Annotated in this window: 52 protein-coding genes, 1 pseudogene and 1 riboswitch (1 of these 54 cut by a window edge); of the genes and pseudogenes, 33 read left to right on the top strand and 20 right to left on the bottom strand. The window is 73.4% G+C overall.

Going from position 1 to position 56421, the window contains the following annotated elements; genetic code table 11:
- The first annotated feature begins 485 nt into the window (after positions 1-485).
- Positions 486-2126, top strand: a complete 1641-nt coding sequence (locus ABZX67_RS05945) for an ABC-F family ATP-binding cassette domain-containing protein (protein WP_355355163.1) — start codon at positions 486-488, stop codon at positions 2124-2126.
- A 15-nt stretch (positions 2127-2141) separates the two neighbouring features.
- Here the strand turns inward: ABZX67_RS05945 and ABZX67_RS05940 are convergent, their stop codons facing one another.
- From ABZX67_RS05940 to ABZX67_RS05925, 4 genes are all read right to left on the bottom strand, one after another.
- A complete protein-coding gene (locus ABZX67_RS05940) occupies positions 2142-2321 on the bottom strand; it encodes a hypothetical protein (protein ID WP_355355160.1) in 180 nt (59 codons plus the stop codon).
- An 83-nt stretch (positions 2322-2404) separates the two neighbouring features.
- Positions 2405-4777 carry a Tex family protein gene (locus tag ABZX67_RS05935; RefSeq protein ID WP_355355157.1) on the bottom strand — a complete coding sequence of 791 codons (2373 nt, stop codon included), beginning with the start codon at positions 4775-4777 and terminating at the stop codon, positions 2405-2407.
- Positions 4778-4874: 97 nt separating this feature from the next.
- Positions 4875-5006 carry an LPFR motif small protein gene (locus ABZX67_RS05930; protein ID WP_260604312.1) on the bottom strand — a complete coding sequence of 44 codons (132 nt, stop codon included), beginning with the start codon at positions 5004-5006 and terminating at the stop codon, positions 4875-4877.
- 98 nt (positions 5007-5104) lie between these two features.
- Positions 5105-5968, bottom strand: a complete 864-nt coding sequence (locus ABZX67_RS05925) for a hypothetical protein (protein WP_355355153.1) — start codon at positions 5966-5968, stop codon at positions 5105-5107.
- Positions 5969-6085: 117 nt separating this feature from the next.
- On the opposite strand from ABZX67_RS05925, the gene ABZX67_RS05920 reads away from it, so the two are divergent.
- From ABZX67_RS05920 to ABZX67_RS05910, 3 genes are all read left to right on the top strand, one after another.
- On the top strand, positions 6086-7054 hold the full coding sequence (locus ABZX67_RS05920; RefSeq protein WP_355355150.1) for a GlxA family transcriptional regulator: 969 nt from the start codon (positions 6086-6088) through the stop codon (positions 7052-7054).
- Between the two features lie 16 nt (positions 7055-7070).
- Positions 7071-7691, top strand: a complete 621-nt coding sequence (locus tag ABZX67_RS05915) for a DJ-1/PfpI family protein (RefSeq protein ID WP_355355147.1) — start codon at positions 7071-7073, stop codon at positions 7689-7691.
- An 80-nt stretch (positions 7692-7771) separates the two neighbouring features.
- Complete coding sequence (locus tag ABZX67_RS05910) at positions 7772-8362, top strand: GNAT family N-acetyltransferase (RefSeq protein WP_355355253.1); 591 nt, start codon at positions 7772-7774, stop codon at positions 8360-8362.
- Here the strand turns inward: ABZX67_RS05910 and ABZX67_RS05905 are convergent.
- Positions 8328-9806, bottom strand: coding sequence for a PE-PGRS family protein (locus ABZX67_RS05905; RefSeq protein ID WP_355355144.1), 1479 nt, complete (start codon positions 9804-9806; stop codon positions 8328-8330). The two genes, ABZX67_RS05910 and ABZX67_RS05905, sit on opposite strands and share 35 nt — an antisense overlap.
- Position 9807: 1 nt before the next feature.
- Positions 9808-10557: an enoyl-CoA hydratase/isomerase family protein gene (locus tag ABZX67_RS05900; protein WP_355355141.1), complete on the bottom strand. Its 750-nt coding sequence runs from the start codon at positions 10555-10557 to the stop codon at positions 9808-9810.
- A 199-nt stretch (positions 10558-10756) separates the two neighbouring features.
- On the opposite strand from ABZX67_RS05900, the gene ABZX67_RS05895 reads away from it, so the two are divergent.
- The 3 genes from ABZX67_RS05895 (at position 10757) to ABZX67_RS05885 (ending at position 12690) form a co-directional block, all read left to right on the top strand.
- Positions 10757-11239 carry an ATP-binding protein gene (locus ABZX67_RS05895; RefSeq protein ID WP_355355250.1) on the top strand — a complete coding sequence of 161 codons (483 nt, stop codon included), beginning with the start codon at positions 10757-10759 and terminating at the stop codon, positions 11237-11239.
- A gap of 180 nt (positions 11240-11419) precedes the next feature.
- Positions 11420-12160, top strand: coding sequence for a class I SAM-dependent methyltransferase (locus ABZX67_RS05890; protein WP_355355138.1), 741 nt, complete (start codon positions 11420-11422; stop codon positions 12158-12160).
- 158 nt (positions 12161-12318) lie between these two features.
- Complete coding sequence (locus tag ABZX67_RS05885; protein ID WP_355355135.1) at positions 12319-12690, top strand: ankyrin repeat domain-containing protein; 372 nt, start codon at positions 12319-12321, stop codon at positions 12688-12690.
- On the opposite strand, the gene ABZX67_RS05880 is transcribed toward ABZX67_RS05885, so the two are convergent.
- Genes ABZX67_RS05880 through ABZX67_RS05855 form a run of 6 tightly spaced genes read right to left on the bottom strand, consistent with a single transcriptional unit; the run spans position 12629 to position 18784 of the window.
- The gene (locus tag ABZX67_RS05880; RefSeq protein WP_355355132.1) at positions 12629-13645 is read right to left on the bottom strand and encodes a Gfo/Idh/MocA family oxidoreductase; all 1017 of its coding nucleotides are present in this window, start codon (positions 13643-13645) and stop codon (positions 12629-12631) included. The genes ABZX67_RS05885 and ABZX67_RS05880 overlap by 62 nt on opposite strands.
- Complete coding sequence (locus ABZX67_RS05875) at positions 13642-14892, bottom strand: MFS transporter (RefSeq protein ID WP_355355129.1); 1251 nt, start codon at positions 14890-14892, stop codon at positions 13642-13644. The genes ABZX67_RS05880 and ABZX67_RS05875 overlap by 4 nt, the downstream gene beginning before the upstream one ends.
- A complete protein-coding gene (locus tag ABZX67_RS05870; protein WP_355355126.1) occupies positions 14889-15917 on the bottom strand; it encodes an NAD-dependent epimerase/dehydratase family protein in 1029 nt (342 codons plus the stop codon). The genes ABZX67_RS05875 and ABZX67_RS05870 overlap by 4 nt, the downstream gene beginning before the upstream one ends.
- Positions 15904-16647 (bottom strand): HAD-IA family hydrolase, encoded by a 744-nt coding sequence (locus ABZX67_RS05865; RefSeq protein ID WP_355355123.1) that lies wholly within the window; start codon positions 16645-16647, stop codon positions 15904-15906. Before ABZX67_RS05865 ends, ABZX67_RS05870 begins: the two co-directional genes overlap by 14 nt.
- Positions 16644-18113 (bottom strand): trehalose-6-phosphate synthase, encoded by a 1470-nt coding sequence (locus ABZX67_RS05860; RefSeq protein WP_355355120.1) that lies wholly within the window; start codon positions 18111-18113, stop codon positions 16644-16646. Before ABZX67_RS05860 ends, ABZX67_RS05865 begins: the two co-directional genes overlap by 4 nt.
- Before the next feature lie 47 nt (positions 18114-18160).
- Positions 18161-18784 carry an SIS domain-containing protein gene (locus tag ABZX67_RS05855; protein ID WP_355355117.1) on the bottom strand — a complete coding sequence of 208 codons (624 nt, stop codon included), beginning with the start codon at positions 18782-18784 and terminating at the stop codon, positions 18161-18163.
- 254 nt (positions 18785-19038) lie between these two features.
- Here ABZX67_RS05855 and ABZX67_RS05850 point away from each other — a divergent pair, with 254 nt between their 5' ends.
- Complete coding sequence (locus ABZX67_RS05850; RefSeq protein ID WP_355355114.1) at positions 19039-20973, top strand: BTAD domain-containing putative transcriptional regulator; 1935 nt, start codon at positions 19039-19041, stop codon at positions 20971-20973.
- 19 nt (positions 20974-20992) lie between these two features.
- Here ABZX67_RS05850 and idi read toward each other — a convergent pair whose 3' ends face one another.
- From idi to galE, 4 genes and pseudogenes are all read right to left on the bottom strand, one after another.
- On the bottom strand, positions 20993-21586 hold the full coding sequence (idi, locus tag ABZX67_RS05845) for an isopentenyl-diphosphate Delta-isomerase (protein WP_355355111.1): 594 nt from the start codon (positions 21584-21586) through the stop codon (positions 20993-20995).
- A gap of 264 nt (positions 21587-21850) precedes the next feature.
- Positions 21851-22606: pseudogene (locus ABZX67_RS05840) on the bottom strand (class I SAM-dependent methyltransferase); the annotation flags it as partial.
- Between the two features lie 186 nt (positions 22607-22792).
- Positions 22793-23740, bottom strand: coding sequence for a cation diffusion facilitator family transporter (locus tag ABZX67_RS05835; RefSeq protein ID WP_355355108.1), 948 nt, complete (start codon positions 23738-23740; stop codon positions 22793-22795).
- A gap of 142 nt (positions 23741-23882) precedes the next feature.
- On the bottom strand, positions 23883-24866 hold the full coding sequence (galE, locus tag ABZX67_RS05830; protein WP_355355105.1) for a UDP-glucose 4-epimerase GalE: 984 nt from the start codon (positions 24864-24866) through the stop codon (positions 23883-23885).
- Between the two features lie 195 nt (positions 24867-25061).
- Here galE and ABZX67_RS05825 point away from each other — a divergent pair, with 195 nt between their 5' ends.
- From ABZX67_RS05825 to ABZX67_RS05740, 18 genes are all read left to right on the top strand, one after another.
- Positions 25062-26945 carry a DUF5941 domain-containing protein gene (locus tag ABZX67_RS05825; RefSeq protein ID WP_355355246.1) on the top strand — a complete coding sequence of 628 codons (1884 nt, stop codon included), beginning with the start codon at positions 25062-25064 and terminating at the stop codon, positions 26943-26945.
- Entirely contained in the window at positions 26942-27691 is a 750-nt protein-coding gene (locus tag ABZX67_RS05820) for a phosphocholine cytidylyltransferase family protein (protein ID WP_355355102.1), read from the top strand. The genes ABZX67_RS05825 and ABZX67_RS05820 overlap by 4 nt, the downstream gene beginning before the upstream one ends.
- Positions 27679-28740: an iron-containing alcohol dehydrogenase family protein gene (locus ABZX67_RS05815; RefSeq protein ID WP_355355099.1), complete on the top strand. Its 1062-nt coding sequence runs from the start codon at positions 27679-27681 to the stop codon at positions 28738-28740. The genes ABZX67_RS05820 and ABZX67_RS05815 overlap by 13 nt, the downstream gene beginning before the upstream one ends.
- Positions 28718-29497, top strand: a complete 780-nt coding sequence (locus tag ABZX67_RS05810) for a CDP-alcohol phosphatidyltransferase family protein (protein ID WP_355355096.1) — start codon at positions 28718-28720, stop codon at positions 29495-29497. The genes ABZX67_RS05815 and ABZX67_RS05810 overlap by 23 nt, the downstream gene beginning before the upstream one ends.
- Before the next feature lie 29 nt (positions 29498-29526).
- Positions 29527-30399 carry a glycosyltransferase gene (locus ABZX67_RS05805; protein ID WP_355355243.1) on the top strand — a complete coding sequence of 291 codons (873 nt, stop codon included), beginning with the start codon at positions 29527-29529 and terminating at the stop codon, positions 30397-30399.
- Positions 30400-30497: 98 nt separating this feature from the next.
- Positions 30498-31436 carry an ABC transporter permease gene (locus ABZX67_RS05800; protein ID WP_355355093.1) on the top strand — a complete coding sequence of 313 codons (939 nt, stop codon included), beginning with the start codon at positions 30498-30500 and terminating at the stop codon, positions 31434-31436.
- Positions 31429-32247 carry an ABC transporter ATP-binding protein gene (locus ABZX67_RS05795; RefSeq protein WP_355355090.1) on the top strand — a complete coding sequence of 273 codons (819 nt, stop codon included), beginning with the start codon at positions 31429-31431 and terminating at the stop codon, positions 32245-32247. The genes ABZX67_RS05800 and ABZX67_RS05795 overlap by 8 nt, the downstream gene beginning before the upstream one ends.
- A gap of 327 nt (positions 32248-32574) precedes the next feature.
- Entirely contained in the window at positions 32575-33480 is a 906-nt protein-coding gene (gene hpnC / locus ABZX67_RS05790; protein WP_355355087.1) for a squalene synthase HpnC, read from the top strand.
- A gap of 8 nt (positions 33481-33488) precedes the next feature.
- Complete coding sequence (gene hpnD / locus ABZX67_RS05785) at positions 33489-34427, top strand: presqualene diphosphate synthase HpnD (RefSeq protein WP_355355084.1); 939 nt, start codon at positions 33489-33491, stop codon at positions 34425-34427.
- A gap of 22 nt (positions 34428-34449) precedes the next feature.
- The gene (gene hpnE, locus ABZX67_RS05780) at positions 34450-35967 is read left to right on the top strand and encodes a hydroxysqualene dehydroxylase HpnE (RefSeq protein ID WP_355355081.1); all 1518 of its coding nucleotides are present in this window, start codon (positions 34450-34452) and stop codon (positions 35965-35967) included.
- Entirely contained in the window at positions 35964-37064 is a 1101-nt protein-coding gene (locus ABZX67_RS05775; RefSeq protein WP_355355078.1) for a polyprenyl synthetase family protein, read from the top strand. The genes hpnE and ABZX67_RS05775 overlap by 4 nt, the downstream gene beginning before the upstream one ends.
- Before the next feature lie 155 nt (positions 37065-37219).
- On the top strand, positions 37220-39235 hold the full coding sequence (gene shc / locus ABZX67_RS05770) for a squalene--hopene cyclase (RefSeq protein WP_355355075.1): 2016 nt from the start codon (positions 37220-37222) through the stop codon (positions 39233-39235).
- Complete coding sequence (locus ABZX67_RS05765; RefSeq protein ID WP_355355072.1) at positions 39235-39915, top strand: 1-hydroxy-2-methyl-2-butenyl 4-diphosphate reductase; 681 nt, start codon at positions 39235-39237, stop codon at positions 39913-39915. The genes shc and ABZX67_RS05765 overlap by 1 nt, the downstream gene beginning before the upstream one ends.
- Positions 39916-39920: 5 nt before the next feature.
- On the top strand, positions 39921-40943 hold the full coding sequence (gene hpnH / locus ABZX67_RS05760; RefSeq protein WP_355355069.1) for an adenosyl-hopene transferase HpnH: 1023 nt from the start codon (positions 39921-39923) through the stop codon (positions 40941-40943).
- Between the two features lie 60 nt (positions 40944-41003).
- Positions 41004-42890 carry a 1-deoxy-D-xylulose-5-phosphate synthase gene (gene dxs / locus ABZX67_RS05755; protein WP_355355066.1) on the top strand — a complete coding sequence of 629 codons (1887 nt, stop codon included), beginning with the start codon at positions 41004-41006 and terminating at the stop codon, positions 42888-42890.
- Positions 42887-44272, top strand: coding sequence for an aspartate aminotransferase family protein (locus ABZX67_RS05750; protein WP_355355063.1), 1386 nt, complete (start codon positions 42887-42889; stop codon positions 44270-44272). Before dxs ends, ABZX67_RS05750 begins: the two co-directional genes overlap by 4 nt.
- Positions 44273-44332: 60 nt before the next feature.
- Positions 44333-44947, top strand: a complete 615-nt coding sequence (locus ABZX67_RS05745; protein ID WP_355355060.1) for a helix-turn-helix domain-containing protein — start codon at positions 44333-44335, stop codon at positions 44945-44947.
- 22 nt (positions 44948-44969) lie between these two features.
- Positions 44970-45086, top strand: coding sequence for a DUF6126 family protein (locus ABZX67_RS05740; RefSeq protein ID WP_355355057.1), 117 nt, complete (start codon positions 44970-44972; stop codon positions 45084-45086).
- A gap of 24 nt (positions 45087-45110) precedes the next feature.
- Here the strand turns inward: ABZX67_RS05740 and ABZX67_RS05735 are convergent, their stop codons facing one another.
- On the bottom strand, positions 45111-45923 hold the full coding sequence (locus ABZX67_RS05735; protein WP_355355054.1) for a tyrosine-protein phosphatase: 813 nt from the start codon (positions 45921-45923) through the stop codon (positions 45111-45113).
- A gap of 446 nt (positions 45924-46369) precedes the next feature.
- Positions 46370-46527, top strand: a riboswitch (cyclic di-AMP (ydaO/yuaA leader).
- A 4-nt stretch (positions 46528-46531) separates the two neighbouring features.
- Between ABZX67_RS05735 and ABZX67_RS05730 the strand changes: the two genes are divergently transcribed.
- The 3 genes from ABZX67_RS05730 (at position 46532) to ABZX67_RS05720 (ending at position 49681) form a co-directional block, all read left to right on the top strand.
- Positions 46532-47437 (top strand): LysM peptidoglycan-binding domain-containing M23 family metallopeptidase, encoded by a 906-nt coding sequence (locus ABZX67_RS05730; RefSeq protein ID WP_355355051.1) that lies wholly within the window; start codon positions 46532-46534, stop codon positions 47435-47437.
- Positions 47438-47608: 171 nt separating this feature from the next.
- The gene (locus tag ABZX67_RS05725; protein WP_355355048.1) at positions 47609-48403 is read left to right on the top strand and encodes an SGNH/GDSL hydrolase family protein; all 795 of its coding nucleotides are present in this window, start codon (positions 47609-47611) and stop codon (positions 48401-48403) included.
- Positions 48404-48475: 72 nt separating this feature from the next.
- Positions 48476-49681, top strand: a complete 1206-nt coding sequence (locus ABZX67_RS05720; RefSeq protein WP_355355045.1) for an MBL fold metallo-hydrolase — start codon at positions 48476-48478, stop codon at positions 49679-49681.
- 44 nt (positions 49682-49725) lie between these two features.
- On the opposite strand, the gene ABZX67_RS05715 is transcribed toward ABZX67_RS05720, so the two are convergent.
- Positions 49726-50652, bottom strand: coding sequence for a TIGR03620 family F420-dependent LLM class oxidoreductase (locus ABZX67_RS05715; protein ID WP_355355042.1), 927 nt, complete (start codon positions 50650-50652; stop codon positions 49726-49728).
- A 109-nt stretch (positions 50653-50761) separates the two neighbouring features.
- Here ABZX67_RS05715 and ABZX67_RS05710 point away from each other — a divergent pair, with 109 nt between their 5' ends.
- Both ABZX67_RS05710 and ABZX67_RS05705 read left to right on the top strand, forming a co-directional pair.
- Positions 50762-51379: a helix-turn-helix domain-containing protein gene (locus ABZX67_RS05710; RefSeq protein WP_355355039.1), complete on the top strand. Its 618-nt coding sequence runs from the start codon at positions 50762-50764 to the stop codon at positions 51377-51379.
- A gap of 159 nt (positions 51380-51538) precedes the next feature.
- Positions 51539-52330 carry a (2Fe-2S)-binding protein gene (locus tag ABZX67_RS05705; protein ID WP_355355036.1) on the top strand — a complete coding sequence of 264 codons (792 nt, stop codon included), beginning with the start codon at positions 51539-51541 and terminating at the stop codon, positions 52328-52330.
- Positions 52331-52418: 88 nt separating this feature from the next.
- On the opposite strand, the gene ABZX67_RS05700 is transcribed toward ABZX67_RS05705, so the two are convergent.
- On the bottom strand, positions 52419-52787 hold the full coding sequence (locus tag ABZX67_RS05700; protein ID WP_355355033.1) for a hypothetical protein: 369 nt from the start codon (positions 52785-52787) through the stop codon (positions 52419-52421).
- A 524-nt stretch (positions 52788-53311) separates the two neighbouring features.
- The gene (locus ABZX67_RS05695) at positions 53312-53929 is read right to left on the bottom strand and encodes a TetR family transcriptional regulator (RefSeq protein WP_355355240.1); all 618 of its coding nucleotides are present in this window, start codon (positions 53927-53929) and stop codon (positions 53312-53314) included.
- A gap of 104 nt (positions 53930-54033) precedes the next feature.
- On the opposite strand from ABZX67_RS05695, the gene ABZX67_RS05690 reads away from it, so the two are divergent.
- Positions 54034-54975 (top strand): oxidoreductase, encoded by a 942-nt coding sequence (locus ABZX67_RS05690; protein WP_355355030.1) that lies wholly within the window; start codon positions 54034-54036, stop codon positions 54973-54975.
- Between the two features lie 308 nt (positions 54976-55283).
- Positions 55284-56421, top strand: partial view of an ATP-binding protein gene (locus ABZX67_RS05685; RefSeq protein WP_355355027.1) — the 5' portion only. It continues 578 nt past the right edge of the window; the window shows 1138 of its 1716 coding nt (coding positions 1-1138); its start codon is at positions 55284-55286; its stop codon lies off the right edge, out of view.

The raw sequence follows: 56421 nt of genomic DNA, 5'->3' as shown, positions 1-56421 counted from the left end.
GAGCGGCCGGGATCCCCGAAAGGGCCGCCACCCGCGGCCCTTTCGGCATGTTCGGGCCACCGCGGCGGCACGGTGGCCGAGCGCCGGCCGCGGGCGTACTCCGGGCATGTCTGCCGAGCAGGAGCACGACCCCGAGCGCGGTCCCGAGCCCCACGCTCGGCGCGACCACGCGGACGGACGCGCCTACGCGACCTTCGCGCCGGCCCCGGCCGTCAGGGCCGGGGCCGTCCTGGCGCGCGGCCGAGACGGTCGCGTACGTCGACGGCCCCCGGCCTGTCGTTCCGCTGCTCGCCGCGCAGATCGAGCGGGCCCCACCTCTTCGGCGGCGTCCTGGAACCGGGCCGGGCACCGCCTCCCACTGGACGCCCGCGTGGCGGGGAGCGGCCGGGCGTACCTGGTGGCCCGGGCCATGGGCGGCGTGCTCGTCGCCCCGTGACACCGCCGCCCGGCACGACCCGGAGGACAGGCCCTAGGATCGACCCGCTATGACTGCCACTCTCGTCGCCAAGGACCTCGCCGCCGGCCACGGCGAACGCTCCCTCTTCTCCGGCCTCGACCTCGTCGTCGCGCCCGGCGACGTCATCGGCCTCGTCGGTGTCAACGGCGCGGGCAAGTCGACCCTGCTCCGGCTCCTCGCCGGGCTCGACACGCCCGAGCACGGGGAGCTGCGCCTCTCGCCGCCGACCGCCACCGTGGGCCACCTCCCGCAGGAGCCGGAGCGCCGGGAGGGCGAGACCGTACGCGGCTTCCTCGCGCGCCGCACCGGCGTCGCCGCCGCCCAGGAGGCGATGGACGCGGCCACCCAGGCGCTCGTCGACGGCGCGCCCGGCGCCGACGACGCCTACGCCACCGCCCTGGAGCGCTGGCTGGACCTCGGCGGCGCCGACCTCGACGAACGCGCCGAGGAGGTCACCGACTCCCTGGGCCTCACCGTCGGCCTCGACCTGCCGATGACCGCGCTCTCCGGCGGCCAGGCCGCCCGCGCCGGTCTCGCCTCCCTGCTCCTCTCCCGCTACGACGTCTTCCTGCTCGACGAGCCGACCAACGACCTCGACCTCGACGGTTTGGAGCGGCTGGAGCGCTTCGTCACCGGCCTGCGCGCCGGGACGGTCGTCATCAGCCACGACCGCGAGTTCCTCGCCCGCACCGTCACCAAGGTCCTCGAGCTCGACCTCGCCCAGCAGCAGATCCGGCTGTTCGGCGGCGGCTACGACGCCTATCTGGAGGAGCGGGAGACCGCCCGGCGCCACGCCCGCGAGGACTTCGAGGAGTACGCCGACAAGAAAGCCGCCCTCGAAGGCCGCGCCCAGATGCAGCGCTCCTGGATGGACAAGGGCGTCAAGAACGCCCGCCGCAAGGCGGGTAACGACAACGACAAGCTCGGCCGCAAGTTCCGCAGCGAGGCGAGCGAGAAGCAGGCCGCCAAGGCCCGCCAGACCCAGCGCATGATCGAGCGCCTGGACGTCGTCGAGGAGCCCCGCAAGGAGTGGGAGCTGCGGATGGAGATCGCCGCCGCCCCGCGCTCCGGCGCCGTCGTCGCCACCCTGCGGGACGCGGAGGTCCGGCGCGGCGACTTCCGCTTCGGCCCGGCCACCCTCCAGATCGACTGGGCCGACCGGGTCGCCATCACCGGCGCCAACGGTGCGGGCAAGTCCACCCTGCTCGCCGCCCTCCTGGGCCGCCTCCCCTTGGACGCGGGCCACGCCGCCCTCGGATCGGGCGTCGTCGTCGGCGAGGTCGACCAGGCCCGCCGCCTCTTCCACGGCACCGAGTCGCTGCTGGACGCGTTCTGCGCCGCCGTACCGGACACCGAGCCCGCCGACGTACGCACGCTGCTCGCGAAGTTCGGCCTGAAGTCCCACCACGTCCTGCGGCCCGCCACGTCCCTCTCCCCGGGGGAGCGGACCCGAGCCGCGCTCGCCCTGCTCCAGGGGCGGGGCGTGAACCTGCTCGTCCTGGACGAGCCGACCAACCACCTCGACCTGCCCGCGATCGAGCAGCTGGAGTCCGCGCTCGACTCCTACACGGGCACGCTGCTGCTGGTCACCCACGACCGCCGCATGCTGGACGCGGTGCGTACGACCCGCCGCGTCGAGGTGGCGGACGGCAAGGTCACGGAGGTCTGACGCCCGTCCGGCCGCCTACGGGCGGTCCTCGGGCTCCTCGTACGGCTCCTCGAACGGCTCGTCGTCGCGCCGGACCGGACCCGGGGTCTTCGCGGACCGGTCGTCGCCGGGCTTGCGTTCCTTCTGCCGGGCGTCCCGCTTCTCCTCCTGGAGGTGCTTGCGGACTTCCTCGGGCTTGTCTCCGACCTGGTTCATGCGGCCAGGGTCACACAGCCCGTACGCGCCCGCACGCCGGGCGGGCGGCAGTGCCTCGGGGGCACCACCGCCCGCCCTCCGCCTCAGCGCCGGCCCTTGCCACCGCCGGCACCGCCGCCCAGCAGGCCCGCCTTGCGCAGGGCGTCCGCCATGGCGCTGTTCGCGGGTGCCGGCGCCTGGCTCTGGCCCTGGGCCTTACGGCCTCCGCCGCCTCCGCCCTTGCGCTGCTGCGGCGGCCGGCCGCCCCGTTCCCGCTCCCGCTTCGGCGCGCCGGAGCCGGACTCGGCGGCGTCGTCGTCGAGCCGCAGCGTCAGCGAGATCCGCTTGCGCGGAATGTCGACCTCCAGCACCTTCACCTTCACCACGTCGCCCGGCTTCACCACCTCGCGCGGGTCCTTGACGAAGTTCCGCGACATGGCCGAGACGTGCACGAGCCCGTCCTGGTGCACACCGACGTCCACGAAGGCGCCGAAGGCGGCCACGTTCGTGACCACACCCTCCAGCACCATCCCCGGCTCCAGGTCGCCGATCTTCTCGACGCCCTCCTTGAAGGTGGCCGTCTTGAACGCGGGCCGCGGGTCCCTACCCGGCTTCTCCAGCTCGCGCAGGATGTCGGTGACCGTCGGCAGACCGAAGGTCTCGTCCACGAAGTCGTCCGCCCGCAGCGACCGCAGCACCGACGTGTTGCCGATCAGCGAGGCCACCTCGCCGCCCGTCGTCTTCACGATCCGCCGCACCACCGGGTACGCCTCCGGGTGCACGCTCGACGCGTCCAGCGGGTCGTCGCCGCCCCGGATGCGCAGGAAGCCCGCACACTGCTCGTACGCCTTCGGGCCGAGCCGCGGCACGGCCTTGAGCGCCTTGCGGGACCGGAAGGGCCCGTTGGCGTCCCGGTGCGCCACGATGTTCTCGGCGAGTCCGGCCCCGATGCCCGACACGCGCGACAGCAGGGGCGCCGACGCGGTGTTGACGTCGACCCCGACGCCGTTCACACAGTCCTCGACCACCGCGTCCAGCGACCGCGACAGCTTCACCTCGGACAGGTCGTGCTGGTACTGACCGACGCCGATCGACTTGGGGTCGATCTTCACCAGCTCGGCGAGCGGGTCCTGGAGGCGGCGCGCGATCGACACCGCCCCGCGCAGCGAGACGTCGAGGTCCGGCAGCTCCTGCGAGGCGAAGGCGGAGGCCGAGTACACCGAAGCGCCCGCCTCCGACACCATCACCTTGGTGAGGTTCAACTCCGGATGCCTGGCGATGAGTTCGGCGGCGAGCTTGTCGGTCTCGCGGGACGCGGTGCCGTTGCCGATGGCGATCAGCTCGACCGCGTGCTCCTTCGCGAGCCGGGCCAGGGTCGCCAGCGCCTGGTCCCACTTGTTGGCCGGCACGTGCGGGTAGATCGTGTCGGTGGCGACGACCTTGCCGGTCGCGTCGACGACGGCGACCTTCACGCCCGTACGGAAACCGGGGTCGAGCCCCAGCGTCGCACGCGTCCCGGCGGGGGCCGCCAGCAGCAGGTCGCGCAGGTTCGCGGCGAAGACCCGCACCGCCTCGTCCTCCGCCGCCGTCCGCAGCCTCAGCCGCAGGTCGATGCCGAGGTGGACCAGGATGCGGGTGCGCCACGCCCAGCGGACCGTGTCGGCGAGCCACTTGTCGCCCGGCCGCCCCCGCTGCGCGATCCCGAAGCGGGAGGCGATGATCGCCTCGTACGACGAGGGGCCCTCGACCGGCTCCTCCGGCTCCAGGACGAGGTCGAGGACCTCCTCCTTCTCGCCGCGGAACATCGCCAGCACCCGGTGCGAGGGCAGCTCGGTGAAGGGCTCGGCGAAGTCGAAGTAGTCGGCGAACTTCGCGCCGGCCTCCTCCTTGCCCTCCCGGACCTTCGCCACCAGCCGGCCGCGCGTCCACATCCGCTCGCGGACCTCGCCGATCAGGTCGGCGTCCTCCGAGAACCGCTCGGTGAGGATGGCGCGGGCGCCCTCCAGCGCGGCGGCGGGGTCCGCGACGCCCTTGTCGGCGTCGACGAACGCGGCGGCCGCCGCCAGCGGCTCCACCGACGGGTCGGCGAGCAGCCCGTCCGCGAGCGGCTCCAGACCCGCCTCGCGCGCGATCTGCGCCTTGGTGCGCCGCTTGGGCTTGAACGGCAGGTAGATGTCCTCCAGGCGCGCCTTGGTGTCCGCCTCCCGGATCCGCGCCTCGAGCTCCTCGGTCAGCTTGCCCTGCTCGCGTACGGAGTCGAGGATCGCGGTCCGCCGCTCCTCCAGCTCCCGCAGGTAGCGCAGCCGCTCCTCGAGCGTGCGCAGCTGCGCGTCGTCGAGCATCTCGGTCGCTTCCTTGCGGTAGCGCGCGATGAACGGCACGGTCGACCCGCCGTCGAGCAGCTCGACGGCCGCCCTCACCTGCCGCTCGCGTACGCCGAGCTCCTCGGCGATCCTGCCTTCGATGGACGTCGTCACGGTGTCCCGACTCGCCTTCTCGTGCCTACCAGCTTGAGCCTGCATTCTGCCGGGTCACCGCACGACGTGTCCGCCTGCCCTGCCGTCGGGGCCGGCCTTAAGCGCGCCGCGCCCTGCCCCCGCCCCGCGACGCCCCACCGAAGAGCCGGGCCAGCAGGCGGAAGGGCAGGGTCACCACGGTGGCGACGGCCGAGCCGATCATGCGGAAGAAGTCTGCGATGGTGCGCAAAGGGGACACCTCCATGTCCGGTTGGCTGCCCCCTGCGGGTTGCCGCGCCCGGATCCGCGAAACGTCGGCCCGTAGCCCGTAGCCCGTAGCCCGTAGCCTCAGCCCTTGCCGGCGAGGTCCTGCGGGAACGCCCCCGCCGCCATCGCCGTGGCCAGGAAGCCCCGCCCCAGCTCGGTGAGGCGCTCGACGTCCGCCGCGCCGAGGTGCTCGTACGGGGCCGCGTCCAGGCGGTCGGTGCGGTCCTCCAGCTCCGCGCGCAGGGCGGAACCGGCCTCCGTCAGGTCGCCGGCCTCGTCCAGCAGGCCGCGCTCGCGCAGCCGGTCCGCCGCCGCGTCCCAGTCCTCGCGCCGCCAGCCGCGGGTGGCGAGGATCCAGCGCGGCGCCATGCCCTTGCCCGTCGCCGTGTGGCTGACCAGCGCCTCCAGCGGGTCGAGCCCGGCGGCGAGCAGCGCGACCAGGTGCGCGTCCCCGCGGTGCTCGCGCAGCAGCGTCGCGGCGTGCCAGTACGCGAGGTGCGGCTCCTCCGGGACCGGCAGGTCGGCGTGGGCGGCGTACAGCGGGCGGGCGTGCCGCGTACAGGCCTCGGTGGCGCGCAGGGCGAGCCGGGCGGCCTCGGCCATCTCCGCCGAGGCGACGATCCCGTCACCGAGCAGGCGCCGCAGCGTGGTGTCGGCGGCCCGCAGCCGCGCCGCCAGTACGGCCCCGGGGGAGGCGACGTCCCAGACGGCGGGGAGGTGGCGGGCGATGAGCTCGTGGTTGAAGTTGTAGAAGGCGGCCGCGACCACACCGGGGCCGACGGCGCCCATCGCGGCGGCGCGCCCGGCGAAGTACGCGGCGCTGGAGTCCGCGACGCCGAGCCCGGCGAGCTCCTTGGCGTAGTCGGGGGAGAAGTAGACCGTCGAGTGCAGTGGGTTGAGGGCGTTGTGGCAGCGGCGGCCGGCGCGCGGCGGCAGAGTCGTCATGGGTCGTACGTTACCGACTGGTCAGTACGCAGGGCCAGGCCGCGTACCGCCGCATGGCAGGAAAGGTGGGCTTCTCGTCATTGCCGCCATCGGGTCCCGCCCCGAAGGATGAGGGGCATGACGCAGCGACCCGTACTCGTCGTCCTCTTCGACGGCGTGCAGAGCCTGGACGTCACCGGACCGGTGGAGGTGTTCGCCGGGGCGGCTCAGCTCGGCGCCGTCCCCCCGTACCCGATCCGTACCGCCTCGCTCGACGGAGCGCCCGTCCGCACCCAGAGCGGCCTGCGCCTGGCCGCCGACACCTCGCTCGCCGACGCCGAGCCGCCGCACACCCTCCTGGTCCCCGGCGGCGACGGCACCCGCACACCCGACCCGCGCCTGATCGACTGGCTGCGCGTCCACGCCCCGCGCGCCGAACGCCTGGTCTCGGTCTGCACCGGCGCCGTCCTCCTCGCCGAGGCGGGCCTGCTGGACGGCCGGCGCGTCACCACGCACTGGGCGTTCTGCGACCACCTCGCCCGCGACCATCCGGCGGTGGAGGTCGATCCGGACCCGATCTTCGTACGGGACGGGAACCTCGCCACCTCCGCCGGGGTCACGGCGGGCATCGACCTCGCCCTCGCCCTGGTCGAGGAGGACCTCGGCCGGGACACGGCGCTCACCATCGCCCGCCACCTGGTGGTCTTCCTCCGCCGCCCCGGCAACCAGGCCCAGTTCAGCGCCCAGCTCGCCGCCCAGACCGCGCGGCGCGAACCCCTGCGCGAGGTGCAGCAGTTCATCACCGAGCACCCGGCCGCCGACCTCTCGGTCGAGTCCCTGGCCGCCCGCGCCCGCCTCTCACCGCGCCACTTCGCCCGCGCCTTCCAGGCGGAGACCGGCACGACACCCGGCCGCTACGTCGACCGGGTCCGCCTCGAACACGCGCGGCGCCTGCTGGAGGACACCGCCGACGGTGTGCAGGAGGTCGCCCGGGCCGCCGGCTACGGCACGCCCGAGGCGATGCGCCGCGCCTTCGTCAAGGCGCTCGGGACCGCGCCCGCCGAATACCGGCGGCGTTTCCACGCGCCGCACGTACCCAGTCACTGAAAGGACGTCCACGCCCATGCAGATCGCCATCCTCCTCTACCCGGGCTTCACCAGCCTCGACGCCATCGGGCCCTTCGAGATGATCAGCCACCTGCCCGGCGCCGAGACCGTCTTCGTCGCCAAGGAGACCGGGCCGGTCCGCAACGACCAGGGCAACCTCGCCGTCGTCGCCGACCGCACCCTCGCCGAGGTCTCCCGCCCCGACGTCGTCGTCGTTCCGGGCACCGGCGAGTGGGAGCCGGTCCTGCGCGACGAGGAACTCCTCGACTGGCTCCGTACCGCCGACGCCGCCACCACCTGGACCACCTCCGTCTGCACCGGCTCCCTGCTGCTGGCGGCGGCGGGCCTCCTGGGCGGCCGGCGCGCCACGACCCACTGGCTCGCCATGGAGCGGCTGAAGGAGCTCGGTGCCGAACCGACCGGCGAGCGCGTCGTCTTCGACGGCAAGTACGTCACGGCCGCCGGCGTCTCGTCCGGCATCGACATGGCCCTCCACCTGCTGGGCCGCATCGCCGGCGACACGGTCGCGCAGACCGTCCAGCTGATGACGGAGTACGACCCGCGGCCCCCGTACGACGCCGGCTCCCCGGAGAAGGCCCCGGCCGCCATCGTGGCCCGGATGCGCGGCGAGGCCTAGTGCTCTGACCGCGGGGGCTGGCAGGTCGCTCTGAGGAAATGCGATTGCCCCGGCGCGAGAGCTCACGTTGGGTGGGCCGCATGACCGACCTGCATACCGAGCGCCTCACCCTGCGGCGATGGCGTGAGTCCGACCTTGAACCGTGGGCGGCGATGAATGCCGATCCCGAGGTGCGGGAGCACCTGGGCGACCTGCTCACCCGTGAACAGAGCGATGCCTCCGTGGCACGGTTCCAGGGGGAGTTCGCCCGGCGGGGCTACGGGTGGTGGGCGGTCGAGGTGCGGGCCACGGGCGAGTTCATCGGCTTCGCCGGCCTGGATCAGGTGGATGACGGCATGCCGTTCACCGGAGTGGAGATCGGCTGGCGGCTCGCCCGCTCCTCCTGGGGCCAGGGCTACGCCACCGAGGCCGCGCTGGCGGTCCTGGCCCACGGCTTCGACACACTGGGGCTTCCCGAGATCCTCGCCGTGACCACCTCTGCCAACCTCCGCTCTCAGGCCGTGATGCGCAGGATCGGCATGACCCGGGACCCGGCCGACGACTTCGAGGACCCCACCGCCCCCGAAGGACCGTTGCGTCCGAACGTGCTGTACCGCATCGGCGCTCCGTCGCGCCCGGCCGGCCGCGGACAGAGCACTAGGCCACGTCCGGCAGCCCCGCCCGGTCCATGAGCGCGTGCATCGCGGCCTCCGGCAGGGCGGGGTTCGCCGCCGCCTCGTCCGCGGTCTGCCGCTCCTCCAGAAGACCGGCGAGCACCTCGGCGGGCACGCGGGGATCGCGTACGGCGGCGTTCCTCACCCACCACGCGGGGTCGCCGGTCAGCCGGACCACCGACTCCACCGACAGGCGGGGGTCGTCCAGCGCCCGGCGGCGTACGGCTTCCTCGGGGTCACGGCTGAGCCGCTCGACGACCTCGGCCGGGCAGCCCGGATCCAGCAGCGCGGCTTCCCGCATCCGGGGCCGTGGATCGTCGGCGTACCGGACCAGGCCCGCGCGCGGGAAGTTCGGGTGCTCGGGCATCCGGTGGGCGGAGCGGCCCTCCCAGGACTCCCACATCTCCAGCAGCAGGTGCCCCGGGGCCTCGGCGCACCTCTCGGCGAGCATGAGCCGTACGGCGAAGTCCTCGTCCGCCGCGAGGCGTTCGACCACATCGGCGGGCAGGCTCCGCGCGGTCGCGGCGCTGCGCCGCAGCAGCACATGGCCGGACGCGGCGCACCGGCGCATCTCGTCGGGGTCGCCGTACCGGTCCTGGACCCACCGCAGCGGGTCATGGTGGTCGTGCGGGCCCACCTCCACGCCGCGCACCGCCGCCCGCTGCCGCTCGGTGAGCGCCGGATGGACGGAGGCGTGGAAGCGTACGGTGTCGTCCGGGTCCTCACCCAGGACGGCCACCAGGTCCGCGTCCAGGCGCAGGTTGCGGACCACGGAGCACCGCGTCCCGGAGTCGTCGTCCCGGACCAGCCGCTCGGCGAGGTCACGCCTCAGCAAGCACTCCTCGGCCGCCCGCTCCCGGCTCTCGTCATCGAGCAGGGAGGCGTACGCCGCCGGGTCCATCGGCGGGCCGTTCCGGTGGTGGCTCACCAGCGCCGCGGAGCGTACGCCGTCGTCCTCGTCGGCCAGCAGCGCCGCCCGCTGCCCGGTGTCCAGGTGCTCCCAGGCACTCGGGCAGGCCGCGCGCCGGATGCCCGGCTCCGGGTCCGTGGCCAGCAGGCGCAGCGGACCGGGAGGCAGCCGCGGGTGGCGGGTGAGCTCACCGCGCACCATGGCGTTGGGATGCGTCGCCAGCCGCTCGAACCCCGCGTCGGTCAGGGCGTCCGGCTCGTGGCCGAGGTGGAGCGCCACCATCCACGCCATCCGCTCGTCCATGCCGACCAGCCGTGTGCGCTGCTCGGGAGTGAGGTGGATGTGCTCCGCCACCTCACGGCGGGTCCGCGCGTCCGGGTGACGGGCCCAGGCCTCGATCACCTCGGCAGGCAGCGGCCGGAAGCGCAGCCGGAAGGGCAGTCGCTGCGCGGGCGCCATGCCCAGCACCCGGATGAGCACCCGCGGGGACGCGGAGGGGTTCATGGCCAGGCCGTTCAGCCAGGCGCCGTGCAGTGCCGCCGCCGCCGTCACCTCACACCCCGTACGTGAAGCGGGGCGCCCGCCGCTCCAGGAAGGCGGCGACCCCCTCGGCGGTGTCGCCACTGTCGCGCGCCTGCTCCGCCCAGTACGCGTCCCGGTCGGTGCGACCGGTCGCGAACTCCTTCGCCGCCGCCTGCGTCAGCTGCGAGCGGGACACCAGGATCCGGGTGAACTCCGCCACCCGCTTGCCGAGTTCGCCCGCCGGGTGGACCTCGTCCACCAGGCCGGTGCGCAGGGCGCGTTCCGTGTCGATCAGCTCGCCCGAGAACAGCAGGTACTTGGCGGTCGACGGGCCCACCAACGAGACCAGGCGGCGGGTGGAGGAGGCGGGGTAGACGATGCCGAGCTTGGCCGGGGTGATGCCGAACAGCGCGCCCTCCTCGGCGAACCGCAGGTCGCAGGCGGCCGCCAGCTGGCTTCCGCCGCCCACGCAGTAGCCCCGTACGGCGGCGAGCGTCGGCTTCGGGAAGGCGGCGAGCGCCTCCTCGGCCCGTACCGCCAGCGCCTGCTGCTCGTCGCCCGGCGCGCCCAGCGAGGCGATGTCCGCCCCAGCGCAGAAGGTGGCGCCCGCGCCCGTCAGCACCAGCGCCCGGACGTCCCGGTCGGCGGCCAGTCCGGAGAGCAGGCCGGGCAGGGCGCGCCACATCGCCGACGTCATGGCGTTCCTCTTGGCGGGGTTGCTGATGACGACGGTGGCCACACCGTCCGAGACGCTGTGCTCCAGCTGCGGCTGCTGCTCCATGGGCCGGATGCTATCCGCCGACGGGGGGCGGGCCGTGACCACGCGTATCGACAAAGCGGTCAAAGGACAATCTCCAGCGACCCATTCGGTCAGAAGGCGTCGGCTACGCGATGACTTCCGGTCACTGGCCGGGAGGGGCCCTCGCCGCTCCCACACTCGTTGCGTGGCGACAATCGAGCACGAAGGTGAAAGCCGGACCATCGGATCCCGCGGGAGCACCCCGGCGCGGACCCCCGCGCCGACGCGGCCACCGACGTACGAAGGGGTCTGGCGGTTCACCGCTCCCGCCGTCGACGTCTCCGTACCGCAGGCCAGGCACGCCGTCAGGGATCTGCTGAAACGTCAAGGCATCCCCGTCCGCGACGACATCGGGCAGGGGCTGCTGCTGATCGTCTCCGAGCTCGTGACCAACGCCGTACGGCACGCGGCGCTGCTGTCGCCCGAGGTCGCGGTCGAGGTCGGGATCGGCCCGGAGTGGATCCGGGTGTCCGTGGAGGACAACCACCCGTACCGCCCCAAGGCGCTGGAGTCGGACTCCGCGCGCACGGGCGGCCGGGGACTGCTGCTCGTCCGCGAGATCACCCGCGAGGCGGGCGGCACGTGCGACGTCGAGCACACCGCGACCGGCGGCAAGATCATCTGGGCCGCACTGCCGCTGAGACCGGGGCCGCCGCTTCCCTAGGGGGTGCGGCGGTCCCGGCCCGTACATGAGGCCGGGACGATGTCCTGATCTTTGTGGCTTCTGCCCATACGAGGGTCCGCCGTGATGTGGAGAGACTGCCATCGGAGGTCGCGGCATGTCCCGGGAACAGGGACGGGGGCCGAGCCATGGGCATGACGAAGCACACGGGAGGACGGCGCGATGAGCGTGCAGCAGTATGACGAGATCGGTGAGGCGTACGAGGGCTTCAAGGCACTGCCGCTGGAGCGGTACGTGGTCGTGCCCAGCTTCCTGGCCATGGTCGGGGACGTACGCGGCAAGTCGGTGCTCGACCTGGCCTCCGGCACCGGCTTCTACAGCCGGGAGTTCAAGCGGCGGGGCGCCGCCGAGGTGCTCGGCATCGACATCTCCAGCGAGATGGTCGCCGTGTCACAGGCGTTGGAGGAGCGCGAGCCGCTGGGCATCCGCTACGAGGTCGGCGACGTGGCCGAACTGCGGTCCTTCGAGGAGCCCTTCGACATCGGCCTGGCGGTCCAGCTGCTCAACTACGCGGATGACATGGCCACCACGGAGCGCATGTGCCGCAACCTGCACCGCAGCCTGAAGCCCGGCGCCGAGCTCTTCCTGCTCAACCAGTCGCCCGACTACCGGTTCGACGGGCCGACTCCGGAGAGGTACGGCTTCCGCACCGAGCTCACTGGTGAGGAGGGTGAGACCGGACCGCGCGTCCGGACCACGGCGCTGCTCGACCCGCCGGTCTCCTTCGTCGCCAACCGCCCGCGCCGCGACGTCTACGAGAAGTCCCTGACGGCCGCCGGGTTCACCGACCTGACCTGGGTTCCGCTGCGGGTGTCCGACGCCGGCGTGCGCGAGTTCGGTGCGGACCACTGGGCGGACTTCCACGCCAACCCGCCGCTGGAGATGCTGCGCTGCCGCGCCTGACGCCTGACGCCCGACCGGACGTCCCGGTAGTCCCGACGGCCCGACCTCTGGAGTCCGCCCGAACAGAGTCCGGGCCGTCGGCGCCTCGCGGCCCCCGCACAGGGTCGGTCCGGCCGATCACAACTGTGCTCCTTCAGGGGGAAGATGCCGTGGTGAGCATGTTCAAATTCGAGAATGCCTGGGCGCCCGCACATCAAGCGGTGGAGATGGGCGACCACGCGCTCCTTACACGCCTCCTCGACGAGGGAGCGGACGTGAACGAGGTCTGCTGCGGGATGACCTTGCTGATGCACGCCATCGACGTGGAAGCGGACTCGGCCACCCAGTCAGGGCAACCGATCGACAGCGCGCTCACCGCGATCGTTCTTGCCTACGGTGCCGACCCGACCCTCACCCTCGACGGCAAAACCGCCAAGGACACGGCCCGCTCCTACAACCACGGCATGGCGATCCGGCTGTTGGAGCGCTTCAGCACCCCTCACGGGTGCGATGCCGAGCCCGATGCGACGAGGCGGACCCGGCGCCTCTGACCGCGTCCGTCACCGTCAGCACGCCGAGCGTCGCCGACCACGGGACCAGGGGGCTTTCGGTCAGGCCCGCGCGGACGCAGCGCATCGCCTCGCTCGCTTCGTGGGTGTAGCCGCGCCCCGTCGGCGGCAGGGGCCAGGCGCGGGACGGGCCGCGGGCCGGGTGGAGGAGCACGCGGTCGGCGGCGTAGAAGGGGGCGGGCAGTTCGATGCGGGCCTCGCCGCCGGAGAGGTCGGCGTGGGCGGGAAGCTCGGTGGCGAAGGAGCAGGCGAGCTCCGCCATGGCGCCGGACGGGTAGCCCAGTAGCAGGGCCGTGGTGTCGTCCACGAGGGGCGCCGTGGACAGGGAGCGGGCGTCGATGTACTGAGGCGTGCCGAGCAGGAGGTCGGCGAGGGCGAGCGGGTAGACGCCCGAGTCGAGGAGCGCCCCGCCGCCCTCCGGGTCACGCAGCCGGGCCAGCGCGGGCGCCGGGGCGCGGCCGCCGGTCGCGGCGCGCAGCAGGTGCGGCGTACCGACGGCGCCGTCCGCCACCAGCCGCGCGGCCCGGCGTACGGCGGGCAGGCACCGCGTCCACATCGCCTCCATCAGGAGCAGGCCCCGCGCCTCGGCCAGCCGCATCAGATCCTGTGCGTCCCGGACGTTCGTCGTCAGGGGCTTCTCGCACAGCACGTGCTTGCCCGCCTCCAGGCAGGTCCGGACGGCGCCGTGGTGCGCGGCGTTGACGGACGCCACGTACACGAGGTCGACGTCCGGGTCGGCGGCGAGCTCCCCCGGGCCGCCGCCGTACGCCCGCTCCACCGCGTACCGCGCCGCGAAGGCACGCGCCGAGGCCGCGGTCCGTGAGCCGACCGCGACCAGCTCGGCGTCGTCGAGAAGCATCAGGTCCTCGGCGAACGCGGCCGCCTGACGCCCCGTCGACAGCACGCCCCACCGGACCGGGGGAGGCCCAGGTGTCATGGTGTCGTCCCCTGCGGCACGGTCGGCTCCGGGTGTCCGCCGCCGGATCCCGGCGGAACCCGCCCCGGCGGGGCGGAGGTCCGCGCGTCGCGCCGGGCGGCCAGCCGGGAGAACACCACCACCAGCGCCACCACGCCGCCCACGCACCCGAGTGCCACCGAGAGCGAGGTGGCGTGCGCGAGCGCCCCGATGGCGGGCGGCCCCGTCACCAGCCCGACGTACGCGACGGAGGACACGAAGCCCACCTCCCGCTCGCCGCTGGTGCCGAGGCTCTGGCCGTGCTTGCCCGCCTGGCCGATGGCGACCGGGAAGACCAGCGCGAAACCGAGGCCCGCCAGGGCGAGACCCGCGTACCCGGCCGCCGCCCACGGCAGGGCGACGGCGATCAGCAGGCCGCCGGCGGCGGTCGCGCCGCAGAGGCCGAGCAGCAGGTACGGGCCCAGCCGCTCCTCCAGCCGGACGCCCAGGAAGCGGACGACGACGGTGGCCACGGAGAAGACGGTGTACCCGGCGGCGGCCGCCGACGCGGACATGCCGCGCTCGGTGTCGAGGAAGAGGACGGACCAGTTCGCCATGGCGCCCTCGCCGATCGCGGCGCAGAAGAGGGTGAACGCGATCAGCCACAGCATCACCTGCCGGACCGGCCGAGGCGCCGCAGCGTCCCCTCCCTTGCCGGCCCGCCCCGCGGCCTTCTGCTCCGCCCCCACCGTCGGCAGGTGGCGCCCGAACACGGCCACCAGCACCAGCGCCACGGCCGCCACCAGCAGGAAGTGCGGACGGGTGCCCCAGTCGGCCCACGCCGCGAGGGCGGCGCCCGCCGAACCGGCGACCGCGCCCGTGCTGAACACCGCGTGGAAGAAGGACATCAGCGGCCGTCCCACCTGCGCGGTGACGAAGACCGCACAGATGTTCATCGCCACGTCCAGCGTGCCGACGGTGAACCCGATGACGAAGAACGCCGCGCCCAGCAGGGCGTACCCGCCCGGCAGCGACAGCACCACCAGCGCCAGGCACATCGCCGGGAGCGCGGTGAGCGTGACCCGGCGCGTGCCGAGGGCCGCGCACGCCCACCCGGCGAAGGTGGCCCCCGCGAGGAGCCCCGCGACCTGGCCCAGCAGGGCCAGACCCAGGGCGCCCTCGTCGGCGCCGACCTGGTGGGCGAGGGCCGGGACCCGGCCCACCCACGACCCGTACACCATGCCGTTGAGGACGAACGCGGCCGCGACGGCCGTACGTGTGGAGATCATCCGCGGTTCTCCGGGGCTTCCTGCGGGGCCTCCTTCTGGAAGCTCGAGGTGATGGAGGGGAGTTCGGGCCGGTCGCCCAGCTCCCGGGCGAGGGCCGCGATCCCGTCGTGCAGGGTCACGTGCGGGCTGTAACCGAGGGCGCGGGCCCGGCCGATGTCGCCGACGAGGGCGTAACTGTCGTCCAGGACGGTGGCGTCGGCCTCCAGCACCGCCTCGCTCCCCGTCACCTCGCCGATGGTCCGGGCGAGCTGCCGCAGCGACGTGTCGGTACCGGAACCGACGTTGACCGCCTCGCCCGGCTCGGCGCGCCCCGCGACGTACAGCAGCCCGCTGACCATGTCCTCCACGTGGACGAAGTCGCGGCTCTTGCGGTCGATGTCGCCGACCGCCGGAATGGGCTTGCCGTTGAGGTGCCAGCGCAGGAACTGCGAGACCTCGCCCTCGGCGCGGCGCGGGTCCTCGCCGGGGCCGTAGATGACGAACGGCCGGGCGATCGAGGCGGGCAGGTGCCAGGTCTTGACCAGGCCCCGGATGATGGCCTCGCCGCACAGCTTGTGCGCCCCGTACGGCAGGATCGGGTCCTTGGCGTGCGCCTCGTCGGTGGGGCTGTACGTCGGCGGCCCGTAGACGGAGGCCGCCGACTGGTGCACCAGGCGGGTACGCGAACGGGCGCACGCCTCGGCGACGTTGAAGGTGGCCTCGACGTTCATCCGGAAGTCGAAGCGCGGGTCCAGCAGCGAGCGCGTACCGCTGGGGTTGCCCGCGAGGTGGAAGACGACGTCGACGCCGCCCAGCGCCTCGGCGGTGGCGGCCGGGTCGCGCAGGTCGGCCTGGTGGAACTCGGCGCCCGGTAAGGGCACGTCGGGGGCGACGAGGTCCACCACCCGCACCCGCACGCCGTGGTCGGCGAGCGCGGTGACCAGGTGGCGGCCGACGAAGCCCGAGCCGCCCGTGACGGCGGCGGTACGGAAGGGGGCGAGGACGTCCTCGGGGACGTGCGCCCAGGCGCGGTCAGTGGAAGGCATGCGGTTCTCCCTGCGGAGTGCGAAGGGTTCGACGGGTGTGGGTATCGGCATGGAGCACGTGGTGGACCGCGCCGGCCAGGCCCCGGCAGGCGCCCGGCGGCTGGTCGGGCAGCAGATGAACGCGGAGGCCGGCGGTGACGGCGGCGCCGTCGTTCACGGGGTCGTCGCCGACCATGAGCGCCCGCCCCGGCGGGACCCCGAGACGGGCGCACGCCGTCCGGAACAGCGCCGGATCCGGCTTCTCGGCGCCCTCCTCGCACGACAGCACGAAGGCGTCGGCGCCGACGTACCCGGCGAGGCCGTGGGCGGCGAAGGTGGGCCGGATGTCCCAGCCGACGTTGCTGACGACGCCGACCGGCACGCCGTGCGCCCGCAGCGCCGCCAGGGTCGCGCCGACGTCCTCGTACGGAGTCCAGGCCTCCGGCGAGAGCAGCCGCGCGTACAGCGCCCGCGCGAGCTCCTCGTCCGCCCCGGCCCGCCCGAACCACGCCAGATGGGCGCGGCGGTGCGCGGCGGCGGACCGCTGGCAGCCCCGCATCGCGGCCGTGACACCGGGCGTACGGCGTTCCGCGAGCATCCGGTCGTACAGCGCCCGCGCCGCCGCCCCGCCGGTGTCGCGGCCCGCGGCGCGGCAGGCGTCGAGCACCCACCGCGGGCTGTCGTCGTGCGCGAAGAGCGTGTGGTCGAAGTCGAAAAGGACCGCGACGGGTGAGGAGCCGGCGCCGCTCATGGCACGGACACCCCCTCGGCCACCGCCCGCCCCACCTCGCGGGGGAAGCCGAGCCGCGACGGGGCCCGTCCGGCCCGGATCGCGGCGATGTCGGCGAGCTGGTCGTGCAGCCAGTCGACCGGGTCGGCGTGCGCGACCGCCGCGCGGGCCCGGGCCGCCATGGCCCGCCGCCGCCCGGGCGGCAGCGTCAGCGCCGTGTACAGCGCGTCCGCCGTCGCCTCGACGTCGCGCGGCCGCTCCAGAGGCACGGTGGCGTCACGGGGAAGCAGGTCGGCCGCGCCGGTACCGGCGGACAGCACCGTCACCCCGTCCCGCTCGGTGAGGAGCGCGCCCTCCTGGGCGACCAGGTTCATCCCGTCGGCCACCGCGTTGACCAGCAGCACGTCATGGGCGCGCAGCACGCCGAGGGCGCGCTCCGCGTCATCGCCGTCGTGGACCGTGATGGCCCCGGGATGGCGGGCGTTCACCGCCTCGACCGTGCGCCGGACCCGGTCGCGGTAGTCGCGGTAGGCCGGCACCCGCTCCCGGGACGGGACCAGGCAGGCCACGAACCGGACCCGCTCCGCCAGCCCCGCGTCCTGGTTCAGCAGGCGGGCGTACGCCTCGAAGCCGCGCAGCGCGTTCTTCGCCGGGTCGAGGCGGTCCACGCGGGCGATCACCGCGCGCGGGTCCCCGTCCCTGGTCCTGGCCGCCCACTCGGTGACGCGCGGCGCCAGGGCGCGGGTGGCGAGCGCCGGACCGTCGACGGTCACCGGGTAGCACCGCACCCACGTGGCACGCCCCCGCCCCGACGCGACCAGGCCCCGCTCGTGGTCGACGGCCAGCCCCAGTTCGGCACAGCACTCCAGGAACCGCCGCGCCCACGCGGGCCGCTGGAAGCCCAGCAGGTCGGCGCCGAGCATGCCGTGGACCAGCGTCGGGACGAGCGGGTGCGGCAGCCGCGCCCATGACTCCCGGGCAGGGAAAGGCGTGTGGCTGAAGTGACTGATCCACAGATCGTCGCGCCGACGGCGTATGGCACCCGGCAGGAGCAGCAGCTGGTAGTCGTGGCACGCCACCACCGCCCCGGGCGGCGCGCCGCGCGCGACATGGGCCGCCAGCGTCTCGTTGACGGTCCGGTAGCCCGCCAGCGAGCGCAGCGGCTCGCGCGGGTCGACGAGCACGGGCACCTCGTCCTCGATGCCGTGCCACACCGTCCACAGGAGGTTGACCCCGGCGTCGTCGTAGTAGCCCCGGTACGCCTCCGGGCCGACCGGCACGGCCTCGTAGCGGTAGCCCAACTCCGTGCCCAGGCCGTGGAAGAGCCCGAGCCGCGCCGCGCGCGCGTCGGCCTCCGCGTCCGACGGCGCCACCCAGCGGAGCGTGACGCTGCGCGGGTCGACGGCCCCGCCGATCCGGTCCAGCAGGGCGGTCACGCTGCCGTTGCGGCGCTCGGGCCGCAGACCGCCGCGGTCCGTGAAGCGCACCGGCCCCCGATCGGAGACCAGCACCACTTCCCGGGGCGCCGGGCCCGTCACGGCGTACGCGCCGTCGCGCCGGCGCCGACCCGCTCGGGGACACCGACGGCTCCGGGGCCGGAGGCCCGCAGCACGTCGGCGAAGGCGTGGACGATCGCGATGTGCGCCGTCTCGATCACCCCGAAGTCGTCGGAGCCGACGACCAGCGGGATGTCGACCAGCTCGGCGGCCGGCCCGCCGCCGCACCCCAGCATGCCGATGGAGACCAGCCCCATCCGCCGCGCGGCGCGCAGCGCGGCGACGATATTGGGCGACCGCCCGCTGGCGCTGATCGCCACGACCGCGTCGCCGGGCTCGGCGTTGTCGGTCAACTGCCGGACGAACGCGTCGGCGTACGACACGTCGTTGGCGTACGCCGTCAGCAGGGCGATGTTGTCGGCGAGCGCGAACGCCCGCAGCGGCGGCTCGGTCGGCCGCCGCGCCGTCTTCACCAGGTCGCACACGAGGTGGGTGGCCGTCGTCGCGCTGCCGCCGTTGCCCATGGCGTACACCCGGCCACCCCGCCGCCGTACGCCGTCCAGCGCTTCGACCGCGTCCGCCACGGCGGGCAACGACACGGTGCCCAGGCCGTCCACGGTGTTGCTGAAGAACCTCTCGCTCAACCACTGGTAGTGCTGCACCACAGGCCTCCCGGCTCGGTTACGGAGGACCACAGCGTGCGCGTCCCGCCGACCGGACCCCGCCCAGAAAGCGCCCAGATCCCGCCCGGCGGTGGCCCGGCCCCATCGCGCCCGACGGCGCCGCGCGCCCCCGCACCGCTTCTCGCCAGCACATCGCCCAGTTCCGGACAATCTCCCGGCCCAGGTGTGGAAGGCGCGAAAAATGAGACTCGACGCGGGCCCATGTCGGAGGCAACTGACCGGAAGGCCGCCAGATGCGTTACGGATTGCTCGGTCCCCTGGAGGTGTACGAGGACGACGGCACGGTGCCGTTACCCCTGGGCGGCCCGCGCCAGCGGGCCGTCCTCGCGTCGCTCGCGCTGCGCGCCAACGAGACGGTGAGCGTCGGCTACGTCATGGACGCGGCCTGGGAGGAGCCCCCCGCCTCGCCCGGCTCCAACATCCGCACGTACGTCAACGGGCTGCGCCGGCGGCTGCGCGACCACGGCCGCGAGCCGCGGCTGCTGGTCACCCGGCCCCCCGGCTACCAACTGCGCACCCGCACCGGCGAGGTGGACGTCGAGGTCTTCGAGGACCTGGCGGCACGCGGCACCCTCGCCGCGGAGGGCGGGGCGCTCGCCGCGGCCGCCGGGCACTACGGCCGGGCGCTCGCCCTGTGGCGCGGCCGCCCCCTGGAGGGCCTCCCGCTCGGCCCGGCGCTCCAGGCGGAGGCGGCGCGGCTGGTCGAGCGGCGCCTCGCGGTCGCCGAGAGTTACGTCGGGGTCCTGCTCGCCCAGGGCCGCCCGGCGGAGGCGGTGACGGTGCTGCGCCCGCTGGTCGCGGAGTACCCGCTGAACGAGAGCCTGGCCGCGTACCTGATGCGGGCGCTGGGCCGGGCCGGGCGCCGCCCGGAGGCGCTGGAGGTGTACCGGCAGGCGGACAGGGTGCTGGCCGACGAGCTGGGGGTGGCACCGAGCGGGGAACTCACCGCGGTACGGCGCCGGCTGGTGGACGGCCCGCGTACCGCGACCGTGCCGGCGCCCCGCCGCGCCCCTGGGCTCGTACCGGCCTCCGAGCCGCGCGACGCCGCGCCGGTAGGCGCCCCCCGCCCGGTCCGCGGACGGGCCCCGGCGGCTCTCACGACGGCGACCGCGACCGCGACCGCGTCGGCACCGGCCCCGCCGACCGTGGCGACACCGGTCGCCCGCCGCCCCGCCCCCGCCGTGCGGGCGCTGCCGGGCGACAGCGCGGAGTTCACCGGGCGCCGGGCCGAGCGCGCCCGGGTGCACGCGTGGGTACGGGAGGCGGTCGGCGCGCGGGAGGCGGCCACGGCGCCGCTCGTCTGCGTCATCACCGGAATGCCGGGCGTCGGCAAGACCCGGCTCGCCGTGCGCCTGGCGCACGAGATCGCGCGGGCGGGCCACGCGGGCGACGTACAGCTCTTCGCCCACCTGCGGGGCCACGCGCCCGGACGGGTGCCGATGGACCCCGCCACCGTGCTGGCGCGGTTCCTGCGGATGCTGGGCGTTGCGCCGGACCGGATACCCGACAGCGTGGAGGAGCGGGCGGCGCTCTACCGGGACCGGCTGCACGGGCGGGCCCCGCTGATCCTGCTGGACGACGTCACCGGCGCCGGGCAGACGGACCCCCTGCTGCCGGGCGACCCGGCGTCCCTCGTCCTGGTCACCAGCCGTCGCGCCGGCTGGGCGCCGGCCGGGGCGCGGACGGTGCAGCTCGGCCCGTTCACGGTCGAGGAGTCCGTCGAGCTGCTCGCCGCGGTGGTGGGCGCGGAGCGCGTGGCGGCCGAGCGGGCGGCCGCCGAGCGGATCGCCGCGCTGTGCGGCCGGCTGCCGCTGGGCGTCGCCCTGGCGGCGCTGCGGCTACGGGCCCGGCCGCTGTGGCAGCTCGCCGACTTCGCGGCGCGCCTGGAGCCCGAGGACGCCCGGCTGGACCGGCTGAGCGCCGGCGGCCGCTCGGTCCGGACCGCGTTCGACACGTCGTACCGCAGGTTGCCGCCGCACCGCCGCCGGATGCTGCGCTGCCTGGCCGGCGCCCCCGCCGCCGCCCTCGGCGGAGTCCGCCGGCCGGGGGAGGCGGAGGAGCTGCTGGACCAGCTGCTCGACGAGTGCCTGGTCCAGCAGACCCCGGCCGGCGGGTACGAGCTCCACGAGCTGCTCCGCCTCTACGCCCGCGACCTGCCTCCCGGCTGAGGACCCGGGGGCAGCGGCTTCACCAGCCGCCGCTCTCCCCGGTCAGCTCCCGGACCGCCGGGCGCGCCGCGTCCAGCACCGTCATGAACCACGCCGAGAACGGCTCCGCGGCGTGCCGCTCGGCCAGCTCCCGCGCCGTCACGAACGCCGTCTCCTCCACCTCCTGCGGATCGGGCCGCAGCGGGGCCTGCACCATCCCGACGAAGAGGTGGTTGTACTCCTGCTCCACCAGCCCCGACGCGGGGTCCGGGTGGTTGTAGCGGACGGTGCCCGCCTCGGCGAGCAGCGACGGCGACACGCCCAGCTCCTCGTGCACGCGCCGCGCGGCCGCCGCGAACGGCGCCTCACCCGGGTACGGGTGCCCGCAGCAGGTGTTCGACCAGACGCCGGGGGAGTGGTACTTGCCCAGCGCCCGCCGCTGCAGCAGCAGCCGGCCCGCCTCGTCGAAGAGGAACACCGAGAACGCCCGGTGGAGTTGCCCCGGCGGCTGATGGGCGGCCAGTTTCTCCGCGGTGCCGATGGTGGTGCCGTCCTCGTCGACCAGTTCGAGCATGATCGATGGCTTGACTCCGTTCGACGAGCTGCTCGCCGCCGTGGCTGGTGTGATCGGCATGACCATCCTTCGCTTCCGTTCCCGGCCCTGGGGGGCAGTGCCCTGTGGGGCAGTCTCAGTCTGCCGCACAAAAGCCGCTTGTCGGCTCACGTCGGCCCGCCCCCGTGATGTCTGCTCCACCGGGGTGACGGGCCGTCGGGCCGAGAACCCCCGGACCCCGTGCCGGGGGCCTCGAAGGGCGCTTCGACGCCGTACCGCGACACCGGTACGAAACCGAAGCGGGGGCGGTACTCCGGATGGTCAGCCGGTACCCCATCGGGTGTGGGCCGGCCGCAGGACGTAGCCCCGGTAGCCGTACTCCGCGCCGTGCTCACGGCGCAGGGCGATCTCCGCACGGGTGGCGGCGAGGGCCTCCGCCATGCCGGGCACCGCCGGGTCGGCCGCGTCGGCGCGTTCGCCGAGCGGGCCGTAGTACTCGTCCCAGTCGCTCTCGGGCTGGGCGTACGTACCGACCACGTGGTAGCCGGCTGCGACCGCCGCGGCGGTGTTGGCCGCGGTGGTACGCAGCGGGTAGTGCGCGTCCCAGAAGGCCCGCGCCTCGGCGGACGGCTCGCCGCCGGTCCACTCGCACTCGGTGAGCACCAGCGCGCCGCCGGGCGCGAGCAACCGCCGCCAGGCGCGCAGCGCGCGGTCGAAGCCGATCGCGTACGCCGAGCTCTCCGCCCAGACGAGGTCGAAGGACCCGTCGGCGTACGGCGGCTCGGCCATGTCGGCGGCGACGGTACGGACGGAGGCGCCGAGCCCGCGGGCGTCGGCGGCCCGCCGCAGCTCGGCCAGGAACGGCTCGTGCAGATCGACGGCGGTCACCTCGGCGCCGGCCGTACCGGCTTCCGCCGCCAGCAGCAGGGCGGACCGGCCGGGGCCGCAGCCCAGGTCGAGCACGCGCGGCCGGGCCGGGAGCGTACCGGCGGCAGCGGCGAGGGAGAGCAGCCGGCGCGTGGTGTCGTCGGAGCCGGGACCCTGCCGGGGCAGACCGTGGTGCAGGGCGAAGAAGGCGTCGTACAAAGCGTTGTCGGACAACGTGGAAACCCTTGGGTGAGGCGGGCCCGGCCGACGTACGGATCGAGGAAGGCGATCAGGTCAGCCGAGAACCCGGAAGCTGAGGTTCAAGGTCGAGGGGGTGCTCACCGCGACGGTCATCAACCTCAGCTCCTCTCACAGGCATGGAAAGGCCACGATATCAGTGGCTCAGCGGCCCTCGGCGGCTCAGTGGCAGAGCCGCGCCTCGTGGGCCGCGTGCCCGCTCGGCTCCAGCTGGAAGGTGCAGTGCTCGACGTCGAAGTGGCCTTCGAGGCACTCCTGGAGCTCGTGCAGCAGCTTCTCGTGCCCCACCGAATCCAGCGCGCTCTGGGTCACGACCACATGGGCCGACAGCACGGGCATCCCGGAGGTGATCGTCCAGGCGTGCAGATCGTGGACGTCCTCCACATTCGGCAGCGCCAGTATGTGGGCGCGCACCTGCGCCATGTCCACGCCCTTGGGCGCCGCCTCCAGCAGGACGTCGAGGGTCTCGCGCAGCAGCTTCACCGTGCGCGGGACGATCATCAGGCCGATCACCAGGGACGCGATCGGGTCGGCGGCCTGCCAGCCGGTGGCCAGGATGATGCCCGCCGAGACCAGGACGGTCACCGAACCCAGGGCGTCGGCGACGACCTCCAGATAGGCGCCGCGCACGTTGATGCTCTCCTTCTGCCCCCGCACCAGCAGGGAGAGCGAGATCATGTTGGCGACCAGGCCGAAGAGCGCGAACGCGATCGCCAGCCCGCCCTTGGTCTCGGCCGGCGTGATGAACCGCTGCACCGCCTCGATCAGCAGGTAGCCGCCGGCGCCGAGCAGCAGCAGGCAGTTCGCGAGCGCGGCGAGGATCTCGGCACGGGCGTATCCGAAGGTGCGCCTGTCGGTGGCGGGGCGGCCGGCGAAGTGGATCGCCATCAGCGCCATCGCCAGGCCCACCGCGTCGGTTGCCATGTGGGTGGCGTCGGCGATGAGCGCCAGGGAGTCGGCCAGCACGCCGCCGACGACCTCGGCCACCATGACCGAGAGCGTGATCGCCAGCGCGATCCGCAGCCGCCCCTTGTACGCGGCGGCCGCCGTGCCGGTCGGCGGCGGGCCCCCGTGCGTGTGCCCGTGGTCGTGCCCGTGCCCAGCCCCCATGCCCATGCCTCCAGCCGCTCTCGAACACCTCGTACGAGCGGCCAGTGAACTACGGGTGGGGGGTATGTGCAAGCCGGGACTGAACACCGTTGTCATATGCTCTGACCTGCGGTGATGTCCGCAGGTCAGAGCGGTGGGCGACTCAGTGGGTGGCTGTCTCGGGGTGGTGGAGGCGCCAGCCCTCCCAGGCGGACTCGACCATGTCGCGTACGCCGTACGACGCCGTCCAGCCGAGCTCCTTGGTGATCCGCTCGACGGACGCCACGGCCCTGGCCGCGTCACCCGGGCGGCGCGGACCGACCACCGGCTCGGCGGTGTGCCCGGTCACCTCGGCGACGACCCGCGCCAGCTCCCGTACGGAGACGCCCTCGCCCCGGCCGATGTTCACGGTCAGGTCCCCGGGACCGTCCTGGCCGGCCAGCCGGCGGGCGACGGCGAGATGCGCGTCGGCGACGTCCGCGACGTGGATGTAGTCACGGATGCAGGTGCCGTCCGGCGTCAAGTAGTCGTCGCCGAAGATCCGCGGAGCCTCGCCGCGCGTGATGCGGTCGAAGAACATCGGGATGATGTTGAACACGCCGGTGTCCGCCAGCTCGGGGCGCGCGGCCCCGGCCACGTTGAAGTAGCGCAGGCAGCCGGTGGCCATGCCGTGCGCCTGCCCCGTCGCACGGACCAGCCACTCGCCCGCGAGCTTCGTCTCGCCGTACGGGTTGATCGGCGCGGTCGGCGCGTCCTCGCCGATCAGCTCCACGTCCGGGACGCCGTACACCGCGGCCGACGAAGAGAAGAGGAACCGCCGCACGCCGGCGGCCACCACGGCCTCCAGGAGCACGGTCAGCCCGTGGACGTTCTCCCGGTAGTAGTGGAGCGGCCGCTCGACCGACTCCCCGACCTGCTTCTTCGCCGCCAGGTGCACCACACCCGTGACGGCGTGCTCGGCGAGCGTGCGGTCCAGCAGCTCCCGGTCCGCGACCGCGCCCCGGACGAGGGGGACCCCGGCGGGCAGCCGCGCGGGCACGCCGGAGGACAGTTCGTCGAGCACGACGACGCGCTCACCGGCGTCCGCCATGGCGTGCGCCACATGGGCGCCGATGTATCCCGCTCCGCCTGTGATCAGCCAAGTCATGACGGTCAGCCTATGCCCTGGCAGAGCGCGGTTTGTGGGCCGAGGCGAGGATCGACCATGATGATCTCGGCCGACCGCACCGCTGCGAGCCGGGGTCACGCCTCGGTGAACTTCGTCTTCCGTTCATCGGATAGCCTCAGCCGGCGTGCCGCCGCGCCGCACCCGTCCCCGTTCGGCTCCAAGGAGTGAGTTCGTCTGTCGACCGCCATCCTCACCGGTCCTCCGGTACCCGGATCGCCGCTCGAGGGCGATCTGCGGTCGCTGGGCTTCGACGTCCGGATCGCCACGGACCCGCGTGAGACCGCCGCACTGCTCGCCGCCGTCCCGGCCGCCGAGCGCGTCGCGGTCGTGGACCCCCGCTTCGTCGGCCACGTCCACGCCCTCCGCCTGACCCTGACGGACCCCCGCTTCCCGGCGGCCACGGCCCCCGGCGCCCTGACGGCCCAGCCCGAGGCCCGCCCGGCCCTGGCCAGGGCGTTGACCTCGGCGACGGCCCCGGTGCCGGCGGAGGCTCCGACGTCCGCCCCGCACGCGGACGCCACCGGCACAGCCGCCGTCGAGGGGGCCCCACGCCCCCAGGGCGACGACGCCCACGGCGGCGTCCTCACCCTCCCCGACCTCCTCGCCGAGGCGCTCCGCGCCGACGGCGTCGGCGTCCACCGGCCCGAGTTCGGCACGCTCGTCGCGGCCGTACCGGCCGACCCGCAGAGCCGCAAGGAGACGCGGGACGCCGTCGAGGCCGTCGACGACGAAGCCGTACGGCTGCGCTCCGCCGTGAAGGCCCGCGACGGGTTCTTCACCACCTTCTTCATCAGCCCGTACTCGCGCTACCTCGCCCGCTGGTGCGCCCGCCGGGGCCTCACGCCCAACCAGGTCACCACCGCCTCGCTGCTCACCGCGCTCATCGCGGCGGGCTGCGCGGCCACCGGAACCCGGGGCGGGTACGTCGCGGCCGGCGTGCTGCTCCTCTTCTCCTTCGTGCTCGACTGCACCGACGGGCAGCTCGCCCGCTACTCGCTGCAGTACTCCACGATGGGCGCCTGGCTCGACGCGACCTTCGACCGGGCGAAGGAGTACGCCTACTACGCGGGCCTCGCCCTCGGCGCCGCCCGCGGCGGGGACGACGTATGGGCCCTGGCCCTCGGCGCGATGGTCCTGCAGACCTGCCGCCACGTCGTGGACTTCTCCTTCAACGAGGCGAACCACGACGCCACCGCCAACACCAGCCCCACCGCCGCCCTCTCCGACAAGCTCGACGCGAAGGGCTGGACGGTCTGGGCGCGCCGGATGATAGTCCTGCCCATCGGTGAACGATGGGCCATGATCGCCGTCCTGACGGCCGTCGCCACGCCTCGCATCGTCTTCTACGCCCTCCTCGCCGGCTGCGCCTTCGCCGCCTGCTACACCACCGCCGGCCGCCTCCTGCGCTCCGTGACCCGCAAGGCCCGCCGTACCGACCGCGCCGCCCGGGCGCTCGCGGACCTCGCCGACTCCGGCCCGATCGCCGAGCTCGTGGCCAAGGGGTGCGCCCGCGCCGGCCGGACCCACACCGCTGTACCCCTCCTGGCGGCGCTCCTCGCGGCCGCGGTCCTCGGCGGCGCCCTCCTCTCGGGCAGCGCCGGGGCCGTCGCGGGCGCGGCGGTCGCCTACGCGCTCCTTGCCGGGCTCGCCGTCTCGCAGCCCCTCAAGGGCGCTCTCGACTGGCTCGTCCCGCCCGTCTTCCGGGCCGCCGAGTACGTCACGATCCTGGTCCTCGCCGCCCGCTCCGAGGCCCCGGGAGCCCTGCCCGCGGCATTCGGCCTGGTCGCGGCCGTCGCCTACCATCACTACGACACGGTCTACCGCATCCGCGGCGGGACCGGCGCGCCGCCCGCGTGGCTGGTGCGGACGATCGGCGGCCACGAGGGCCGCACGCTCGTGGTCGCGGTCCTCGCCGCGACCCTGACGGCAGGCGACGACCTCAGCCTCGCGCTCACCGTCCTCGCGGTGGCCGTCGCGCTGGTCGTGCTCGTGGAGTCCATCCGCTTCTGGGTGTCCTCCGGAGCACCCGCAGTACACGACGAAGGAGAACCCGCATGATCGGCCTCGTACTGGCAGCCGGTGCCGGACGGCGTCTGCGCCCCTACACCGACACGCTCCCGAAGGCCCTCGTGCCCGTGGACCCGGCGGGAACCGGCGAGAAGACGGTCCTCGACCTCACCCTCGCCAACTTCGCCGCCGTCGGCCTCACCGAGGCCGCCATCGTCGTCGGCTACCGCAAGGAAGCCGTGTACGCGCGCAAGGCCGAGCTGGAGGCCGCGTACGGCCTGAAGCTCACCCTCATCGACAACGACAAGGCCGAGGAGTGGAACAACGCCTACTCCCTGTGGTGCGCCCGTGACGTGCTGAGCCGCGGCGTGATCCTCGCCAACGGCGACACCGTCCACCCGGTCTCCGTCGAGGAGACCCTCCTCGCCGCCCGCGGCGACGGCCGGAAGATCATCCTCGCCCTCGACACGGTGAAGAACCTCGCCGACGAGGAGATGAAGGTCATCACCGCCGATGGTAAGGGAGTCCAGCGGATCACCAAGCTGATGGACCCGGCCACCGCCACCGGCGAGTACATCGGCGTCACGCTCATCGAGCCCGAGGCCGCCGCCGACCTCGCCGACGCGCTGAAGGCCACCTTCGAGCGCGACCCCGACCTCTACTACGAGGACGGCTACCAGGAGCTCGTCAACCGCGGTTTCCAGATCGACGTGGCGCCCATCGGCGACGTCAAGTGGGTCGAGATCGACAACCACGACGACCTCGCGAAGGGCCGTGAGATCGCGTGCCTGTACTGACCCGGCTCATTCCGTCGCCGCTCGTCGTCGACATCCACCGGGGCGCGATGGACGATCTGGCCGGCCTCCTCGCCGACCAGCGCATCTCCGCCTCCGGCAAGCTCGCCATGGCGATCAGCAACGGCTCCGGCCAGGCGCTGCGCGAGAAGCTCGCGCCGCTCCTCCCGGACGCCGACTGGTACGACGTCGCCGACGGCACCATCGACTCCGCCGTCCGCCTCGCCGACGAGATCAAGGGCAAGCGGTACGACGCCGTCGTCGGCGTCGGCGGCGGCAAGATCATCGACGTGACGAAGTACGCCGCGGCGCGGGTCGGCCTGCCCATGGTCGCCGTCGCGACGAACCTCTCCCACGACGGCATCTGCTCGCCGGTCTCGATCCTCGACAACGACAACGGCCGCGGCTCCTACGGCGTCCCCTCGCCGATCGCCATGGTCATCGACCTCGACGTGATCCGCGAGGCGCCGGCCCGGTTCGTCCGCTCCGGCATCGGCGACGCGATCTCCAACATCTCCGCGATCGCCGACTGGGAGCTGTCGCACCGCCACACCGGCGAGCAGGTCGACGGCCTGGCCGCCGCCATGGCCCGTACGGCCGGCGAGTCCGTGCTGCGCCACCCCGGCGGCGTCGGCGACGACGAGTTCCTCATCGTGCTGGCCGAGGCGCTGGTCCTGTCCGGCATCGCCATGTCGATCAGCGGCGACACCCGCCCCTCGTCGGGCGCCTGCCACGAGATCTCCCACGCCTTCGACCTGCTCTTCCCGGGGCGCTCCGCGCTCCACGGCGAGCAGGTCGGGCTGGGCGCCGCCTTCGCGATGCACCTGCGCGGTGCCCACGAGCAGTCCGGGCTCTTCGCCGAGGTGCTGCGCGGGCACGGCCTGCCGGTGCTGCCCGAGGAGATCGGGTTCTCCACGGACGAGTTCGTCCGGGCCGTGGAGTACGCACCGCAGACCCGACCCGGTCGCTTCACCATCCTGGAGCACCTCGACCTGTCCACCGACCAGATCAGGGACGCGTACGCCGACTATGCCAAGACCATCCGTAGCTGAACTCCGCCCGGTCGTTCACCCGGAGGGAGTGAAGGACCGGCGCAGCGGTGAGCACTGGGGCGGCCGCCTCTACATGCGCGAGATCTCGCTGCGCATCACGCGGCTCCTGGTCACCACCCGGGTCACTCCGAACCAGCTCACGTACGTGATGACCCTCGCCGGCGTGCTGGCCGCTCCGGCGCTGCTGGTGCCGGGCGTCTGGGGCGCGGTCCTCGGTGTGGTCGCGGTCCAGCTCTACCTGCTGCTCGACTGCGTCGACGGCGAGGTCGCCCGCTGGAAGAAGCAGTTCTCGCTCTCCGGCGTGTACCTGGACCGGGTCGGCGCCTACCTGTGCGACGCGGCGGTCCTCGTCGGCTTCGGCCTGCGCGCCGCGGACCTGTGGGGCGGCGGCCGGATCGACTGGCTGTGGGCCTTCCTCGGCACCCTCGCGGCGCTCGGCGCGATCCTGATCAAGGCGGAGACCGACCTGGTCGGCGTCGCCCGCCACCAGGGCGGCCTGCCGCCGGTCAAGGACGCGGCCGCCGAGCCCCGCTCGTCCGGCATGGCGCTCGCCCGCCGGGCCGCCGCCGCGCTCAAGTTCCACCGGCTCGTCCTCGGCATCGAGGCGTCCCTGCTCATTCTGGTGCTGGCGGTCGTGGACCAGGTCCGCGGCGACCTGTTCTTCTCGCGCCTCGGCGTCGCCGTGCTGGCCGGCATCGCGCTGCTCCAGACGCTGCTGCACCTGGTGTCGGTCCTCGCCTCCAGCAGGCTGAGGTGAGCGGGGTGAGTGCCGTGAAGCCGGGTGCCATGAAGCTGGGCGCCGTCATCATCACCATGGGCAACCGCCCCGACGACCTGCGCGCCCTGATCGACTCCGTCCGCAAACAGGACGGCGACCCGATCGACGTCGTCGTCGTCGGCAACGGCGCCCCCGTCACCGGCGTCCCCGAGGGCGTGCGCACCGTCGACCTCCCGGAGAACCTGGGCATTCCCGGCGGCCGCAACGTCGGCATCGAGGCCTTCGGCCCGAACGGCTCCGACGTCGACGCCCTGCTCTTCCTGGACGACGACGGCCTGCTGCCGAACACGGACACGGCCGAGCTGGTGCGGCAGGCGTTCGCCGCCGACCCGAAGCTGGGCATCATCAGCTTCCGGATCGCCGACCCGGACACCGGCGTCACCCAGCGCCGCCACGTGCCCCGGCTGCGCGCCTCCGATCCGATGCGCTCCTCGCGCGTGACGACCTTCCTCGGCGGCGCCAACGCCGTCCGCACGAAGGTCTTCGCCGACGCGGGACAGCTCCCCGGCGAGTTCTTCTACGCGCACGAGGAGACCGACCTCGCCTGGCGGGCGCTCGACGCGGGCTGGATGATCGACTACCGCTCGGACATGGTGCTGTTCCACCCGGCGACCGCGCCCTCCCGGCACGCGGTCTACCACCGGATGGTCGCGCGCAACCGGGTCTGGCTGGCCCGCCGGAACCTCCCCGCGCCCCTGGTGCCGCTCTACCTCGGGGTCTGGCTGCTGCTCACGCTGGCGCGGCGCCCTTCCGTTCCGGCGCTGAAGGCCTGGTTCGGCGGGTTCAAGGAGGGCTGGACGAGCCCTTGCGGACCCCGGCGGCCCATGAAGTGGCGTACGGTATGGCGGCTGACCAGACTGGGCCGGCCCCCGGTCATCTGACAAGCTCGTACCGACAAACCCCGGGCGCACCGGGCCCGGCCCGCCGGCCGGCCCGCGCCCACCCCCGCCGCGCATCTTGAACACGAAAGTTTCAACTGGTGAGTGAGACAACCCATGACGGAGCGATCGCCGTGACCGCGGCCTCCGCCCCGCCATCTCCGGACGACGGTCTGTCCCCGGCGGAACTGGCCGCCAAGTACGGCCTCTCGGTGAGCGGTGCACGGCCCAGCCTGCCCCAGTACGTCCGGCAGCTGTGGGGCCGGCGCCACTTCATCCTGACCTTCTCCCGCGCGAAGCTCACGGCCCAGTACAGCCAGGCCAAGCTCGGCCAGCTGTGGCAGGTGGTCACGCCGCTGCTGAACGCGCTGATCTACTTCCTGATCTTCGGCCTGATCCTGAACGCCGCGAAGGGCATGTCGAAGGAGGTGTACATCCCGTTCCTGGTGACGGGCGTGTTCGTCTTCACCTTCACCCAGAGCTGCGTGATGTCGGGCGTGCGCGCGATCTCGGGCAACCTCGGGCTGGTGCGGGCGCTGCACTTCCCCCGGGCCTCCCTGCCCATCTCCTTCGCGCTGCAGCAGCTCCAGCAGCTGCTGTACTCGATGGTGGTGCTGTTCGTCATCGTCGCGGCGCTGGGCAGTTACCCGTCGCTCAGCTGGCTGCTCATCCTGCCCGCGCTGGCCCTGCAGTTCGTGTTCAACACCGGTCTGGCGCTGGTCCTGGCCCGTCTCGGCAGCAAGACCCCGGACCTCGCCCAGCTGATGCCCTTCATCCTGCGGACGTGGATGTACGCGTCCGGCGTGATGTTCTCGATCCGGGTGATGCTCGCGGACAAGCCGGAGTGGATCGCCAACGTCCTGATGTACAACCCGGCGGCGATCTACATGGACCTGATCCGCTTCGCGCTGATCGACGGGTACGGCGCCGAGAACCTTCCGTCGCACGTCTGGCTCGCGGCCCTGCTGTGGGCGGTCCTCGTCGGTGTCGGGGGCTTCGTGTACTTCTGGAAGGCAGAGGACCGGTACGGCCGTGGCTGAGAACACCGAGGCTGAGGACACCCGGGACGGCGCCGCGGCCGGTGCCCGCGTCCCCACGGTCATCGCCGACAACGTACACATCGTGTACCGGGTCAACGGCGGTACGTCGGGCAAGGGCAGCGCCACCGCCGCGCTGAGCCGCATACTCCGGCGCGACAAGGGCGAGTCGCGCGGCGTGCGCAAGGTGCACGCCGTGCGCGGCGTCTCCTTCACCGCGTACCGGGGCGAGGCCATCGGCCTCATCGGCACCAACGGCTCCGGCAAGTCCACCCTGCTGCGGGCCATCGCCGGGCTGCTGCCCTGCGAGAGCGGCAAGGTCTACACCGACGGCCAGCCCTCGCTGCTCGGCGTGAACGCGGCGCTGATGGGCGACCTGACCGGCGAGCGCAACGTCATCCTCGGCGGCCTGGCCATGGGGATGTCGCCCGAGGAGATCCGGGCGCGCTACCAGGACATCGTGGACTTCTCGGGCATCAACGAGAAGGGTGACTTCATCACCCTGCCCATGCGGACGTACTCCTCCGGCATGGGTGCCCGCCTCCGGTTCGCCATCGCGGCGGCCAAGGACCACGACGTACTGATGATCGACGAGGCCCTGGCCACCGGCGACCGGAAGTTCCAGATCCGCTCCGAGCAGCGCATCCGCGAGCTGCGCAAGGAAGCCGGCACCGTCTTCCTCGTCAGCCACAGCAACAAGTCGATCAGGGACACCTGCGACCGCGTCCTGTGGCTGGAGAAGGGCGAGCTGCTGATGGACGGCCCGACCGAAGAGGTCCTCCAGGCGTACGAGAAGGAGACGGCCAAGCCGTGATCCCGTCGGAAGGGCCCCTGCCGCGGCACTCGGCAGGGGCCCTTGCGGCGGGCGGTTCGCGCCGTGTTCGTTCGCGCATGTGTTCCCCCGTGTGTAACGCCCCGACGCGGGCCCGGCCGTTGTACAACGTAAGCTGTGCCGGTGCCGATTCACGGTAAGTCGCGGCAAGTGGGGCGATTCCGCCCGGTCCCGTCACTCCGGAGGACCGGCGGCGTGTCCGAAATGGGTTGTTTTGGGTCGGCAGTGTAGAACGGGAGACGTGACGGCATTGACGGAAGATCTCCAGCTCCGCGAGAGTCCCGCCGTCCCCGCGCCGGGCAGTCCGCGGTGACCGCCACCCGGCAGGTGCGCCCCGACGCCTCCTCGCGCACCACGCTCGACAAGGCCGCGCACGAGAACTTCCCCGTGGCCCCCTTCTTCCTGCCCGCCGACTGGCGCGACGACCTGATGGCGATCTACGGCTACGCCCGGCTCGTCGACGACATCGGCGACGGCGACCTCGCCCCCGGCGGCGCCGACGCCCGCCACCTGGGCGCCGAGGGCGAGACCGACCGGCTCGCCCTCCTCGACGCCTTCGAGGCCGACCTGTACCGCGTCTTCGACTCCGTCCCCGCCCACCCGCTGCTGCGCGCCCTCCAGCCCACCGTGCGGCGCCACGCCCTGCCGCCCGAGCCGTTCCTCGGCCTGATCGCGGCCAACCGCCAGGACCAGCTGGTACGCCGCTACGAGACGTACGACGACCTCGCCGCGTACTGCGAGCTGTCCGCCAACACCGTCGGCCGGCTCGTGCTCGGCATCACCGGCACCACCAGCCCCCAGCGCGTCCGCCACTCCGACGCGATCTGCACCGCGCTCCAGATCGTCGAGCACCTCCAGGACGTCGCCGAGGACCTCGGCCGCGACCGGATCTACCTCCCGGCCCAGGACATGAAGCGGTTCCACGTCACCGAGGACGACCTCGCCCGCCCCCGCGCCGGCGCGTCCGTGCGCGCGCTCATCGCGTACGAGGCGGAGCGCGCCCGCCGCCTCCTGGACGAGGGCACCCCGCTCGTCGGCAGCGTCCACGGCAGGCTCCGCCTGCTGCTCGCCGGCTTCGTGGGCGGCGGACACGCCCAGCTCGACGCGATCGCGGCCGCCGGCCACGACGTACTGCCCGGGCCGCCCAAGGCCACCAAGCCGCGACTGCTGCGCCGAACCGGAGCCGTCCTGCGAAGCGCGCGCAGAAAGGGGTGAGCGGGATCGTGGAAGGACAGACGCCCATGTCCGCGCCGGTGCAGGCCGCGTACAGCTACTGCGAGGCCGTCACCGGCCGGCAGGCGCGCAACTTCGCGTACGGCATCCGCCTGCTGCCGACCGAGAAGCGGCAGGCCATGTCGGCGCTGTACGCGTTCTCGCGGCGCGTCGACGACATCGGCGACGGCCGGCTCGACCCGGTCGCCAAGGAGGAGCGGCTCGACGCCACCCGTGGCCTGCTCGACCGGATCCGCAAGGACGCCGTCGACGAGGACGACACCGACCCGGTGGCCGTCGCCCTCAGCGACGCCGCGGGCCGCTTCCCGCTGCCCCTCGGCGCGCTCGACGAGCTCATCGACGGCGTCCTGATGGACGTGCGCGGGGAGACGTACGAGACCTGGGACGACCTCAAGGTGTACTGCCGGTGCGTCGCGGGCGCCGTCGGGCGGCTCTCGCTCTCCATCTTCGGCACCACCCCCGGCGCGCGCTCCGCCGAGCGCGCCGCCGAGTACGCCGACACGCTCGGACTCGCGCTCCAACTGACCAACATCCTCCGGGACGTCCGCGAGGACGCGGCCAACGGCCGCACCTACCTCCCCGCCGACGACCTCGCCAAGTTCGGCTGCGCGGACGGCTTCCGCGCCGCCGCGCCGCCGCCCGGCGCCGACTTCACCGGACTCGTCCACTACGAAGTCCGCCGCGCCCGCGCGCTGTTCGCCGAGGGCTACCGGCTGCTGCCCATGCTCGACCGGCGCAGCGGCGCCTGCGTCGCCGCGATGGCCGGCATCTACCGGCGCCTGCTCGACCGCATCGAGCGCGACCCGCTCGCCGTGCTGCGCGGCCGCGTCTCCCTGCCCGGCCGCGAGAAGGCGTACGTCGCCGTGCGCGGCCTGTCGGGCCTGGACGCCCGGACCATCTCCCGGCAGACCGTCAGGAGGCACGCCTGATGACCGCATCCGAGGAGGGCGCATGAGCGGCGACGAACCGGCACCGCGCCACACGGCCGCCGACCCGTCGGCGGCGCACGAGCCGCGTACCCAAGCCGCCCCGGCGCCCCGGCGCGCCCCGGCCGCCGGCCCGTCGGCACCGCGCGCCGTGCCCGACGGCGGCGGCCCGGCGCGGGAACGGCACGCGGTGGTCGTCGGCGGCGGCCTCGCCGGGGTCACCGCCGCGCTGCGGCTCGCCGAGGCGGGCACCCGCGTCACGCTCCTCGAAGGGCGGCCCCGCCTCGGCGGCCTCGCCTTCTCCTTCCAGCGCGGCGACCTCACCGTCGACAACGGCCAGCACGTCTACCTGCGCTGCTGCACCGCCTACCGCTGGTTCCTCGACCGCGTCGACGGCGCCCACCTGGCGCCGCTGCAGCGGCGGCTCGACGTACCCGTCCTCGACGTGGCCCACCCGCGCGGCCCGCGCCTCGGCCGACTGCGCCGCACCGCCCTGCCCGTACCGCTCCACCTCGCCGCGAGCCTGGCGACCTACCCGCACCTCTCGCTCGCCGAGCGCGCGAGCGTCGGGCGCGCCGCGCTCGCCCTGAAGAAGCTCGACCCGGCCGACCCCGCCCTCGACGGCATCGACTTCGCCACCTGGCTCGCCCGCCACGGCCAGTCGCCGCGCACGGTCGAGGCGCTCTGGGACCTCGTCGGCGTCGCCACCCTCAACGCCACCGCGCCGCACGCCTCCATGGGCCTGGCCGCGATGGTCTTCAAGACCGGGCTGCTGTCCGAGCCCGGCGCCGCCGACATCGGCTGGGCCCGCGTCCCCCTCGGCGAGCTGCACGACACCCTCGCCCGCAAGGCCCTCGACTCCGCCGGCGTCCGCACCGAGCTGCGCACCAAGGCCACCTCCCTCTCCCGTGCCGCGGGCGGCCGCTGGCACGTCCGGGTGCCCGGCGAGACCCTGGAGGCGGACGCCGTCGTCCTCGCCGTACCGCAGCACGAGGCCCACGGCCTCCTGCCGCACGGCGCGCTCGACGACCCCGGCGCCCTCCTGGACATCGGCACCGCGCCCATCCTCAACGTCCACGTCCTGTACGACCGCAAGGTGCTGCGCCAGCCCTTCTTCACCGCCCTCGGCTCCCCGGTCCAGTGGGTCTTCGACCGCACCGAGGCCTCCGGGTACACCGACGGCCAGTACCTGGCGCTGTCCCAGTCCGCCGCGGGCGACGAGATCGACGAGCCCGTCGCCGTCCTGCGCGAGCGCTACCTGCCCGAACTGGAGCGGTTGCTGCCCGCCGCGCGCGGCGCGAAGGTGCGCGACTTCTTCGTCACCCGGGAGCGGGCGGCGACGTTCGCCCCCACCCCCGGCGTCGGACGGCTGCGTCCCCCCGCCCGCACCCGCGCACCCGGCCTGTACCTGGCCGGCGCGTGGACCGCCACCGGCTGGCCCGCCACCATGGAAGGTGCGGTACGCAGCGGCCTCAGCGCCGCGGGCGCCGCCCTCTCGGCACTCGGCCGTCCCCATGTACATCCGCTCGAGGAGGCGGCATGAGCCTGAGTACTGGAACAAGAGGAGAGACCGTGCCGACTGTGCCCCCGGTGAATCCGGCCGTCGACACCGTGGACGTGACCGCTCTGCTGGAGCGCGGGCGGACCATGTCCACCCCGGTCCTGCGCGCGGCCGTGAAGCGGCTCGCGCCGCCCATGGACACCGTCGCCGCGTACCACTTCGGCTGGATCGACGCCCAGGGCCGGCCCGCCGACGGCGACAGCGGCAAGGCCGTGCGCCCCGCGCTCGCCCTGCTCTCCGCGGAGGCGGCCGGCGCGGACCCCGAGATCGGCGTCCCCGGCGCGGTCGCCGTGGAGCTGGTGCACAACTTCTCGCTGCTCCACGACGACCTCATGGACGGCGACGAGCAGCGCCGCCACCGCGACACCGTGTGGAAGGTGCACGGCCCCGCCCAGGCCATCCTCGTCGGCGACGCGCTCTTCGCCCTGGCCAACGAGCTGCTGCTGGAGCTCGGCACCGTCGAGGCCGGCCGCGCCACGCGCCGGCTGACCACGGCCACCCGCAAGCTCATCGACGGCCAGGCCCAGGACATCTCCTACGAGCACCGCGAGCGGGTCAGCGTCGAGGAGTGCCTGGAGATGGAGGGCAACAAGACCGGCGCCCTCCTCGCCTGCGCCTGCTCCGTGGGCGCCGTCCTCGGCGGCGCCGACGACCGCACCGCCGACACCCTGGAGGCGTACGGCTACCACCTCGGCCTCGCCTTCCAGGCCATCGACGACCTGCTCGGCATCTGGGGCGACCCGGAGTCCACCGGCAAGCAGACCTGGAGCGACCTGCGCCAGCGCAAGAAGTCCCTGCCGGTCGTCGCCGCCCTCGCCGCCGGCGGCCCGGCCTCCGAGCGGCTCGGGGAGCTCCTCGCGGCCGACGCCAAGAACCCCGACCTCGACAGCTTCTCCGAGGAGGAGTTCGCCATGCGGGCGGCCCTCATCGAGGAGGCGGGCGGCCGCGAGTGGACCTCCCAGGAGGCCCGCCGGCAGCACGCCGTCGCCATCGAGGCCCTGCACCGGGTCGACATGCCGGAACGGGTCCGCACCCAGCTCACCGCGCTCGCCGACTTCGTCGTCGTACGAAAGCGATGACCGCCATCGGGACCGAAACCGCCACCCTCGCCCACCCCACCGCCCCCACCACCATCCGCACCATATGAATCGCTCGTCGCCGGCCGGTGCCCCCGCGTGCACCGGCCGACGGCCCACCCGCAGCCGCAGCACATCCACTGCACGAAGGGGAAGCCATGACAGCGACGACCGACGGAAGCACCGGGGCCCTCGGCCCCCGGGCAGCCTCGGCCACCACGACCACCACTCCTCCGACCCCCACGACCACCACCACTACCGCGGCGGGCGACGTACGCGAAGCCGCCGCCCGGGCCGCCGAACGCTCCATCGCCCACCTCCTCGCACAGCAGGACGCCGAGGGCTGGTGGAAGGGCGACCTGGAGACCAACGTCACCATGGACGCCGAGGACCTCCTGCTCCGGCAGTTCCTCGGGATCCAGGACGAGGCCGTCACCCGCGCCGCCGCCCGGTACATCCGCGGCGAGCAGCGCGAGGACGGCACCTGGGCCACCTTCTGGGGCGGACCCGGCGAACTCTCCGCCACCGTCGAGGCGTACGTCGCGCTCCGGCTCGCGGGCGACCCGCCCGACGCCCCGCACATGGCCCGCGCCGCCGCCTGGATCCGCGAGCAGGGCGGCATCGCCGCGAGCCGCGTCTTCACCCGCATCTGGCTGGCGCTCTTCGGCTGGTGGCGCTGGGAGGACCTGCCCGAACTACCGCCCGAGCTGATCTACCTGCCGCCGTGGTTCCCGCTCAACATCTACGACTTCGGCCAGTGGGCCCGGCAGACGATCGTGCCCCTCACCATCGTCTCCGCCAAGCGCCCCGTCCGCCCCGCGCCCTTCGCGCTGGACGAGCTGCACACCGACCCGCGCCGCCCCAACCCGCCGAGGCCGCTCGCCCCCGCCGCGAGCTGGGAGGGCTTCTTCCAGCGGCTGGACAAGGCCCTGCACGCGTACCACCGGATCGCGCCGCGCCGGCTGCGCAAGGCCGCGATGAACGCCGCCGCCCGCTGGATCGTCGAGCGGCAGGAGAACGACGGCTGCTGGGGCGGCATCCAGCCGCCGGCGGTCTACTCGCTCATCGCGCTGCGCCTGCTCGGCTACGACCTGGGCCACCCGGTGATGCGCGCGGGCCTGGAGTCCCTGGACCGGTTCGCCGTCTGGCGCGAGGACGGCGCCCGCATGATCGAGGCGTGCCAGTCACCCGTCTGGGACACCTGCCTGGCCACCATCGCGCTCGCCGACGCGGGCCTGCGCCCGGACCACCCGGCGCTGGTCAAGGCGGCCGACTGGATGCTCGGCGAGCAGATCGTAAAGCCCGGGGACTGGGCGGTCCGCAGGCCCGGGCTCACCCCGGGCGGCTGGGCGTTCGAGTTCCACAACGACACCTACCCCGACATCGACGACACCGCCGAGGTGATCCTCGCGCTGCGCCGCGTCAAGCACCCCGACCCGGAGCGGCTCGACGCGGCCGTCGAGCGCGGCGCCCGCTGGACGCTCGGCATGCAGTGCGCCGACGGGGCCTGGGCCGCCTTCGACGCCGACAACACGAGCCCCTTCCCGAACCGGCTGCCGTTCTGCGACTTCGGCGAGGTCATCGACCCGCCGTCCGCCGACGTCACCGCGCACGTGGTGGAGATGCTCGCGCACGAGGGCAAGGCCCAGCACCCCCGTACGCGCCGGGGCGTCGAGTGGCTGCTCGCCGAACAGGAGGCGAGCGGCGCCTGGTTCGGGCGCTGGGGCGTCAACTACGTGTACGGCACCGGGTCCGTGGTGCCCGCGCTGACCGCGGCCGGCCTGCCCGGCTCCCACCCGGCGATCCGCCGCGCCGTCGCCTGGCTGGAGTCCGTCCAGAACGACGACGGCGGCTGGGGCGAGGACCTGCGCTCCTACCGGGAGGAGGAGTGGATCGGCCACGGCGCCTCCACCGCCTCGCAGACCGCCTGGGCGCTGATGGCGCTCCTCGCGGCGGGGGAGCGGGACTCCCCGGCGGTGGAGCGCGGCATCCGCTGGCTGGCCGCGACCCAGCGCGAGGACGGCTCCTGGGACGAGCCGCACTTCACCGGCACCGGCTTCCCGTGGGACTTCTCCATCAACTACCACTTGTACCGGCAGGTCTTCCCGCTCACCGCGCTCGGCCGGTACGTCCACGGCGAGCCCTCCTTCGGCCGTTCCGGCAAGGAGGGCTGATGGCAGACGCACCGGAGCCGCCCGGTTCCGATCCCGACGCGAACCTCGTCGCGCCGCCGCTGCTGATCGCCTGCGCGCTCGGCATCGAGCGCCTCGCGCTGCGCGGCCGGCAGCGCCACGGAGCCGCGCCCGGCCCGGTGACCGTGCTGCGTACGGGCATGGGGCCGGCGAGCGCAGAGCGGGCGGTGACCCGGGCGCTCGCCGGGGAGCCGCTGCGGGGCGCCGCGGTCGTGGCCTCCGGGTTCTGCGCGGGCCTGGCCCCGGGGATGCACCCGGGGGACCTCGTCGTGGCCGACGAGACCTGGGGGCCCGGCGGCCGGGCCGGCTGCACCGGCACGGAGCTGCTGGTCAAGGCGCTGACCGGCGCGGTGCCCGGGCGCCGCACGGTCCACACCGGCCCGCTGACGGGCTCGGACCACGTCGTACGCGGCCAGGAGCGGTCCGAACTGCGCGCCACCGGCGCCATCGCGGTGGACATGGAGTCCGCCGCCACCCTCGGGGCCGCCCTGAGCGCCGGGCCACGCCCGGTTGCGGCCGTCCGAGTGGTCGTGGATGCTCCTGAGCACGAACTCGTCCGGATCGGCACGGTGCGCGGGGGAATATCTGCATTCCGCGTTCTTCGTGCTGTATTGCCCGCTTTCTATGAATGGCACCGTTCTTTGCTGCTCCCCAGGAGGTGAGCCAGATGGCCATGCCGCTTCGCCAAACCATCCGGGTCGGGACCTATCTTTTCCAGCAGAAGCTCCGCAAGCGCGACAAGTTCCCCCTCATCGTCGAGCTCGAGCCGCTCTACGCGTGCAACCTGAAGTGCGAGGGCTGCGGGAAGATCCAGCACCCGGCCGGGGTCCTGAAGCAGCGCATGCCGGTCGCCCAGGCGGTCGGGGCCGTCCTGGAGTCCGGAGCGCCGATGGTCTCCATCGCGGGCGGCGAGCCGCTGATGCACCCGCAGATCCACGAAATCGTCCGGCAATTGGTGGCCCGCCGGAAATACGTGTTCCTCTGCACCAACGCCCTGCTGCTGCGCAAGAAGATCGAGGACTTCCGGCCCTCGCCGTATTTCGCCTTCGCCGTGCACATCGACGGACTGCGCGAACGCCACGACGAATCCGTGGCCAAGGAGGGCGTGTTCGACGAGGCGGTGGCGGCCATCAAGGAAGCCAAACGACGCGGTTTCCGAGTCACCACCAATTCCACCTTCTTCAATACCGACACCCCGCAGACCGTCATCGAGGTGCTGAACTTCCTCAACGACGACCTCGGCGTCGACGAGATGATGATCTCGCCCGCGTACGCCTACGAGAAGGCGCCCGACCAGGAGCACTTCCTCGGCGTCGAGCAGACCCGCGAGCTGTTCCGGAAGGCCTTCGCGGGCGGCAACCGGCGGCGCTGGCGGCTGAACCACTCGCCGCTCTTCCTGGACTTCCTGGAAGGCAAGGCCGACTTCCCCTGCACCGCCTGGGCGATCCCGAACTACTCGCTCTTCGGCTGGCAGCGGCCCTGCTACCTGATGGCCGACGGCTACGTCCCGACGTACCGCCAGCTCATCGAGGAGACCGACTGGGACTCGTACGGCCGCGGCAAGGACCCGCGCTGCGCCAACTGCATGGCGCACTGCGGCTACGAGCCGACCGCCGTCCTCGCCACCATGAGCTCGCTGAAGGAGTCCCTGCGCGCGACCCGGGAGGCGGTCTCCGGAGGCCGGGGGTGAGCCCCTCGGGAGACTCCGCCGCCACCGCCGGCTGAACCGATCAGAGAGGGGGTCCGAAGCGTGACGTTGCTGGAGAACATCCGGGGGCCGCGCGACCTCAAGGCACTGGACCGTACACGGCTCGGCGAACTCGCCGAGGAGATCAGGCAGTTCCTCATCCAGGCGGTGGCCAGGACCGGCGGGCACCTCGGGCCCAACCTGGGCGTCGTGGAGCTCACCATCGCCCTCCACCGGGTCTTCGACTCGCCCGTGGACCGCGTCCTGTGGGACACCGGCCACCAGTCCTACGTCCACAAGCTCCTCACCGGCCGTCAGGACTTCTCCAAGCTGCGCGGCAAGGGCGGCCTGTCCGGCTACCCGTCCCGCGCCGAGTCCGAGCACGACGTCATCGAGAACAGCCACGCCTCCACCGTCCTCGGCTGGGCCGACGGCCTCGCCAAGGCCAACGAGCTGCGGGGGAGGGACGACCACGTCGTCGCCGTCATCGGCGACGGCGCGCTCACCGGCGGCATGGCCTGGGAAGCGCTCAACAACATCGCCGCCGCCAAGGACCGCCCCCTCATCATCGTCGTCAACGACAACGAGCGCTCCTACGCCCCGACCATCGGTGGCCTCTCCACCCACCTCGCCACCCTGCGCACCACCGACGGCTACGAACGCTTCCTCGCCTGGGGCAAGGACGTCCTGCGCAGCACGCCCGTCATCGGGCAGCCGCTGTACGGGTCGCTGCACGGCGCCAAGAAGGGCTTCAAGGACTTCATCGCCCCGCAGGGCCTGTTCGAGGACCTCGGCCTGAAGTACGTCGGCCCGATCGACGGCCACGACATCGAGGCCGTCGAGTCGGCGCTGCGCCGCGCCAAGCGCTTCCACGGGCCCGTCCTGGTGCACTGCCTGACCGAGAAGGGACGCGGCTACCCGCTCGCGCTGGAGGACGAGGCCGACCGCTTCCACGCGGTGGGCGCCATGGACCCGCTGACCGCCGAGCCGCTCGGCCCCGCCGGCGGCCCCTCCTGGACGTCGGTCTTCGGCGAGGAGATGGCGGCGATCGGGGCCGAGCGGCCCGACGTCGTGGCCCTCACGGCGGCGATGCTCAAGCCGGTGGGCCTGGCGCCGTTCGCCGAACGGTTCCCCGACCGGGTGTGGGACGTGGGCATCGCCGAGCAGCACGCCGCCGTCTGCGCCGCCGGGCTCGCCACGGCCGGTCTCCACCCGGTGGTCGCCGTGTACGCGACCTTCCTCAACCGGGCCTTCGACCAGGTCCTGATGGACGTCGCCCTGCACCGGTGCGGCGTCACCTTCGTCCTGGACCGGGCGGGCGTCACCGGCACCGACGGCGCCTCGCACAACGGCGTGTGGGACCTGTCGGTCCTCCAGGTCGTGCCGGGCCTCAGGATCGCCGCCCCGCGCGACGCCGACCAGCTGCGGGCGCAGCTGCGCGAGGCGGTCGACGTGCGGGACGCGCCGACCGTGGTGCGCTTCCCGAAGGAGGCGGCGGGCCCGCCGCTGCCCGCCGTCGGGCGCGTCGGCTCCATGGACGTCCTGCACCGGCCCGACCACGGCGAAGCGGACGTGCTGCTGGTGGCCGTCGGCGCCATGGCGCCCGTCTGCCTCCGGGTCGCCGGGCTGCTGGACGAGCGCGGCCTGCCCTGCACCGTCGTCGACCCGCGCTGGGTCAAGCCGGTCGACGAGCAGCTCGCGCCGCTGGCCGCCGCGCACCGCCTCGTCGCCGTCGTCGAGGACGGCAGCCGCGCCGGAGGCGTCGGGAGCGCGGTCGGGCAGGCGCTGCGCGACGCGGGGACCGACGTACCGCTGCGCACCTTCGGCATCCCGGACCAGTTCCTGCCGCACGCCAAGCGCGGAGAGGTGCTGGCCGACATCGGGCTCACCCCCGTCGAGATCGCCGGACGGATCAGCGCCGCGCTGGGACGCAAGGAGAACGAGGCATGAGCAAGAAATTCGACCTGGCGGCGCTGCTCGCCGACCGCGGCGCCGAGCGCTACGACCTGCACGCCCGGCACCTCAACCACCAGCTGCCCCGCATGCTCCACACCATCGGCTTCGACAAGGTCTACGAGCGGGCCGAAGGCGCGTACTTCTGGGACGCCGACGGCAACGACTACCTCGACATGCTCGCCGGATTCGGCGTGATGGGCCTCGGCCGCCACCACCCCGTCGTCCGCAAGGCCCTGCACGACGTCCTCGACGCCGAGCTGCCCGACCTCACCCGCTTCGACTGCGCCCCGCTGCCCGGGCTACTGGCCGAGAAGCTGCTGTCGTACTCGCCGCACCTGGACCGCGCGTTCTTCTCCAACAGCGGTACGGAGGCGGTGGAGACCGCTCTCAAGTTCGCCCGCTACGCGACCGGCAGACCCCGCGTCGTCTACTGCGCGCACGCCTTCCACGGCCTGACCACCGGCTCCCTCTCCGTCAACGGCGAGGAGTGCTTCCGGGACGGCTTCGCACCGCTGCTGCCCGACACCCCGATCGCGCTCGGCGACCTGGACGCGCTGGAGCGGGAGCTGAAGCGGGGCGACGTGGCCGCCCTCATCGTCGAGCCCGTCCAGGGCAAGGGCGTGCACGAGGCGCCGCCCGGCTTCCTGCGCGCCGCCCAGGAGCTCCTGCACCGGCACAAGGCGCTGCTGATCGCCGACGAGGTGCAGACCGGCCTCGGCCGGACCGGCGACTTCTACGCGTACCAGCACGAGGACGGCGTCGAGCCGGACCTGCTGTGCGTGGCCAAGTCGCTGTCCGGCGGCTACGTGCCGGTGGGCGCCACCCTCGGCAAGGACTGGATCTTCAAGAAGGTCTACTCGTCGATGGACCGGGTGGTCGTCCACTCGGCCAGCTTCGGATCGAACGCCCAGGCCATGGCAGCCGGCCTCGCCGTCCTCTCCGTACTGGAGAACGAGGAGGTCGTGGCCAACGCCCGGCTCACCGGCGAGCTGCTGAAGACCCGCCTCGCGGCGCTCGTCGACCGCTACGAGCTGCTGCACGACGTACGCGGCCGGGGCCTGATGATCGGCCTGGAGTTCGGCCGCCCGTCCTCGCTGGGCCTGCGCAGCCGCTGGACGATGCTCCAGGCGGCCCGCAAGGGACTGTTCGCCCAGATGGTCGTCGTCCCGCTGCTCCAGCGCCACCGGATCCTCACGCAGGTCTCCGGGGACCGCCTGGAGGTCATCAAGCTGATCCCGCCGCTGATCATCGGAGAGCGGGAGGTGGACCGGTTCGTGGCCGCCTTCACGGCCGTCATGGACGAGGCCCACGCGGGCGGGGGCCTGATGTGGGACTTCGGCAAGACGCTGATGAAGCAGGCGGTCGCCAACCGCTGATCTTTTTGCCTCAGAGGCAAGAAAATTGCCTCGGAGGTCCGTTCCTGGCGCAATGGGGGCATGACCGCTCCCACCGGCCCACCGGAACCGGAAGCGCTGCCGGACGTCGCACCCCGGCTGCGCGAGCTGCGCCGCCGCCGCGGCCTCACGCTCGAGTCCGCGGCCCGGCGCGCCGGCCTGTCACCCGCGCACCTCTCCCGCCTGGAGACCGGACGGCGCCAGCCGTCGCTGCCCATGCTCCTGGGCCTCGCCCGTGTCTACGGTACGACGGTGTCCGAGCTCCTCGGCGAGGTCCCGCCGGAGCGCGAGCCGATCGTCCGCGCCGGGCGCGCCGAGCCCGTGGAGGCGGACGGCTGGACGTACCACCAGGCCGGCGGCGCGGGGCGCGCCCTGCAGGCGCTGCGGGTGGAGGTGCCGTACGCCGCGGGCCAGAGCGATCTCGTACGCGTCCACCCGGGCGAGGAGTGGCTTTACGTCCTCGCCGGCCGGGTGCGGCTCGTGCTCGGCGACGTGGTCCACGTCCTGGACCCCGGCGACAGCGCGCATTTCGACTCGCTCACCCCGCACCGCATCGCCGCGGCCGGGCGCCGCGGGGCCGAGCTGCTCTTCGTCCACACACTCCTGCAGAGCGCCGCGGCCGACCTGTGCCTCGGCGGCCCCGGCACCCACCGCTGACGTCCCCGAGAGGGAGGACCCCATGTCCTACGAAGTGAAGTTCCCGCGCGGGCTCGTCGTCCGGCTCTTCGCCTACCTGGTGGCCGGCCACCTCTTCGCGGCGTTCCTGTACCTGCTCTTCGCGCTGGGCGCCGGCTGACGAGCCCGACCCGGGCCCCGGGTCTCAGCCCGCGTCGAGGAGCCGCTCGCGCAGCCGCTCCCGCGTCTCGGGCGTCAGCTTCAGGCCCTCCGAGAGGTACCGGTCGGTCGTGCCCCAGGTCTCCTCGATGGTCGCGAAGGCCGCCGCCAGGTACTCCAGGCGCGCGTCGAAGAGCGGGCTGAGCAGCTCCATCACCTCGGGCGACATACCGGCCGGGGAGCTGTCGCTGCGGTGCACCTTGTAGCGGCGGTGCGGGTCGTTGGACTTGAGGTAGTCCGCCTCGATGGCCTCCCGCTCGACGCCGACCGCCAGCAGCGTCACCGCGATCGACAGCCCCGCCCGGTCCTTGCCCGCCGCGCAGTGCATGAGCGCCGGGACGCTGTCCTCGGCGAGGGCGTGCAGCACCCGGCTGTGCTCCGCCGTGCGCTCCTTGATGATCGTGCGGTACGACTCCGACATCCGTGCCGCCGCCTGGCCGTCCGCGAGGATCTGGCGCAGCTGGTCGAGGTCGCCGTCGCGGACCATCCGCCAGAACTCGACGCCGTCGGCCGGGTCGGTGAGCGGGATGTTCACGTTCCGTACGCCGGGGAGCTCGATGTCGGGGCCTTCGAGCTTCTGGTCGGCGGCGTTGCGGAAGTCGAAGATCGTGTGCAGCCCGAGGGAGCCCAGGAACGCCGCGTCCTCCCCGGTGGCGTGCGCCAGGTGGCCGCTGCGGTAGAGCCGCCCGTGCCGGATGCGCAGCCCGTCCACCGTCGGCAGCCCGCCCACATCCCGGAAATTGCGCACACCGGACAGTTCGGGCTCGCTCGACGGGGCCTGCGGCACCTGCTGCGTCACGGGGACTCCTCCGCGTCTGACGTCGGCGCCGGCCGCCGACGATGTCGCGATCCGACGATACGACATTGGGTTCCCGGGGCAATCATCCGCACGGGTGCTCGATCCGTCCGCCTGTCCGCCCTCGGTGCGCCTGCGACGGCTCGTCGAGGTATGACGCTTCTGTCCGTATTGGGGTGTTCGGCATAACGTGCCCCGATAGAACGGGACATGGGCCTCGGCGCGTGAGCAGCGTCATAAAAGTGACCGTCCGTGGCCGGGCCTCTTCCGCAATTCCCCTGCGCTCACCGGGAATTCATGATCCGTAATCCACGGAGGGTGACCGGTAATCCGCGACGGCGCGGTGCAAAGGAATGCACTCGGGAAAGCGGCGGCTTGTTCGAGCCGACCCGACTGTCCTACGGTCACCGCAATCCGGCCGGACCGCCGAATCCTGCCGCCGGCCCGGAATTCAGCACCCACCCACGTGTGGCAGGAGCGGGGGACCCAGGTAAGTCCGCCGATCCCGGAATTCCGGGACCGGCTCGGGGTTAAGTCGCGTCACCACGCGGCCGGGCATCTCCAGCCCGAACCCGACAGCTCACCTCGCAGGCGCCGGAGAGGAATTCGCCATGCCCGCCAAGGGTAAGCACCGCCGTCCCAAGTCCAGCACGCTCACGCGTGGTTTCATCGCCGCCGGTACCGGTGGCGCGGCCATCGCCCTTCCGCTGCTCGGCGCCACCGGTGCGCACGCCGCGGAGCAGAGCGCCGCGCCGGCGACCGCTCCGCAGCAGGTGGTCGCCGCCGCGCAGACCGCCCAGGCCGCCGCCAAGCCCGCGCCCCGTACGTACACCGTGGTCGCCGGTGACTACCTCGCCAAGATCGCCCACAACAAGAACGTCAAGGGCGGCTGGCAGAAGCTGTACAAGGACAACCGCGAGGTCATCGGTGAGGACCCGTCGCTGATCCTCCCGGGCATGGAGCTCACCCTCGGCGCCAAGGCCGCCCCGGCCAAGGCCAAGCCGAAGGCGGACGAGGACCGCGGCGAGGCCCGCGCCTCCCGCTCCGCCGCCAAGGCCGAGGCCCCGGCGGCCAAGGCCGCCCCGGCGCAGTCCGCCCCGAAGAGCACCGGCTCCGGCTTCACGGCCCCGGTCGACTCCTCGATCACCACCCCGTACCGCGCCTCCGGCTCCATGTGGTCCTCCGGCTACCACACCGGTGTCGACTTCGCGGCCTCCTCCGGCACCAGCGTCAAGGCCGTCGGCCCCGGCACCGTGGTCTCGGCCGGCTGGAGCGGCTCGTACGGCAACGAGGTCGTCATCAAGCACACCGACGGCACGTACTCGCAGTACGCCCACCTCTCCCAGCTCTCCGTCTCCTCCGGCCAGAGCGTCAGCGGCGGCCAGCAGATCGGCCTCTCCGGGTCCACCGGCAACTCCACCGGCCCGCACCTGCACTTCGAGATCCGCACCAGCCCCAGCTACGGCTCGGACATCGACCCGCTGGCGTACCTGCGCCAGCACGGCGTCTCCATCTGACGCACCGTCGACGCGCCGTCGGCCACCCGCCCTGCCCGGTACCGCGCTCCACGGTGCCGGGCAGCGGCGTATTCCGGCTTGGACGAATCTTGACCGGTGGCATATCTCACGCTACGTCAACCCCTCCTTACGGTCGCGTAGGTCACAGGGAAGGAGGCAGGATGTGCTCCCGTGGCAGACGATTCGACCTTCAGAGACAGTGACGTATTCGGGTCGTACGTGGCGATCGGTGACAGCTTCACCGAGGGCGTCGGAGACCCCGGACCCGACGGCACGTTCGTCGGCTGGGCCGACCGCCTGGCGGTGCTCCTCGCCGACCGGCTGCCCGAGCCCGACGACTTCCGGTACGCGAACCTCGCCGTACGCGGACGGCTCCTCGACCAGATCGTCGAGGAACAGCTCCCGCGGGCGAAAGAGCTCGCCCCCGACCTGGTGACCTTCTGCGCGGGCGGCAACGACATCATCCGGCCCGGCAGCGACCCCGACGACGTCGCCGAACGCTTCGAGCGGGCCGTCGCCGACCTGACGTCGGTGGTCGGCACCGTGCTGGTGACGACCGGCTTCGACACCCGCGGCGTGCCGGTGCTGCGCCACCTGCGCGGCAAGATCGCCACGTACAACGGCCATGTGCGCGCCGTCGCCGACCGCTACGGCTGCCCCGTGCTGGACCTCTGGTCCCTCAAGACCGTCCAGGACAGACGGGCTTGGGACGCGGACCGGCTCCACCTGTCCGCCGAGGGCCACACCCGCGTCGCCCTCCGCGCCGGCCAGGTCCTGGGCGTGGAGGTCCCCGCCGACCCGGACCAGCCGTGGCCGCCCCTGCCGCCGCGCGGCCCGCTGGAAGTGCGCCGCGACGACATCCAGTGGGCGCGCGAGTACCTGGTGCCGTGGATCGGCCGCCGCCTGCGCGGCGAGTCCTCCGGCGACCACGTCTCGGCCAAGCGCCCGGACCTGCTTCCGTTGTAGGGTCCCGGACCCGCGCCCCGGGCTGTCACACCCTCCGCCCATAATGGGAGGACCAAGCCCCCTGGAGGTGCTGTGACCGGCTCCGACTCCACGCCCACGCGACCGTCGTGGTCCCGGCTGCGCACGCTGCGGCCCGCCGCCTTCGGCGCGGACCCGACGGGGGAGCGGATGGAGCGCATCCGCCGCTCGCCGCACTTCGCGGACGGGGTGTTCCAGAACCCCGTGGGCGCCCGGCACAGACCCTCCGGCTCGGCGGTCGAGTTCGCGAAGACGTACTTCGAGAAGGAGGGGCGCAGACGCCGCTCGCCGGCGGCGGCCGTCCCCGTGCACCCCACCACGGTCGCCGACCTCGCCCGGCCCCCGGCGTCCGGACTGCGTCTGACGTGGCTCGGGCACTCCAGCGTGCTCGCCGAGATCGACGGAGTCCGCGTCCTCTTCGACCCGGTGTGGGGCGAGCGGTGCTCGCCGTTCCCCTTCGCCGGGCCCCGGCGGCTGCACCCGGTACCGCTGCCCCTGGCCGCGCTCGGCCCGGTGGACGTGGTCGTCATCTCCCACGACCACTACGACCACCTCGACCTGCCGACCATCCGCGCCCTCGCCACCACGGACACCCTCTTCGCCGTCCCGCTCGGCGTCGGCGCCCACCTGGAGCACTGGGGCGTGCCGGCGTCCCGCCTGCGCGAGCTCGACTGGCACGAGTCCACCGAGGTCGGCGGCGTACGGCTGACCGCCACCCCGGCCCGCCACTTCTGCGGGCGCGGCCTGCGCAACCAGCAGCACACGCTCTGGGCGTCCTGGGTGGTCGCCGGACCGGACCACCGCGTCTACCACAGCGGCGACACCGGCTACTTCCCGGGCTTCCGGGACATCGGCGCCGAACACGGCCCGTTCGACGCCACCATGATCCAGATAGGCGCGTACAGCGAGTTCTGGCCGGACATCCACATGACCCCCGCCGAGGGCGTACGGGCCCATCTGGACCTCCAGGGCGGAGACGCGGCGGGCGTACTGCTCCCGATCCACTGGGGCACCTTCAACCTGGCGCCGCACCCGTGGGCCGAGCCGGGGGAGTGGACCAAGGACGCGGCCGAGGAGGCCGGTCAGGCGGCGGCGTTTCCCCGCCCCGGCGAGCCGTTCGAGCCCACGGGGAAGGCGCCCGAGGAGCCGTGGTGGCGGGCGGTGTCCAGTCCGATCGCGCACCCGTGGCGGCGACCGCGCGGGGAGGAGAGTGCGGCCGAGACGACCAGGGGTGATCTCGACCTCGCCGCTGAGCGGTGAGCGGTGACGTCGGTCGCGGACGAGCCTGGGGGCGCTGAGCCTCGTCACCCCCTGCGGCGGGGTACGAGAGCGGGGGCGAGTTCGCGCCATTCTTGCCGCGGCAGCGTGGCCGGAGCGGCGGTCAGTACCTGCACGCAGACGTGGCTGGCTCCCGCTTGGAGGTGCTGCTGAACGCGCCGGCGGATCGCCTCCGTGTCGCCGTAGGCGACGATCGCATCCACCAGTCTGCGACTCGGGCCGCCGCCGATGTCCTCGTCTCCGAAGCCGAGCCGGCGTACGTTCGCCTCCTGGTGCGGCGCCGCTGCCAGGTATCCGGCGACATGCGCTGTGGCCACCTCCCGGGCCCGGCCGAGGTCACGGTCGAGCACGACGGCCTGCTCGACGCCGAGAAACGCATCCGGCCCCATGATCCGGCGCGCCTGTGCGGTGTGCTCGACGGGCACGAAATACGTGTGCGCGCCCCAGGTGCGTTCGGCGGCCAGCTTCAGCATCTTCGGGCCCAGAGCGGCCAGGAGGCGGCGCGGGGCCGGCTCCGGTATCGGGCTGTGGGCGGGTGACGCGTCCATGGCTTCCAGGTAGGTACGCATCGTGGTCACCGCCCTGCTGCGGGTCGGCACCGAGTAGCCGTCCACCTGGTGCACGGTGTCGTCGACGCGGTGTCCGCCCAGGCCGAGCACGTAGCGTCCGGGGAACGCCTCGCCGAGCGTGCGCGCCGCGGCAGCGGTGGTGTTCGGTTCCCGGAAGGCGATGTTGGCGATGCCGGATGCGACGGTGATGTGACGGGTCGCCGACAGCAGCAGCCATGCCTGGCCCACCGTGTCGCGGCCGAAGGCCTCTCCGTACCAGAGGGCTCCGTAGCCCAACTCCTCGAGTTCCGCGGCCGATTCCCGCACGCGTCCGGCGGGCTGCTCGTCGTAGGCGAAGGTCCAGATCCCCACCCGGTCAAGCGCTGCCGATGGGCCGTCCGTCATGGATCCTCCTCGGTGAGGCGTTCCGGAGAGGCTCTCCGGTTGAGGTCCGTTACGATACGGAGAACTTCTCCGCTTGGCTATCCCCAAAGGCACCGGAAGGGCGGGACGGATGACGACCGAACGCGGCCATGCCGCTCGCACGTCGAAGCGCACGGACGCGCTCCTCAACCGGGAACGCCTGGTGGCCGCCGCGCACGACGTGTTCACCGAAGCCGGTCCCGAAGCGTCCCTCAACGAGATCGCCCGCAGGGCCGGCGTGGGCCCGGGGACCCTGTACCGCCACTTCCCGAACCGCCAGGCCCTGCTGACCGCGGTCCTCAGAGACCGGATCCAGGCCCTGTGCGAGCAAGCGGAGAAACTGCGCACCTCGGACTCCGCCGACGACGCCCTGGCCCAATGGCTGGGTGCGTTCCTGGCCCATGCCCGTGCCAACCACGGCATGGGCAGCGCACTGATGGTCAACGAGCCCGGCGCGCCGGGCCTGGACTGCCATCGGCTGATCCTGGACGCGGCGGCCGGTCTGCTCACCCGGGCGCAGCGTCACGGGACCGCTCGTGCCGACCTGACCGCCGGTGACCTGGTCCAACTCATCACCGGGATCGCACTGTCCACGGCCCGCGACGAAGACGCCGGACCGGCCCGACGGATGCTGGCCCTCGTGCTCGACGCCGTGCACGCCGTACCGCCGAGGCCGTCATCCGCTGCGAGGAAGTCCGATCGGCGATAGGCACCCCCTCGGCGCCGCCCCCGGCTTCCGCCACGCCATCCGCCGGTCCGGTTGTGGTCGGTGACACAGGGGGCTCTGGCGTGCCGCGGGCGGGTCTGCGAGGCTTCGGCCCGACCAGCGACGGCGGAACGAGGAAGCCGGGAGAGGACGATGGCACCCATGCGCCCACACGCCCCCGGCGGCCGGGCCGGCCGCCGACCGCCTGCCGTCCCGGGAAGCGGCGCGACCGGTGGACCGGGCGGTGCGCACCTGGTGGGCGCCGACGTACCGGCGCGTGTCTCCGCTATCGGTCCCTACTTCGCGATGGCGTGCGGCCCGCGGGCCGACGCCGATCGGTTCCGCCCGCTCACCGCGCTGTACGAGGACCGGGCGGTCCTCGCGCGGTACGTGGCGGAAGTCGGCCGGCGGCTCGGAACCGATCAGCGGCGTGTCGCCGCCTCCACCCTCCACATCGGCACGGCCGCCCGCCTGTGGTCCATCGCGCTGGGCACCGCCGCGCTCACCGGCCGGGTGCCCGACCTCGCACCCGAGCGGGTCTGGTGGCGGACGCCCGATACCGGCCCGGTCGACCTGTGGATGCCGGACGCCCCGGAAGTGGCCGAGGGCGACGTGGTCGATGTCCTGCGCGAAACCGTCGTCGTACGGAACCTCCTTCCCCTGGGCGACGCCGTACGCCGGCTCTACGGGGTGTCCCCGCACGCTCTGCGTGGCAACGCCGCCTCCGCGCTCCTGGGAGCGGTACGGGTGACGCTCGCCCAAGCCCCGGACGCCCCGCACTCACCGCTCCCCCTGGCGACCGCACTGCTGGAGCGAGAACCGCTCGCGGGTGCGGGAACCTTCGATGCGGACTCCCTCACGTACCGTCGCCGGAGCTGCTGTCTCTACTACCGCGTCCGAGGTGCCGGGGTCTGCGGTGACTGCGTCCTCGGCCGGGAGCGGACCCGCGCCTGACGCGGTCTCGAGTCGGCCTGTCCGACGGCTCGGACAGCGGGCCACGACCACATGCCGAGCCCGTCACACGCGGCGCAACGAGTGGGTGCTACGCCCGGCTGGTGAAAGGATTGCCGTGCCCGGGCAGCTGCCTGCCCGGCGGCACATACCGCAGCCGCCCGCTCTGGTCGGTCACCGGCGTGAACCCGCATGCTCGCAACCGGGCGGCGTACTTGGCCCTGTAGCGCCGGTTGCCGACGACGAGGACGGGCACGAGCCCCATGAGCGCGACCCAGGCGATGCCGGCGATGAGAGCCGCGGTGGTGTCCGCGCCGAGCTGGAAGCAGAGGCCCACGGAAGCAGCGGTGAAGCCGACGCTCGCGATCACCCGCAACTGCTTCTCGCTGCACCTGGCGGCGAGGTCGTACGTGATGCGGGCTCTGAGAAGCTCGACCGCGTCCGGCATGAGGGGCGGCAAAGCGTCCCCCCTCGCCGGCGTTCGGGTACCGTGCCCGGTTCCGTGCGGCCCGCGCGCGGGCCTGGGGGTCGGGGTCGGGCACGATGCGCATCACGAACCCCTTTCCCTGTGGTCCGCCGCCCTGCCATGCGTCGGCGTACTCGTACCCGTACTGCTCGGCGATGGAGGCGAGACGAGCCAACTGCCTTATGGACGCCGTGGCACTGGTGATCTCTACGGGCTCCCCGCCCTCCATCCGCCGCAGCATCTTGCGCGCCGTCTTCCGGGGGCTCCGGCATGCAGTCGGCGCACTGGCTCCGGGAAGGTCATGGTGACAGGGCGGCACGCCTGTTCGCATTGCCGTCGGCCGGCAATCTTCGCGCTGCCTTGATGCCGGTGACGTCATCGGCGCATCGACGAAGGGAGGGGCTTGGCGCAGGGCCACGAGCGCGCCCGGCGACCGGAGCGCTTCGGGCCGTCTTCGTCCCCCACCGACACGGTCGCCGTGGCCCAGCGGTCAGAGCCGTACGGCGGCGGACATCCGGTCACGTCGAGGGGCGAGGTGACCCGGCCCCAGGCGCGTCCAGCGCCGGGGCGATGACGGCGAAGGCCCGGTCGATCAGCGCGGCCGGGTCCTCGGCGCCGTCGCTGTCGCTCCACCGCCGCAGTACGGCGTCGTAGGCGGTCAGCGCCATCCCCGCGGCCAGCCGCGGGTACAGGTCGGTCTCGGGGTCGAGCTCCAGGCGGTGCGCCAGCTCCGCCGCCAGGTCGTCGCGCCACTGCGCCTGGCGTTCCAGGAAGCGCGCGAGCAGGGCGGGCGTGCGCAGGATCAGCTGGACCACGCGCAGAGCCCTGGCCGCGTGGCCGGAGTGGTCACCGCAGGCGGCCATGGACACCCACACCGCGTGTTTCAGCGCCGCCGACGGCTGCTCCCCGGCCGGACGGCCCGCCAGCTCCGTCCGTATGCCGGCGCCCATGTCCGCCAGGAACTGGACGACCACGTCCTCCTTGGACGCGAAGTACCGGAAGAAGGTGCGCTTGGACACCCCGGCGGCGGTCGCGATCTCGTCGATGGTGACCGCGTCGAACCCCTTCAGCGCCAGCGACTGCAGCGCCGCCTCGGTCAACTCGTTGGCGACAAGCTGACGCTTGCGCTCGGCCATGGTCACTTCTGGGCGGGAACTCACCCGGCAATCGTAGCGCCATGTCGTGCGTGTCACCTGGTAGCGCCTTGACACTTGGTGACATCACAGGCAGCGTGTGCCGCATGACAGAGCAGATGAAGCGCTGGACCGACGAGCGGATACCCGACCAGACCGACCGCGTGTTCGTCGTCACCGGAGCCAACAGCGGCCTCGGACTCGCCACCACCCGGGCACTCGCCCGCCGACGCGGGCGCGTGATCCTCGCGGTGCGCGACGAGGCGAAGGGGCGACGGGCGGCCGCCGAGATCACCACCGAGCTGCCGGCCGCCCGTCTGGAGGTACGCCGCCTCGACCTGGCCGACCTGGATTCGGTACGGGCCTTCGCCGACCGGCTGCGCGCCGACCACCCGCGGCTGGACGTGCTCGTGAACAACGCCGGAGTGATGGCGCCCCCGCGATCACTGAGCCGGCAGGGCCACGAGCTCCAATTCGCCGTCCACCACCTCGGCCACTTCGCCCTCACCGGCCTGCTGCTCGACCTGCTGAGCGGCGGGCGTGACCCCCGCGTGGTCACGGTCACCTCGCTCAACCACCGCAAGGGCCGGCTCCACTTCGACGACCTCACCGGCGAGCGCGCGTACTCGCCCATGGGCTTCTACAACCAGGCGAAGTTCGCCAACGCCGTCTTCGGACGGGAGCTCCACCGCCGCCTCACCGCCGCGGGCAGCCCCGTGCGCAGCGTGCTCGCCCACCCCGGCTACACCGCCACCAACCTCCAGACCAGCGCGCCCGTCGGCCTGGTGAAGGTGCTGTTCGGCCGCCTCCTCGTCCCGCTCGCCCAGCCCCCGGTCCAGGGCGCGCTGCCCCAGCTGTACGCGGCGACCGATCCGGGGGCGAGCGGCGGTGAGCTCTTCGGCCCGGACGGCCGGGGCGAGTTGCGCGGCGCCCCCACGCGGGTGGCGCTGTCCCCGGCGGCGGCCGACGCGGAGACGGGCCGCCGCCTGTGGGAGGTGTCGGAACGGCTGACCGACGTGCGGTTCGCCTTCCCGGCCCCTGCCTCCTGAGGGCGGGTTCGCACGAGCCGCGGGGCCGCCGGGCCCCGCGGCCGGCGTCAACTCCGCGTTTTCGGGCTGGAGTACGAGGCCTCATACCAGAGCGGGACGCTTGGCGGGCAAGTTTGTCAACTGCCCATCAGACGTGAATGTATGCCGACTACCGTGTGTGGCCGGTGATCAACGGTGGGCTCATCGGACGCCTGAGGCGTTCGCCGAAGCACCACGGTCGAACACCCGCAGCACTCCACACACGCACGTCCGTACCTCCACGCCGATTCGCACGCCGATTCCCGGGGCCCCACGTACCAAGGACGCTGATGTCTCAACTTCGCGCACCCGCCGCGCGGCCGGACCGCCGTGAAGGCGGGCGGCACGGCCGGTCCGGCGCCCGTCCCCTGCCGCACCGCGGGAGGCCGAACCCGCCCGGCCCGTCTCCGGAAGCCCGCATACGCTCCCGACTCCTGGGCGCCGCCGTCGTGCCCTCGGTCGTCGTCGCCCTCGGCGGCGTCGCCGCCGTGCTCCTCACCCTCCGCTCCACCGGCGCCGGCCCGTCGCCCACCCTGTGGGCCGCGCTGACCGCCTGCGCGGCGCTCGCCGTCGCGGCCATCGCCGGGGCGGCCCTGAGCGCCGACCGCGTGGCCACCTCCGTACTGGACCGGTGCGCCGCGCTGCGCCGCACCGCCGCGCGCGGCCCGAGCGAACTCCAGGCCCTGGTCGCCCAACTGCGCCGCGGGGAGCGGCCGCCCCCACGGCCGGGCACGCCGCTGCCCGGGCCCGGCGCGGACGAGTTCGACGTGCTCGCGGCCGAGCTGACCCGCTCCCACGAGGCCGCGGTGACCGCCGTCGTACAGGCGTCCCAGCTCTCCAGCGCCGTCGGCAACGAACAGAAGGTCGAGGTCTTCGTCAACCTCGCCCGCCGGCTCCAGTCCCTCGTCCACCGCGAGATCCAGCTGCTCGACGAGCTGGAGAACCAGGTCGAGGACCCCGAGCTGCTCAAGGGCCTCTTCCACGTCGACCACCTGGCCACCCGCGTCCGACGGCACGCCGAGAACCTCGCCGTCCTCGGCGGCGCCATCTCACGCCGCCAGTGGTCCAACCCGGTCACCATGACCGAGGTGCTGCGCTCCTCCATCGCGGAGGTCGAGCAGTACCCGAGGGTCAAGCTGGTGCCGCCGATCGAAGGCACCCTTCGCGGGCACGCCGTCGCCGACGTCATCCACCTCCTCGCCGAACTCGTCGAGAACGCCACGCTGTTCTCCGCGCCGCACACCACCGTGCTGCTGCGCGCCCAGTACGTCACGGCCGGGCTCGCCGTCGAGGTCGAGGACCGCGGGCTCGGCATGTCGGCCGACGAGCAGCACAAGATGAACGCCCTGCTCAACGACCCCGACCAGGTCAACGTCGCCCATCTCCTCCAGGACGGGCGGATCGGCCTGTACGTCGTCGCGGCGCTCG

It is taken from the genome of Streptomyces sp. NPDC003036, assembly GCF_040611175.1.
In the GTDB taxonomy this organism is placed as follows: Bacteria; Actinomycetota; Actinomycetes; order Streptomycetales; family Streptomycetaceae; genus Streptomyces.
This window is presented reverse-complemented; position numbering and strand designations above follow the sequence as displayed.

What these genes read in the sequence shown, in the direction of transcription:
- ABZX67_RS05945 (WP_355355163.1), top strand. Translation starts at nt 486, where the DNA reads ATGACTGCCACTCTCGTCGCCAAGGACCTCGCCGCCGGCCACGGCGAA.
- ABZX67_RS05940 (WP_355355160.1), bottom strand. Translation starts at nt 2,321, where the DNA reads ATGAACCAGGTCGGAGACAAGCCCGAGGAAGTCCGCAAGCACCTCCAG.
- ABZX67_RS05925 (WP_355355153.1), bottom strand. Translation starts at nt 5,968, where the DNA reads ATGACGACTCTGCCGCCGCGCGCCGGCCGCCGCTGCCACAACGCCCTC.
- ABZX67_RS05920 (WP_355355150.1), top strand. Translation starts at nt 6,086, where the DNA reads ATGACGCAGCGACCCGTACTCGTCGTCCTCTTCGACGGCGTGCAGAGC.
- ABZX67_RS05915 (WP_355355147.1), top strand. Translation starts at nt 7,071, where the DNA reads ATGCAGATCGCCATCCTCCTCTACCCGGGCTTCACCAGCCTCGACGCC.
- ABZX67_RS05910 (WP_355355253.1), top strand. Translation starts at nt 7,772, where the DNA reads ATGACCGACCTGCATACCGAGCGCCTCACCCTGCGGCGATGGCGTGAG.
- ABZX67_RS05900 (WP_355355141.1), bottom strand. Translation starts at nt 10,557, where the DNA reads ATGGAGCAGCAGCCGCAGCTGGAGCACAGCGTCTCGGACGGTGTGGCC.
- ABZX67_RS05890 (WP_355355138.1), top strand. Translation starts at nt 11,420, where the DNA reads ATGAGCGTGCAGCAGTATGACGAGATCGGTGAGGCGTACGAGGGCTTC.
- ABZX67_RS05885 (WP_355355135.1), top strand. Translation starts at nt 12,319, where the DNA reads ATGTTCAAATTCGAGAATGCCTGGGCGCCCGCACATCAAGCGGTGGAG.
- ABZX67_RS05880 (WP_355355132.1), bottom strand. Translation starts at nt 13,645, where the DNA reads ATGACACCTGGGCCTCCCCCGGTCCGGTGGGGCGTGCTGTCGACGGGG.
- ABZX67_RS05875 (WP_355355129.1), bottom strand. Translation starts at nt 14,892, where the DNA reads ATGATCTCCACACGTACGGCCGTCGCGGCCGCGTTCGTCCTCAACGGC.
- ABZX67_RS05870 (WP_355355126.1), bottom strand. Translation starts at nt 15,917, where the DNA reads ATGCCTTCCACTGACCGCGCCTGGGCGCACGTCCCCGAGGACGTCCTC.
- ABZX67_RS05865 (WP_355355123.1), bottom strand. Translation starts at nt 16,647, where the DNA reads ATGAGCGGCGCCGGCTCCTCACCCGTCGCGGTCCTTTTCGACTTCGAC.
- ABZX67_RS05850 (WP_355355114.1), top strand. Translation starts at nt 19,039, where the DNA reads ATGCGTTACGGATTGCTCGGTCCCCTGGAGGTGTACGAGGACGACGGC.
- idi (WP_355355111.1), bottom strand. Translation starts at nt 21,586, where the DNA reads ATGCCGATCACACCAGCCACGGCGGCGAGCAGCTCGTCGAACGGAGTC.
- ABZX67_RS05835 (WP_355355108.1), bottom strand. Translation starts at nt 23,740, where the DNA reads ATGGGGGCTGGGCACGGGCACGACCACGGGCACACGCACGGGGGCCCG.
- galE (WP_355355105.1), bottom strand. Translation starts at nt 24,866, where the DNA reads ATGACTTGGCTGATCACAGGCGGAGCGGGATACATCGGCGCCCATGTG.
- ABZX67_RS05820 (WP_355355102.1), top strand. Translation starts at nt 26,942, where the DNA reads ATGATCGGCCTCGTACTGGCAGCCGGTGCCGGACGGCGTCTGCGCCCC.
- ABZX67_RS05810 (WP_355355096.1), top strand. Translation starts at nt 28,718, where the DNA reads ATGCCAAGACCATCCGTAGCTGAACTCCGCCCGGTCGTTCACCCGGAG.
- ABZX67_RS05805 (WP_355355243.1), top strand. Translation starts at nt 29,527, where the DNA reads ATGAAGCTGGGCGCCGTCATCATCACCATGGGCAACCGCCCCGACGAC.
- hpnE (WP_355355081.1), top strand. Translation starts at nt 34,450, where the DNA reads ATGAGCGGCGACGAACCGGCACCGCGCCACACGGCCGCCGACCCGTCG.
- ABZX67_RS05775 (WP_355355078.1), top strand. Translation starts at nt 35,964, where the DNA reads ATGAGCCTGAGTACTGGAACAAGAGGAGAGACCGTGCCGACTGTGCCC.
- shc (WP_355355075.1), top strand. Translation starts at nt 37,220, where the DNA reads ATGACAGCGACGACCGACGGAAGCACCGGGGCCCTCGGCCCCCGGGCA.
- ABZX67_RS05765 (WP_355355072.1), top strand. Translation starts at nt 39,235, where the DNA reads ATGGCAGACGCACCGGAGCCGCCCGGTTCCGATCCCGACGCGAACCTC.
- hpnH (WP_355355069.1), top strand. Translation starts at nt 39,921, where the DNA reads ATGGCCATGCCGCTTCGCCAAACCATCCGGGTCGGGACCTATCTTTTC.
- ABZX67_RS05750 (WP_355355063.1), top strand. Translation starts at nt 42,887, where the DNA reads ATGAGCAAGAAATTCGACCTGGCGGCGCTGCTCGCCGACCGCGGCGCC.
- ABZX67_RS05745 (WP_355355060.1), top strand. Translation starts at nt 44,333, where the DNA reads ATGACCGCTCCCACCGGCCCACCGGAACCGGAAGCGCTGCCGGACGTC.
- ABZX67_RS05740 (WP_355355057.1), top strand. Translation starts at nt 44,970, where the DNA reads ATGTCCTACGAAGTGAAGTTCCCGCGCGGGCTCGTCGTCCGGCTCTTC.
- ABZX67_RS05730 (WP_355355051.1), top strand. Translation starts at nt 46,532, where the DNA reads ATGCCCGCCAAGGGTAAGCACCGCCGTCCCAAGTCCAGCACGCTCACG.
- ABZX67_RS05715 (WP_355355042.1), bottom strand. Translation starts at nt 50,652, where the DNA reads ATGACGGACGGCCCATCGGCAGCGCTTGACCGGGTGGGGATCTGGACC.
- ABZX67_RS05710 (WP_355355039.1), top strand. Translation starts at nt 50,762, where the DNA reads ATGACGACCGAACGCGGCCATGCCGCTCGCACGTCGAAGCGCACGGAC.
- ABZX67_RS05705 (WP_355355036.1), top strand. Translation starts at nt 51,539, where the DNA reads ATGCGCCCACACGCCCCCGGCGGCCGGGCCGGCCGCCGACCGCCTGCC.
- ABZX67_RS05695 (WP_355355240.1), bottom strand. Translation starts at nt 53,929, where the DNA reads ATGGCCGAGCGCAAGCGTCAGCTTGTCGCCAACGAGTTGACCGAGGCG.
- ABZX67_RS05690 (WP_355355030.1), top strand. Translation starts at nt 54,034, where the DNA reads ATGACAGAGCAGATGAAGCGCTGGACCGACGAGCGGATACCCGACCAG.